Raw genomic sequence first — 57,213 nt, 5'->3', positions numbered from 1 at the left:
ATCAGCAACATGGATTTTTATGTCGCGTCCGATTCAGGTAATGTTTACATCGCAGACTCGCAAAACGTGCCAGTTATTCTGATTTATGGTCCCTGCTGCGTTGAAGAGCAGCGGCCGCTCGGTGACGTTTTATTGATTGGTCCAAACCATATTTCCCCCTCGTCTTTTGTGTTTCATGCGCTGTATGCGTTTAACCATCCCGTTGAGCAGCTTTTTGAGCTTGACCCGCAAAAGCTTGATGATATTTATCATTTTATCAGTGCCAGAAGCCCCCTCCTGGCCCAGGAAAAGAAGACGTTACCCTGAGTATGAAGCCGCATTCTGAAACCCCCGACCCACGCCTGAGCGTAATTATCCCGATGTATAACGCAGGAGAGAGTTTCCAGGCATTTATGTCGTCCCTGCTTGCTCAAACGCTGGAAGACCTGGAGGTGATCATCGTTAATGACGGCTCCACGGATCGGTCTGCGGAACTGGCCCATCGCTATGCCAAAGACTATCCACACGTTCAGGTGATTGACCGCGAAAATGGTGGCGTTTCCAGGGCCAGAAATGACGGCCTTGCCGCTGCCCGTGGGAAATACGTCACCTTTCCGGATGCCGATGACACGCTCTCACCGGAGATGTACAGCACGCTGGTCAGTATGGCCGAGCGGGATGACCTGGATGTTGCACAGTGTAATGCCGAGCGGGTGTTCTGGGGAGGGAGTGAAGCTCGCCCGCTTATTCCTCTCGATCGATTGAGGTCGACGGAGGTGCTTAGCGGCCCGGCGTGGCTCAGCAGGGCACTGGCCAGTAACCGTTACCTGCATGTTGTCTGGCTGGGCATTTACCGCCGTTCACTGATTGAGCAGCTTGATCTGCGCTTTGAACCCGGTCTGCACCATCAGGACATTCCCTGGACGACCGAGCTGATGATGAACGTTCAGCGGGTGCGCTATATCGATACCGTCCTGTACCGTTATTATGTTCATGACCAGTCGATCAGTAATCAGACGCGCACCGGCCAGCGTAATGTCGAGTATCAAAAACATTACCTGAAAATTGCGCGGATGCTGGAAGAGATTAACCAGCGCTACCGGCGCAAAGTAAAAATTTACCCCGAGTTTCATCGGCAGGTGACAAAAGAAGCGCTCAGCGTCTGCCACTCTGTGCGCCGTGAGCCGGAAGAAGCGGCTCGCCAGGCAATAATAGCGGACCTTTTTGCTACCGGTACGCCTGGCCGTATGCTGCGGAACGCGCGGGGTATTCGACAGTGGTATCAACTGCTGCTCTGGCTTAGCCGAATTTACCGCTGGCGTCAGCGATAGCGTCGTGCCGCGCTGGCTTTCCCCCTCGCGGCGTTTGCCTTACAATCGGCTCACTTCCTTTTGAGATTTCATGAGTATGCCAACGCCTCAAACGATCCCTGACGCCTTTGTGCCGCAAAATATACTGCTGATTAAGCTGCGTCACCACGGTGATATGCTGCTCACCACGCCGGTTATTCAGGCGCTTCATCAGCGTTATCCCCATGCCAACATTGATGTGCTGCTTTATAAAGAAACCCTGCCCATGCTGCAGGCGCACCCGCTGCTCCGCCATCTGCATTTTATTGACCGCAACTGGAAGAAAGAGGGCGGCGCAAAGCATATTTCTCATGAAATCGGACTGATTAAGACGCTTCGGCAGTGTCGTTACGATCTGGTCATCAACCTGGCCGACCAGTGGCGCAGTGCGATTATTACCCGGATGACAGGCGCAAAAGTCAAAATTGGCTTTGATTATAAAAAACGGCGTAACGCCGTCTGGCGGCATTCCCATACCCATCTGGTTTCCACCGACCGCCATGCGCAGCTGCACACCGTCGAGCAAAATCTGGCAGCGCTGGCGCCACTGGGGATCGCCCCAGAAGGCTGGCCGGCGGCGATGCATTACAGCGAGGCGGACTGGCAGAAAACGCGGAGTACGCTTCTCGCACATCAGCAGGTGGAAAAGCCCTATATCGTGATTCAGCCGACTTCGCGCTGGACCTATAAGTGCTGGGAAGACGATAAGGTTGCCGGACTGGTTGACGCCCTTAGCGATGACAGCAGCGACATTGTTCTCACTGCGGCCCCGGACAAAAACGAGCTGGCGATGATCGAACATATTCTTTCACTTTGCGACAGCCGCCGGGTTATTTCGCTGGCAGGCCAGCTATCGCTGCCGCAGCTGGCAGCCCTGATCGACCATGCCAGACTGTTTATCGGCGTGGACTCAGCGCCAATGCATATGGCCGCTGCGCTGAATACGCCATGCATTGCGCTGTTTGGCCCGACCAAGCTCACCCAGTGGCGACCCTGGGGAAACAATAATCGGGTCATCTGGGCGGGAGACTATGCGCCCCTGCCGTCGCCTGACAGTATTGATACCAAAACAAAACTCCGCTACCTCTCCGCGATACCACTTAATGAGGTTGTCGCTGCTGCAAGGAAATATCTGGATGAATAAGGTCAGACTGGCGATCGTTCGGCAGAAGTATCGCCCCGACGGCGGTGCCGAGCGTTTTATCGCCCGCGCGCTGGAAGCGCTGGACGACAGCAGCCTTGAACTGAATATCATCACGCGCGACTGGCAGGGAGAACCCCGACCAGACTGGCACCTGCATATCTGCAACCCTAAAAAGTGGGGCCGCATCTCCCGCGAGCGGGGCTTTGCCGAGGCGGCCCGGGCCTGCTGGCAGCGCGAGCAGTTTGATATCGTACAGAGCCACGAACGCATCAGTGGTTGCGATATCTTTCGCGCCGGCGATGGCGTTCACCGCGTATGGCTCGCGCAGCGCGCCAGAATCGTTTCACCGTTCCAGCGTCTGCTAACCCAGGCCAGTGCCTATCATCGTTACGTGATGGCCGCCGAGGAGGCGATGTTCCGTTCGCCCTCGCTGAAGAAAATCATCTGCAACTCGCAGATGGTGAAAAACGACATCATGCGTTGTTTTCAGGTGCCGGAGGAGAAGTTTGCAGTTATCTATAACGCTATCGACGCACAGCGTTTCCAACCCGCCACCCGCGAACAGCGTCAGCAAATACGTGAAAAACTGGGGTTGCCGGAGCACGCCAGGGTCTTTATTTACGTGGGATCGGGCTTTGAACGAAAGGGCTTAAAGGCCTGTATCGAAGCGCTTGCGCCGACTGACGCCCATCTGCTGGTGATCGGACAGGACAAGCATCAGCCGCGTTACGCTGCGCTTGCTCAGCGTCTGAACTGCACGGACCGCATCCATTTTGCCGGCGTGCAGCACGAGGTGATCCCCTTTTATCATGCCGCCGACTCGCTCATGCTGCCAACGCTGTATGACCCTTTTCCCAACGTCATTCTGGAGGCGATGGCCTGTGGCCTGCCCGTGATCACCAGCTTCACCTGTGGCGGAGCAGAGTTTATTGTTGAGGGCCAGCAGGGATTCGTGTGCGATGCGCTGGATGTTCCTGCACTGACCCATGCCGCAAACGCGATACCGCTGCGAACGACAGACAGCCGCATGGGAGATGCAGCGCGTGAACGGGTGCTACTCTGCTCGCCTCAGCAGCTGGCGAACCAGCTTAATGCGCTCTATCAACAAGTGCTGCGACAGCCCTGATGAAGTTGTGTGAGCAGGGGCAACTTATCTGCTAACATGCCCTATTACTTATCTTTTTTGATACTCTCTGGCGTGGGTCGCTGCGCACATTGTAAATACTGTGATGACAACACTCTATACCGTCCTGCTCTATCTTATTCAGCCCCTCATCTGGCTTCGCCTCTGGCTGCGTGGCCGTAAAGCCCCTGCTTACCGCAGGCGCTGGGCCGAACGCTATGGTTATTGTGAAGGCAAAGTTATGCCAGACGGCATCCTACTGCACTCGGTTTCCGTCGGGGAAACGCTGGCCGCCGTACCCCTGGTCAGAGCCTTACGTCATCGCTACCCTTCGATGCCGATCACCGTCACCACCATGACGCCGACCGGTTCTGAACGGGCCGCCTCTGCCTTTGGTACCGATGTTCACCATGTTTACCTGCCCTATGACCTGCCGGGATCGATGAACCGGTTTCTGGATAATACGCGCCCGCGGCTGGTTATCATCATGGAAACCGAACTGTGGCCGAATATGATCTCCCTGCTGCACGCCCGCAAAATACCGCTGGTGATCGCCAATGCCAGGCTCTCCGAACGATCGGCAAAGGGTTATAAAAAGCTGGGCAAATTTATGCAGCTGCTGCTGCAAAAAATTACGCTGATTGCCGCGCAGAATCAGGAAGATGGCGATCGCTTTGTCAGCCTCGGGCTGAAACGCGCTCAGCTGACGGTAACCGGCAGTCTGAAGTTTGATATCTCCGTTACGCCGGAGCTGGCCGCCCGGGCGATCACGCTTCGCCGCCAGTGGGCGCCTCGCCGTCCGGTCTGGATAGCGACCAGTACGCATGAGGGTGAAGAGAGTATTATTCTGGATGCGCACCGCAAGCTGCTGGCCCGCTTCCCTAATTTGCTGTTAATTCTGGTGCCCCGACACCCTGAGCGCTTCTCAACCGCTCGCGAACTGACACAAAAGGCGGGCTTAAGCTATACCCTGCGCAGCAGCGGCGAGATCCCCTCCGGCAGTACGCAGGTTGTGATTGGCGACACCATGGGCGAGCTGATGCTGCTTTACGGCATTGCCGATCTGGCCTTTGTTGGCGGCAGCCTGGTTGAGCGGGGCGGTCATAATCCTCTGGAAGCCGCCGCGCATGCGCTGCCGGTACTGATGGGTCCTCACATCTTTAACTTTAAGGATATCTGCGCCAGGCTACAAAATGCTGACGGCATGATAACCGTTACCGATGCTGACTCGCTGGATAAAGAGATTACTACGCTGCTGACCGATGAGGACTATCGTCTGTACTATGGTCGACATGCGGTGGAGGTGCTTCACCAGAATCAGGGAGCGCTGCAGCGTCTGCTACAGTTACTCGAACCCTATTTACCACAGCGGAATCACTAAATGTCCGATCGCCAGGCTCTTTCAGTGGTATTGATCGCCAGGGACGCTGCCGGGCTACTGCCGGAGTGCCTGGAATCCGTTAGCTGGGCCGATGAGATTATCGTTCTCGATTCGGGCAGCAGTGATGACACGCCGCAGATCGCTGCGCGGCACGGTGCCCGGGTATTCCATTCAGATGAGTGGCACGGCTATGGGAAGCAGCGTCAGCTGGCGCAGCGCTATGCCAGTCACGCCATGATTCTGATGATCGATACCGATGAGCGCATTACGCCGACTTTACGTAGTGCTATTGAATCCGTTTTACAGCAGCCCGCTTCGGCGACGGCCATTTACAGCCTGGGCAGAAGGAACCTTTTTCTGGGGCGCTTTATGCGCCACAGCGGCTGGTATCCTGACCGGGTGACGCGGCTTTACCCCGCCAGCTATCAGTACAATGACAACCAGGTACATGAGTCACTTGATACCCAGGGGCAAAAGATTATCCCGCTTAAGGGCGATCTGCTGCATTTAACCTGCCGCGATTTTTCTGCCTTTCAGTGGAAGCAATTCGCATACGCCGAAGCCTGGGCAAAACAGCGTCACCAGCAGGGGAAACGCTGCGGTTTTATGTCGATTTTCACCCATACCCTGGGCGCATTCCTTAAAACGTTGCTGCTTCGCGCCGGTTTTCTTGATGGCAAACAGGGCTGGCTGCTGGCAATGGTCAACGCACAGTACACCTTCAATAAATATGCGGCGCTGTGGGCGCTGAATCACTCATCTCACGCTTCCAGTAAGGGTGGCTTATGAGCAGCATAAAAGCGATCTATCCCGGCACCTTTGATCCGATGACTAACGGGCACCTCGATATTGTGACGCGTGCCGCCCGAATGTTTGACAGCGTTATCCTGGCCATTGCCGTCAGCCCGCACAAAAAGACGCTGTTTTCGCTTGAAGAGCGGGTAACGCTGGCACAGGAAGTAGTGGCACATCTGGCGAATGTTGAAGTGGTGGGATTCAGCGATCTGATGGCTAATTTTGCCCGCGACCGCCAGGCGCATGTACTGATACGTGGGCTGCGCGCCGTATCTGATTTTGAATACGAAATGCAGCTGGCGCGGATGAATCGCCATTTGCTATCAACGCTGGAAAGCGTATTTATGATGCCAGCTGAAGAGTACTCTTTTATCTCTTCCACTCTGGTTAAAGAGGTCGCGCGACACAAAGGCGACGTCAGTGCATTTCTTCCTGCACCCGTTTTAGCCGCGCTGCTGGCAAAGCTTTAGCCAGCTAAACAGCCGCGAACAGATTATTTCTGGCAGGTTGGGCAGTAAAACGTGCTGCGCTGGGCATGCTTTGTACCCTTAACTGGCGTATTACATACCCGACAGGGCTCGCCAGCCCGTCCATAAACCTGAAGCTGCTGGGCAAAATAGCCGGGCTTGCCGTCGGTCTGCAAAAAATCACGCAGCGTTGTTCCTCCCTGTTCAATTGAACGCAGCAGCACGGCCTTGATGGTGCTGACCAGTAGCACGACTTCATCCGCAGTTAGCGACATCGCCTGACGATCGGGGTGAATACCGGCGGCGAACAGCGATTCGCTGGCATAGATATTGCCCACGCCCACCACCAGCTTATTGTCCATCAGCCAGGGTTTGACCGGCGTACGCTTGCCGCGCGACTTATCGAACAGATAGCCTGAAGAAAAATCTTCACTGAGGGGCTCCGGGCCAAGATGAGCCAGCACATTGCTGGCGGTAAGATCGCTGCTCCAGAGCCACGCGCCAAAGCGCCTCGGGTCGGTATAGCGCAGTATCCTGCCATTGCTCATCACCAGGTCTACGTGGTCATGTTTGGCCGGTGGCAACGCTTCGGACAACACCCGCAGACTACCGGACATTCCCAGATGGATAATAATCCAGCCATGGGGCAGCTCCAGTAGCAGGTACTTGGCCCGCCGCTGTACGCTCAGCACAGGTTGATCGCTAAGCCGATGGATCTCTTCAGAGACGGGCCAGCGCAGCCGCCCGTTGCGTACAATGGCGTGAAGAATAGTGGCACCCACCAGATGGGGTTCGATTCCCCGTCGACTGGTTTCTACCTCAGGTAACTCCGGCATTGTTTCGCCTCCCGTGCTGCGTTGATGGTTGACCGTCTCACAAAAACAAAAAACCCCGCCGGGGCGGGGTTTTTCACTATCCACTAAAACCAATTACTTGATTTTAGCTTCTTTATAGATCACGTGCTGGCGGACAACGGGATCGAATTTCTTCAGTTCCAGTTTTTCCGGCTTAGTACGCTTGTTCTTCGTGGTGGTATAGAAGTGACCTGTACCAGCAGAAGAAACCAGCTTGATCTTCTCACGAATACCTTTAGCCATGTTTCAGTTCCTTACCTTAGTACTTCTCACCGCGGGTACGCAGATCGGCCAGAACCGTCTCAATACCCTTTTTATCAATTACGCGCATGCCTTTGGCAGAAACACGTAGTGTAACGAAGCGCTTTTCGCTCTCAACCCAAAAACGGTGAGAGTGCAGGTTCGGCAGGAAACGGCGTTTCGTCGCGTTCATTGCGTGGGAACGGTTGTTACCCGTCACCGGACGCTTGCCAGTTACTTGGCAGACTCGTGACATGTCTATTCTCCAAAAATCAAATCAGCTCGAGCTTTAAAAAAAAGGTTTTGGCCGCCTCGTCAGGCTCATAGCCCATCCAGGCGAGTTCAATGCGAACCCGCTGAGCAGGCCCAAATGCCAAACCCGAGATTCTCAAAGGTGGCGTAGTATACGCCCTGCGGCGGCGCTGCTCAAGTCCCGAACAGATAAAGATCCCTGCGGATCGTGCAAAATTACTGCATTTGAACGTTAAACGGACGCTGCACTGCCTTTTCAATGCGCGAGGGGACGCATTTTTACAGGCTAAAGCCACCCTTTTTCAGCAAAAGAAATGTATTCGCCGCGCCCGATCACCATATGGTCCAGCACCCGAATATTGAAAAGCTGGCAGGCAGTCACGACCTGCTGGGTAACATCCCGATCGGCCGGGCTGGGGCGTGATACGCCAGACGGGTGGTTGTGGGCAAGAATTAATGCAGCCGCATTAAGCCTGAGCGCATCACGCACGATTTCTCTGGGATGCACTTCAACGCTGTTGAACGTACCCGCAAACATTTCACTGGCCTCAATAACCCGGTGCTGGTTATCAAAGAAAATCACCATGAAGATCTCCCGCTCACGGTGCGCCAGCGTACTGTGAAGGTAATGAAGCAGATCGCTGGAGCTGGTGACGCTGTGATGGTCGAGCGCATCGTTGCAGGTAAAAAAGCGGCGGGCCAGCTCTGCAATAGCATTGAGCTGCGCATACTTAGCCGTGCCCACGCCCTTGATATGGCGAAACGCCTTTCTTTCAGCCGTAAGCAAATGATAGAGCGATCCGAATTCATCAAGCAGCTGCGTCGCCAGGGACATAACGTGTACGCCTTCCACTCCGGTTCTTAAAAAAATAGCCAGTAATTCAATATCGGTTAACGCGCCCGCTCCTCCCTGCAATAATTTTTCTCTGGGTGGAACACTCTGCCATTGCTTTTCCATCTGCATCCCTCCTTCCTGTATCGGTAAAATCATGGCATTATATACAGTACTTTCCAACGTCACTGACGCAATTTATCGAGCTGTCTCACAGCAATAACGCCCTGCAAAAAGGACGGCGGATGGGATTGTGATAAAATACGCAAATTCTGGCGCGATACAGTGCGCTAATCTGACTCAACGGGGCGGACGTCAGTATGATGGGATTAACCGGCAAACATATTGTTCTGGGCATAAGTGGGGGGATTGCCGCCTATAAAACGCCGGAACTGGTCAGGCGGCTTCGCGATCGTGGTGCTGAAGTGCGGGTCGTTGTTACCGAGGCGGCAAAAGCCTTTGTGACCCCACTCAGCCTACAGGCAGTGTCAGGATTTCCAGTATCTGATGACCTGCTCGATCCCGCCGCGGAGGCAGCGATGGGGCATATTGAGCTGGGGAAATGGGCCGATCTGGTCATTCTCGCACCGGCTACCGCCGATTTGATTGCGCGCCTGGCGGCCGGTATGGCAAACGACCTGCTAAGTACGGTTTGTCTCGCCACGGCTGCGCCCATTGCGGTTGTTCCGGCGATGAACCAGCAGATGTACCGCGCCCTGCCCACTCAGCATAACCTGCAGGTACTCGCCGCACGAGGCCTGCCGATCTGGGGGCCAGATAGCGGCAGCCAGGCCTGCGGCGACGTGGGTCCCGGACGCATGTTGGATCCGCTGGCGATAGTGGAAGAAGCGGTTAACTGGGCTTCTCACGTCGTCGATCTGCAACATCTCAATATTATGCTGACGGCGGGGCCAACCCGTGAGGATCTTGACCCCGTGCGGTTCATAACTAACCACAGCTCGGGTAAGATGGGCTTCGCTATTGCAGCGGCGGCGGCGAAACGAGGCGCAAACGTCACGTTAATCGCCGGTCCTGTTGCGCTGGATACCCCGCAGCGTGTGACGCGCATTGATGTGAATACCGCCCTTGAGATGCAGAGGGCCGTGATGGATCGCGCTGCCGGACAGCATATTTTTATCGCGACGGCGGCGGTTGCCGATTACCGTGCAGCTGAGGTCGCCGTGGAAAAAATCAAAAAGCAGGGTGATGAAATTACCCTCAAAATGATAAAAAACCCTGATATCGTTGCCGGCGTGGCGGGTATGCAGGACAGCCGCCCCTTTGTGGTGGGATTTGCCGCTGAAACCCACAATGTGGAAGAATACGCCCGACAAAAACGAGTAAGCAAAAACCTGGATGTCATCTGCGCCAACGATGTATCGAAAGCCGGACAGGGTTTCAACAGCGATAACAATGCTCTACACCTTTTCTGGCAGGGAGGCGATAAAGTCTTACCGCTTAGCGATAAGTCGCGCCTTAGCCAACAGTTACTGGACGAGATAGTCAGCCGTTATGATGAAAAAAATCGACGTTAAAATAATCGACCCGCGAGTCGGTAAAGAATTTCCACTGCCAACCTATGCCACATCCGGCTCAGCGGGTCTTGATCTGCGCGCCTGTCTTGATGAGGCCGTCCAGCTGGCACCGGGAGCGACCACGCTGGTGCCGACGGGCCTTGCTATTCACATTGGCGATCCTCAACTGGCGGCGGTTATTTTGCCCCGCTCTGGTCTCGGCCATAAACATGGTGTGGTGCTGGGTAACCTGGTGGGGTTAATTGACTCCGATTACCAGGGGCAGCTGATGGTCTCCGTGTGGAACCGCGGGCAGGATACTTTTACCATCGAACCGGGCGAACGCATCGCTCAGATGGTATTCGTTCCGGTCGTACAGGCTGAATTTAATCTGGTGGAAGATTTCGACGCCAGCATTCGTGGCGAAGGTGGCTTTGGCCATTCAGGACGTCAGTAGCAACGCCTCATCCGCTCCTATAGCGATTAACTTGTCTTTATTCCACCGTGAGCATGTTGCTCACGGATGTTGCGTGGCAATTTGCCGTTCAAGGTAATATTTCAGGGGTCTTACAGGACATGGCAGAAAAAAAGAGTGCGAAAAGGAATCGTCGCGAGGAAATACTGCAGGCTCTGGCGCAGATGCTGGAATCCAGTGATGGCAGCCAGCGTATAACTACCGCAAAACTCGCCGCGAACGTTGGCGTTTCTGAAGCGGCACTTTACCGGCATTTTCCCAGCAAAACCCGGATGTTTGACAGCCTGATCGAGTTTATCGAAGACAGCCTGATTACGCGCATCAATCTGATACTCAAGGACGAAAAAGAGACGCTGCCGCGGCTGCGTTTGATCATCCAGCTGATTCTGGGCTTTGGTGAGCGTAATCCGGGTTTAACCCGTATTCTGACCGGTCATGCACTGATGTTTGAACAGGATCGGCTGCAAAGCCGCATCAATCAGCTGTTTGAACGCATTGAGGTTCAGCTACGCCAGGTTCTGCGCGAGAAGGTAATGCGCGAAGGGGAAGGTTTTATCACTGACGAGAACCTGCTGGCGAGTCAGCTGCTGGCCTTCTGTGAAGGTATGCTTTCCCGCTTTGTGCGCTCCGGTTTCCGCTACCGGCCCACGGTTGACTTCGATACCCGCTGGCCACTGCTCGCCTCGCAGCTGGTATAGGCTTTTACGGGCCAGCCTCCCTGGCCCGTAAAATCAGATACCGTATTCTTTGCGGTAGGCGCGCACCGCCACCAGGTGGTCGGCCAGCTCGGGCTTCTCCTCCAGGTAAGTAATCAGCTCTTTTAGTGTGATAATCGAAATCACCTTACAGCCGTAATCGCGTTCCACTTCCTGGATTGCCGACTCGCTGCTGCGCCCGCGCTCCTGGCGGTCGAGAGAGATTAACACCCCGGCCAGCGTAGCCTGGTGAGCCGCAATAATTTCCATGGATTCACGAATTGCGGTTCCCGCAGTGATCACATCATCGACCAGCATAATTCGCCCCTGTAGCGGGCTGCCGACCAGCAGCCCTCCCTCACCGTGATCCTTTGCTTCTTTACGGTTAAAGCAGTAGGGAACATCACGGTCATGGTGATCGGCCAGGGCGACTGCCGTCGTGGTGGCTATCGGGATCCCTTTATAAGCGGGCCCAAATACCAGGTCGAAATCAATACCGGAGTCGACCAGGGCCTGCGCGTAAAAACGCCCCAGCAGGGCAAGGTCGCGGCCGGTATTAAACAGGCCCGCGTTGAAGAAATAGGGGCTTTTACGCCCTGATTTCAGCGTGAATTCACCAAACTTCAGCACCTGCTTGTTGATGGCGAATTCGATAAATTGGCGCTGCCAGGCTTTCATGTCTCGATCCTCACATAGTCATAAAAAAGGCGACCCGGTGGCCGCCTGAAAAATCAGTCTGTCAGCGCGGCTTTCTGCGCCTGAATAAGGGTATCAATACCGCCCCGTGCCAGAGCGAGCAGGGTTAACAGCTCCTCATGACTGAAGGGCTCACCCTCTGCGGTACCCTGCACCTCAATCATGCGGCCATCTTCAGTCATCACCACGTTCATATCGGTTTCAGCAGCGGAGTCCTCGACGTACTCCAAATCACAGAGCGCTTCACCTTTCACGATCCCTACGGATACCGCCGCCACCATGCCTTTCATCGGGTTGGCCTTGAGTTTGCCAATCGCCACCAGATGGTTAAGCGCATCAGCCAGCGCAACGCAGGCGCCGGTAATTGACGCGGTACGCGTGCCGCCATCCGCCTGCAACACATCACAGTCGAGGGTGACGGTAAATTCGCCCAGCGCCTTAAGATCCAGCGCGGCGCGAAGGGAGCGCGCGATCAGTCGCTGAATTTCAAGCGTACGACCACCCTGCTTACCTTTGGCGGCTTCACGCGCGTTACGACTGTGCGTCGCGCGTGGCAGCATGCCGTACTCGGCGGTGACCCAACCCTGTCCCTGACCTTTCAGGAAACGGGGTACACCCTCATCAATAGTGGCAGTACACAAAACTTTAGTATCACCGAATTCGACCAGAACAGAGCCTTCTGCATGTTTGGTATAATGACGGGTCAGTGTGACGGGACGCACCTGCTGTGCGCTTCGGCCTGCTGGACGCATGGTTTCTCTCCGGCTAGCAAAACATGATTGGCTGCGCATTATACGGATTTCACCCTCCGTTGCCTATGGCGATGGGCGCCGGGCTGCGTTTTCTCTGCCGCTCAGTAAAGGTTGCCTCGTTTTTTAGCTGAGAAACAGGCTGTTCAGCCTGTTTTCTTCATAATGCGAGCCTTCTCGTACGGTGGGTGAAAAACGCCTGAAAATTCTCTACCTGCCTACAGGAACACGTTTATAGGGCTCAGGTATGCCTCAAATGGCTGTCACTTCGCAGCGGTTACCACCGGACCCTGCGAACGATTCATACCAAAGTAAGAGGGGCGTTTGTACCCTGCCACGCCCTACCGTGCAGGATGGTGCAGGCTGATGGCATAGCATATTCAGAGAATCAAGGGGGTTCAATCCAGCGTTTTACGGTAGTTCTTAAGACTGATGCCCATGACGACGATGGCAAGGCCGATTAGCGGCAAAAAGTCCGGCAATAGTTCGGTAAAAGAATAGCCCTTAAACATGATGCCTTTGATCAGCCTGATAAAGTAAGTCAACGGCAGGCATGAGCCAATAGCCTGCGCCCATGAGGGCATACTTATAAACGGGCTGATAAATCCTGACAGCATGATTGAAGGAATAAAATAGAATGATGACATCTGGAGCGCCTGTAGCTGATTTTGCGCCACGCTGGAGATGCCCGTACCGATAGATAAGCAGAGAAACACATAAATCATCAGCACCATAAAGAGCAGGAACAGGTTGCCCAGCAACGGTATCTCAAAGACCATAACAGCACAGAGCAGAATGACCGCCGACTGAAATAAGCCAATCATTACAAAGGGGGTTATTTTTCCCACAATCACCTCAAACCCGGTTAGTGGAGAAATAAGGAGATTCTCGATTGCGCCATTTTCCCGCTCACGGGTTATGGAAAGCGCTGTCATTAGAATCAATGTTGTGCTTAGTATTGAACCAATGATCCCAGGTATTGTGTTATATTGTGTGATACCTTCCGGGTTGAACATCCGATGGATCACCAACTCAAAATCATCCCCAGACTCCGTCCCCCGTAATGCATCCGGTATGTCCTGCTTAAACATCGATTTCGACGCCTGAACAATAGCGCTTAATGCATTTCCTATGGCTATAGGATCGATGGCATCCCCCTGAATCAACAGCTGGGGCTTCTCCCCCCGCAGTAATTTCTGGGTAAATCCCTGGGGGATTGTCACGATAAACAGCACATCGCCACGAACAAACGCTTTTTTTGCCTCATCTTCTGATGCCATCGGCACCACCGAAAAATAACGGGTATTCTGCATGGCCGTCACAAATACCTGACTCATCCTTTCGCCATCATAATTTATCATGGCAGTGGGGATGTTATGCGGATCCATATTGACGGCATAACCCAGGATAATCAGCTGCAGCAGAGGCGTGAGGAAAACCATGCCTATGCTCACTTTATCACGCCGCAATTCATGCAGCTCTTTCATTACCACGCCATACCAGCGGGTGAAGGAGAAATTAAGAGAGGGATTTTTCATTATCGTTCTTCATCAAGCAGGCGAAAGCGTCTTCAAGAGTAGTTTTAACGCGTTGGATTTCATATTCAGCGGGAATGACCTGGGCAAGAACTGCTTTTAGCTTCTCTTCATCCCTGCCCGTAGCAAACAGGCTGCTACCGAATATCACCGTTTGTTCAATAGCATCGAAGCGCTGTAAGCGATTTTCCAGCACGGTCAAGCCGCTTCCTGAGATCTTCAACGTGGTAAGATTTTGCGCCTGAATAATCGACTGAATGCTGCCACGCGCCAGCAGGTTGCCACTGGAAAGATAAGCAATTTTATGACAGCGCTCGGCCTCATCCATATAGTGTGTACTGACCAGAATAGAGATCCCCTCATCAGAGAGGCGATGCAGCGTTTGCCAGAACTCACGACGTGCTTTGGGGTCCACTCCCGCAGTAGGCTCATCAAGAAAAAGTACAGAGGGCTTATGCAGCAAGCAGGCAGCCAGAGCCATTCTCTGCTTCCAGCCGCCTGAGAGAACTTTCACCAGCTGATGCTGCCGTGAGAGCAATCCCAGTTCGGAGAGAGTACGCTCGACGAGCGCCTTAGGCTGCTCCAGACTGTACAACCGTGAGATAAAAAAAAGATTCTCCCTGATTGTAAGATTCCCCCACAAAGAGAAGTGCTGGGTCATATAGCCGATACGTCTTTTAATTTGATCGCGCTGGGTAAATATATCCATCCCCAGGCAGTGACCGCTTCCGGAATCCGGGGTGAGAAGCCCGCACATCATCCGGATAGAGGTGGTTTTCCCACTGCCGTTAGGCCCGAGAAATCCATGGATCTCACCTCTATCAATTTGCAAAGAAAAATCTTTTACTACATGCTGATCTCCGAAGTGCTTATTCAGATTTTTAACGTCAATGCTGAAATTATTGACCATCGGTGATCTCCACGCTGATCGGTTGACCAATTTTAATGTTGTTCGCCTGTTCCAGCGCAACCACCGCTTCAGCCATAAATATCAATTTCTCGCGTCGCCTGGTACTGTAAATAACAGGAGGAGTATATTCTGCCTGTGGACTTATATAATTAATGGTAGCGGAAATGGGCGCGCATCCGTCGCAACGCACGCTGATTTGCTGACCCACCTGGAAAAATCCCAGCATCTTCTCCGGGATATAAAACCTGACTTTTACGTTTTCCGGGGGAAGCAGCGTAACAATCGGCTTGCCAGCCATTGGCCGCTCCCCTGGATGATAAATAATATCGTAAACACGGGCATCCTGAGGGGCCACAATTGTACTCTGCTGATAGCTCCACAGTGCTTTGTCTCTCTGTAGCATGGCTGAGTCAACGCGTGATGCCTGATTTTCAATCTGAGCAATACGCGCCGGTAATTTTTTTTCCGCTAGCAGATAGGTCAGTTCATCGACCTGGGCTTTTTTTTGCGCATAGTCGTCCTGCATGCTCTCCCACTCAGCGGCTGAGATTATCCGGGAATTGTAGAGGTGTTGATACCTGACAAGCTGACTCTTAGCCATATCCGCAGCAGAAGTGGCCCGATCTAGCTGAGATTGCACCACATTCAGCGCTTCAGTACGCTCCCCTGACTGCATGTTCACGAGTAAGGCGCGTTCAGCCTGGAAATTTTTCTCAGCAATACGCAGTGAATTTTCAGTAATAAAACTATCCATTTTTATCAGGCTTTGATCCTTTTTAACCAGATCGCCTTTTTTTACCATGATAAGTTCTATTTTCTCTGACTCAGGATATGACAGATAAATAAATTCCCCATGCGTATATCCGGACAGATAATCTAAATCAGCATCATCACAAGCCGTAAGATTCAGCACGAAAATGATAGTAAATATAATTTTAACAATTAGATCCATCACAGTATTTATGCTCTCTTTGTTCAGATGGATATACGGATACCGCGCTGTGCCTACTTCTTATTGAAATAATGTCGCCTGTAAATTTCCTTCAACTTCTCTATTTTACATAAATTCAGACCCGCAAGAGTTTTTAAAGAGTGATCTTCGATAAAGCAACACAACTTTGACCCTCCTGAACAATACCACTTCGCCGCCTGTTTATAAGGCCAGGGAAGTGTGCAATCCAGGCCAGTAAGCTTTTCATTCAGACGTTTCCAGTCACTATCAATATCATCACCCAGAAAAAAAAACTCTACGCTTTCATCATTAATAGTATATTCATTTTCGGGGTAACAGAATTTTCTGTCAAATGAGAAATACAGATTATAGAACTGTACTATAAGGTTTTTGGCCAATGCTGAGAACGACCCCGGTATGGAAAGCACGCCCAGCAGGTATTTGTATTCTGGATACCTTTGAGTATAGATAAAGATCCCTTTCCATAGTTCATCCAGCGCACTCGTTTTTTGATACCCGGATTGGATGAAACCCCTTCCTATTTCGATAGTTTTTTCAATCTGAGGGAACTCACTCCGCTGGTAATTAAACAAACTATGACTGTACAGGCCTGCAAGACCTCTTTTGGCGAGCGGGATGCCAGCGGGGATCAGACGATAAGAACCGACAATTTCCAACTGCTGCGGATCCCAGAAGATGATGTGATGATACTCCTGGTCGTAAATATCGTTATCACACAGTTTCCCCGTACCAGCACCGATTGCCCGGAAAGAGATCTCTCTGAGACGCCCCAGTTCGTGAAGAAGAGGACAATCCACCTCATCCTGGTAACGGTAAAGATACAGCCCTTTCCCATCGCTGCATGTTTTCATCAATTCGCAACGGGCCAGACCATTAATTAGTTCACATCTGCTGACCGGGGCAGAAACAGGAGGCCGCGTGGGCACAAGGCCGGGAAGGTTGTTACCAACCCGAAAAAGATGTTGCTGGATATCGAATGCGGTTTTTGAAAAATCAATATTCTTTCTATTCATTGCGGACAGATCAATTTGATGAAATATTTTCATACCAAGGGTTTTTCCCCGATGCCGCAGTACCTCACGAATAACCATCAGGTTAGATAATGGGCGCGAGATTAATACTGTAAGATAATAGCGAATACTGTTGCGACCGTTGAGATATATCGGCACGATAGCTGCATTATTTTTTATCGCCAACTGGATAAATCCGGCATGCCAGGGTGATTCACGCAACCCCCTAAGCGTCATCCCCGCCAGTCGGCCAGCAGGTAAAATCACCAAAACGCCCCCCTGCTTGAGGTGATCGTTCATCTCCCGAAATTTTTTATGGCTCATTTTCCCTTGCATATTTCTGATGCTAACAGAAATAGGTTTCGTGGGAGGAAAAATGAGAGAAAGAACATGATTAGCGACAATTTTTACGTCCTTTCTGACGTTAGCGACAATATTAATTATTGCCACTCCATCCATAACAGTAGGGTGATTAGCAATAATAACTACCGGGCCGAATCGTGGGATATTATTATAATCATCATCGTCAATCTTACAGTGAAAACTGATTTTTTCAGCGGCAGCTTTAACCCATTCGACACCCTGTTTTTCTGAGAAATCCGGAAAAGCCGTCGTGATAATTTTCTCGCCAAATGCCCACTTGATTAATTTTCTCAACCACGAAGGAATGATCTTATGAGGCAGAAACTCCCTGATAATACTATCCACCTTATCTACGTTATCCATAACTTATTGCCCCCAGGCAGCATATTCCATAAAATCTATCTCACGTTAATTGTTTTCAATGTTTTTCGCAAGATAATATTGCCAAAAAAAATACTGATAAATTTAGTAAATAAACGATTTTCATTTGAAAATTATTCACGCATGATTTCAAAGCTAATATTTACCAACATTGTATTAAAGATATAATTGAATCACTTCTGGTAACAAATATTTCGAATATACTTCTCAGTTTCGCCCGTATTTCCAGCATTTGATGCAAATTAACCCGGCTGTTAGCCTGATCACACCCAATATGAAAAAAGCCTCACCTGCCAGCTTATTTTCCAAATTGCGTTTGAATACCTGTTAAGCCTCCATCTACATCGCTATAATCCGCCCATCTTTCTCTGAAATCGGGTACAGAACATGATCCGCAGCATGACAGCTTACGCACGGCGTGAAACCAAAGGCGAATGGGGCAGTGCAGCCTGGGAACTTCGTTCCGTTAACCAGCGCTATCTGGAAACCTATATCCGACTCCCGGAGCAGTTCCGCGGGCTGGAACCAGTAATCCGCGAGCGCATCCGTAACCGCCTGACGCGCGGTAAAATCGAGTGCAATCTTCGCTTTGATGCCGACCCGAGCGCCCAAAGCTCGCTGGTGTTGAATGAAAAGCTGGCTATTCAGCTGGTGCAGGCCGCCAACTGGGTGAAAATGCAGAGTGACGAGGGTGAAATCAACCCGGTCGATATTCTGCGCTGGCCCGGCGTGATGTCAGCTGAGGAACAGGATCTTGATACCATTTCCGCAGAGCTGCTAAAGGCGCTGGAGATCGCGCTGGACGACTTTATCACCTCGCGCGAAACCGAAGGTGCAGCCCTGAAATCCCTGATTGAGCAGCGCCTGGAAGGCGTCAGCGCTGAAGTCACCAAAGTGCGCGCACAGATGCCAGACGTACTGAAGTGGCAGCGTGAACGCCTGGTCACCAAACTGGAAGAAGCCCAGGTCCAGCTGGACAGTAACCGCGTAGAGCAGGAGCTGATTATGCTGGCTCAGCGCGTTGACGTGGCGGAAGAGCTGGATCGGCTGGAAGCCCACGTAAAAGAAACCTACAACATTCTGAAGAAGAAAGAGGCCGTAGGCCGTCGCCTCGACTTTATGATGCAGGAGTTCAATCGTGAGTCCAATACGCTCGCTTCTAAATCGATTAACGCCGAGGTCACCACCTCTGCTATTGAACTTAAGGTTCTGATCGAGCAGATGCGTGAGCAGATTCAGAATATCGAATAACGTTGCATACTGTTGCACTCAGTAGCAAGAAACCATTGCAGCCCGCTAAATGCGGGCTTTTTTATTTTTATGCTATTGCATACGGTTGCATAACAACGCGGATAAAGGATGTACCCAGACGTATTTATGCGATCCAATTTGGGTCCACCCCTATTCAGCATACAGGCGGCACTACCGCGAAGCTGTAGATATTCAGATGAGGGCATGGTATTGAGGCCTGAGAGAAGCAGGAACGCAAAGCTGACGCACTGGCCGTACCCATTTAGCGGCACTTTGCGTTGATCCGATTGTTACCGAACGCTGCCTGAATCACCGTATCAAGGGCGTGGAAGGTATCTATAACCGCCGCCAGTATTTTGATGAACGCCGGGCAGGCTGGCGCTGTGGGATGCGTTTGTGATGTTGTTCACCGATCCGCTGCAAGTGCTTGATTACCTGAAAGGCGAAATTAAAGGGTTGCTGGATCCCCTGCTGTGGGACGGCGCAGGCGATACCATATTTAATTCCCTCACCAGCACGGGATATGACATATGGCGGTCAGGTGCAGTTACAGGCAGCGGCCAGCAATCCGGTTGCCTCCATGACCAGCAACGCTATCAGCAATTCCTCCTGGCAGGTTTCGCAGCGTACAGACGTGTGGATCGGAACTATTGAGTTCCAGACGCAGGCCACCTATGCAAAAGGACAACATTTACACTCTGACCTTTCACCGCGTATTATTCCCTGTGAAGACCACCACGGATGATCACACAAGGAATGTAAACTAATGGCCGCATTACAGTTTCCCAGCACCCTGTTCAAAACCCAAAAGTGGATGGACGACTACAGCGCCAGTGATATGCGCTGCGGCGATCTGACCGAAGCACAGTTAAAATCCCATTACCGACTGGATTACATCTCTGACCGGGTTGATCCTTACACCCTGACCCGGCGTTCTTCAATGGATCGTCCTCAGTCCATGTTTTGCTGTAATCTGCGTAGCCAGGGTGAAAAGATTACCCGCCAGCAGTGTGCCATAATCCTGTTTGATGAGTTCCGCTCGTTATCCCGCAAATTTTCCCTTTACGGGCCGTACAGCCACCTGATCGAAAAGATGATCACTCACATGCAGAACGGTAACGGTACGCCCTTTCGTGATGTGTCTCTGGACAGAGCTTTAAAGGATCATATTCTTAATGATTCAACAAAAAATAGTACGGTTTTACGAATAAGAGATACGCTTAAAAAATACATAATATGGGAAGACAAGAAATACCCGAAAAATTATAAGGATGAATTACGAAAAAACATTCTCGAAGGCAAACTCCCAAAATTTGATCGCTTCCAGGATAATTTTAACGGTATGGGTATCACCGTTCATGATACCTGGGCAACACATATCACCATGAAATCACTGCATGTTGATAATGACCGTTTTCAGGCAGTGGTCCATTTCAAGGTCCAGGATCACTTTGGTCTGGATAATGATGATATTCTGAAAACAAAATTTAGCCAGTTCCATTTCTTCCGTATCTGGTTTGTGCTCCAGCGATACAATCAGTTTGGTTTTAAGCCTTTTTTGACCAATATGGAAACCACCGTAGAAATCACTGGAGGTCGCAATGACAGTAAAAAATAAAAAAATCTTGATTCTGCTTTTCCTGACTGGCTGTGTTCTGCTGGGTTACTGGCTTTGGCTATCACTGCGCCCGGTAGAAGTTGTTGCGGTTCATGACAACGGTAATCATAGTTATGTTTTAGTCAGAAGTCTCCCGCTGACAGATAAGGGGAAAATAAACTGGTGGCTAAAAAATAAAGAAATACTGAAAGAAAAATATGACATCCCTAAACCATCATCCTCTGGATATTTTACTGTTATTTTTTGGGATTTTGGCGATGGTTATAAAGAAGAAGGGAAATATGACAGGCTTTGTTTTGATGATATGAAGACAAAAGTAAATTGCATCGAAAAGGATGCTGTATTTTCTGTAGATAAAAGCAGAAATATGGGCTTAATGTTCACCGTGTACGATGGTGATAATTATCGCTTAGACCATAATGGTGATATTATAAAAGTCTCCTCCGATTAGGTTTGCCGCCCTCGCGTAAAGACAGCATCATCCCTTCCTCCACGGCTTTCACCAGCTATGCGGAAGTAGCAAAATACTCAGGAGGCTGTCACGACGTGGCTGCAACATCCGCTACCCGCCTGGACAGATGTGTCTTTGCATCATAAATATTCAGCTTCTGCATAGATCCCCCTGTGGATTATGACAATAATCTTAAAGCACCCGAGCCAGCTTCATAAGCCCCCCGGATTTTTATTGTAGGCTTACCGCCGCCTTCCGGCTAAAATGCCCCCTGTTTTTTTATGGATTACTTTGAGGCTCACCATGCAAACTCTTCCTCCCTGCCCTAAGTGCCAGTCAGAATACACCTGGCAGGATGGCGCCATGCTCAACTGCCCGGAGTGCGGGCACGTCTGGTCTGAAACCGCAGATGCGGCGGTTGAAGACACACTGATCGTTAAAGACGCTAACGGCAATCTGCTTGCCGATGGCGATAGCGTCACCGTGATCAAAGACCTGAAGGTTAAAGGCAGCTCGACGCCGCTAAAAATCGGCACCCGGGTCAAAAGCATCCGTCTGGTAGAAGGCGATCATAATATCGACTGCAAGATCGATGGTTTTGGTCCGATGAAGCTTAAATCAGAGTTCGTGAAGAAAAACTGATTCGGCGGGTCGGCACGGTTTTATCTCGTAGAGATTGATGCACTATGCCGTTAACATGCGCTGGCGGGGCTTCCACCAGCGCATGTTTTATATGTTGCGACTTTGCGAGTGACCCCAGCCAGCAAATTTACGCGGATATCAAAATCTTCCGCTCCCCTGTAATCAGAAAGCCGCAAGATCCACGTAATATTTTTAAAATTCCAGTCGTCAAACTACTGCCGATCCTTCATGCTTGCTGCCGGTTATTCAGGAGCTGGCTATGTTACTTACTGTTCTCTATATCATCGGCATTACGGCAGAAGCGATGACCGGCGCGCTGGCGGCAGGCCGTCGTCAGATGGATATGTTCGGCGTGATTATTATCGCCTCGGTTACCGCCATTGGCGGCGGCTCCGTCAGGGATATGCTGCTGGGGCACTATCCGCTTGGCTGGGTAAAACATCCTGAATATATCATTATTGTCGCTGCCGCAGCGGTAGTGACTACCCAGCTTGCCCACCTGATGCCCCACCTGCGCAAGGTTTTCCTGGTGCTGGATGCGCTCGGCCTGGTGGTATTTTCCATTATCGGCGCCAAAGTGGCCCTGGACATGGGCCATGCGCCAATTATTGCCGCGATATGTGCCGTGGTTACCGGAGTGTTTGGCGGCGTACTGCGCGATATGTTTTGCAACCGCATTCCCCTGGTGTTTCAGAAAGAGCTCTATGCCGGTATCGCCTTTGCGTCAGGCTGGCTCTATATCCTGTTATTGAAGACGCCCCTGTCACACGAAACGACAATCACCGTTACCCTGCTGTTTGGCTTTATTGCCCGCCTGCTGGCGCTGCGCTTTAAGCTCGGTCTACCCGTCTTCAACTACCATGATGCGGAGCACTGATCCGTGCCGGAATATTCTGTTCTAAAAAGGCAATCAGTGGCCGCACCTGTGGCGCGGTTAAAAAGGCCATAATCTGCTGCGCAAGTGCCCGGCCCACCCCCGGTAGCTGCTGCCATGATGATTCACCCCGTGCCAGCATGGTCTGCCAGCTATCGTCTTCCATGGCGTTCAGCGCCCTCTCTGGAACAGGTACGCCCAGCGCTCTCACCCACCGCTTAAAGGGCATCTGCTTACTAAACGTGAACTGATGGTAGAGATAGTGGGCCCGTGGCTGGGTAATCCCCTTTATCTCACTTAGCTGCTCTGGCGTCAGCAACAGCCATGAGAAGAGATGCTCCGGATGACCTGCCTGCATCAATTTCTGCCAGCTACTACGGTTTATGCCCTGCATGGCAAGTCCATTGCGGCTACTCAGCCAGACCAGTCGGGCAAGAAATTGCGCGCGGCAGGCAGGGGTTAGCATGAAACAGCTAAGAGAATGGTAGCTTTCCGCCTGTGGGGTCGCAGGGGGATCGCGCTGACTTACGCGCCACACGACGTCATCCAGACGTGGAATACCCTGGCCCGCCAGGCTGATTAATACCCGATCGCCCGGCACGATATCCGCGGACTGCCACTGTTTAAGCGATCCCAGAGTGACGCGGCGAACCTGTTTATCGTCCAGCACAACAGGATCCAGATTGAGCACTACGCTGATTTTCCCGGTTCGCCCAATCGTAAAATCAACGGATTTCACACCGGTCGTGACCCGTACGGGATCGTACTTCCATGCAACCGCCCAGTCACCGTTGCCGGGGAGCCAATATTGCCCGGCAGCGGGCGGGCTGTGGACGACCACGCCATCGGTGACAAAAGGCAGTGGCTGAGAAAACCAGCGCGTGCGCCAGCCCTCAACGTCACCGGCATTACTGACCGGCTGGCTCCAGCTGGCCGCCAGCGTAAAACCGGCCTCGCTCAGTTTCGCTACTCTCTCCTGCATGGTGGCGGGGCCATCAGGCCAGCCCCAGATAAATACCCCCACCCTGCTAAGCACCTCTGACGCGCTGGTTCGACGCATTGCTCCTGCTACGAGGGCGCGCGCATTGACTCCCCCCTGCCCGGCCTGTTGATGACCGTTCATCAACAGGAACAGTTCACCCTGTAGCGTAAGCGAGCCTGAAGAATCAGGTATACGCTGTGGAATAGCCGGGATCAGCGCGGCTTTCGCCGTCCAGTCTTCGCCGCGCAGGCCATCTCCCCGGCTAATTAAGTTTACAAGCCTGCCCTGATGGTAGCTAAGGGTCACCGCAACACCATCCACTTTGGGCTGTACCCAGAGATCGGTTTTTCCCGTCATCCAGCGTGCGACTGCCTGCTTATCAGCCAGTTTACGGACGCCCGCATGCGCAACGGGATGGAGCATTTTACCGCCCTGCGCCAGCTGGGGCTGGCGGAGATCGCTCTGCGGAACAAAGCAGCGCTGCCAGGTCTGATAGGTCTGGAGCAGCGCATCGTAGCGTTCATCCCCGACAACGCTGATTCCCTTTCGGTAATAGGCATCATCCCATTCGCTTAGCTGCTTTTCTAACGCTGTCATTTCGCTTGCCGCGTGGGCGGGTGTCCACACCGGGCACTGGGCCTGAAGAGTCGAACAGCTCAGCGCCAGCAACAGTAATAAGATCCGCATCCTGCCTTCTCCTTTTTGTTCTGTGCGGATTGAAACGCAGGTTAAGCGGCCTGACGACGGCAAAGAAGAAAGCGTGGAAAGCAGTACCAGAAATATTTCATCAGGGATGAAAAATTACCGACACGCTGCGAAGGGCTATCCATTTATAGAGAAAAAGCACGGCGGTACGCCTGAAACGCTGCATCAAGTGCCCCAGCCGTGTATACTGTGCAGGAAGTAGACTCCGCTTTATTGGCATATCAAAGATAATCATGGCTCAAGGCACTCTTTTTATTGTTTCTGCTCCCAGCGGCGCGGGTAAATCCAGTCTCATTCATGCACTGCTGAAAACGCAGCCGCTGTATGACACTCAGGTTTCTGTCTCCCATACCACGCGGGGAGAGCGTCCCGGTGAGCACCACGGTGAACATTACTATTTCATCTCGCATGACGAATTCCGCAGTATGATTCAGGAAGGCGCCTTCCTTGAGCATGCTGAAGTGTTTGGGAACTATTACGGCACGTCCCGCAAGGCCATCGAGCAGGTGTTATCCACCGGCGTGGATGTTTTCCTCGATATTGACTGGCAGGGTGCCCAGCAGATTCGTGAGAAAATGCCGCAGGCCCGCACAATTTTTGTGCTGCCGCCGTCAAAGGATGAGCTGGACCGCCGGCTGCGCGGGCGCGGTCAGGATAGCGAAGAGGTTATCAGCCGCCGAATGGCGCAGGCCGTGGCTGAGATGAGCCATTTTGCGGAGTACGATTATCTTATTGTTAATGATGATTTCGATCTGGCTTTATCCGATCTGAAAACCATCATTCGCGCTGAGCGGCTGCGTATGGGACGTCAAAAATCCCGACATGACGCGTTAATCAGCAAACTATTGGCAGACTGAGGACAACTCAGTATGATGCCCAGTCATTTCTTCTCCCGTGGAGTATCACAATTATGGCACGCGTAACCGTACAGGACGCAGTAGAAAAAATTGGTAACCGTTTTGACCTCGTTCTGGTCGCTGCACGCCGTGCGCGTCAGATGCAGGTTGGTGGTAAAGATCCGCTGGTACCTGAAGAAAACGATAAGTCTACCGTTATCGCCCTGCGTGAAATCGAAGAAGGCCTGATCACCAACCAGATCCTGGACGTGCGCGATCGTCAGGAACAGCAGGATCAGGAAGCCGCTGAGCTGCAGGCTGTTACTGCTATCGCAGAAGGTCGTCGTTAATTATCAGCCTGAAGGCCGCCCTTGTATCTGTTTGAAAGTCTCAATCAGCTGATTGAAAAATACTTGCCTGAGGACCAGATTAAGCGCCTCAAGCAAGCCTACCTTGTCGCACGTGATGCCCACGAGGGACAGTCTCGCTCCAGCGGTGAGCCTTATATCACCCATCCGGTTGCCGTAGCCTGCATCCTTGCTGAAATGAAGCTCGACCATGAAACGCTTATGGCCGCGCTTCTTCACGATGTGATCGAAGACACGCCCGCCACCTACCAGGATATGGAACAGCTGTTTGGTAAAAGCGTTGCCGAACTGGTAGAGGGGGTGTCGAAACTCGACAAGCTGAAATTCCGTGATAAGAAAGAGGCCCAGGCCGAAAACTTTCGCAAGATGATTATGGCGATGGTGCAGGATATTCGCGTCATCCTGATCAAGCTGGCTGACCGTACGCATAATATGCGCACCCTCGGCTCGCTGCGCCCGGATAAACGCCGGCGCATAGCCCGCGAAACGCTGGAAATTTACAGCCCGCTGGCCCACCGTCTGGGCATCCACCACCTGAAAACCGAGCTTGAAGAGCTGGGTTTTGAAGCGCTCTACCCTAATCGCTATCGCGTGATTAAAGAAGTGGTTAAAGCCGCTCGCGGTAACCGTAAGGAGATGATTCAAAAAATCCTTTCGGAAATTGACGGGCGTTTGCAGGAAGCTGGCGTTCCCTGTCGCGTGAGCGGCAGAGAAAAGCATCTCTACTCCATCTACTGCAAAATGCACCTCAAAGAGCAGCGTTTCCACTCGATCATGGATATTTATGCCTTCCGGGTGATCGTCAGTGATGTGGATACCTGCTATCGGGTTCTTGGCCAGATGCACAGCCTGTATAAGCCTCGCCCGGGCCGGGTGAAGGATTATATCGCTATTCCCAAGGCTAACGGATACCAGTCGCTTCACACCTCAATGATCGGGCCGCACGGCGTGCCGGTAGAGGTGCAGATCCGCACGGAAGATATGGATCAGATGGCCGAGATGGGGGTCGCGGCTCACTGGGCTTATAAAGAGCAGGGTGAAAGCAGCACCACGGCACAGATCCGCGCTCAGCGCTGGCTACAGAGCCTGCTGGAGCTTCAGCAGAGTGCCGGAAGCTCCTTTGAATTTATTGAAAGCGTCAAATCCGACCTGTTCCCGGACGAAATTTACGTATTCACGCCAGAAGGGCGCATTGTTGAACTGCCCGCAGGCGCCACGCCGGTGGATTTTGCCTATGCCGTGCATACCGATATCGGCCATGCCTGCGTCGGTACCCGCGTCGATCGCCAGCCCTATCCGCTGTCGCAGCCGCTGAGCAGCGGTCAGACCGTCGAAATTATTACCGCGCCGGGTGCCCGCCCGAATGCCGCATGGCTGAATTTTGTCGTCAGCTCGAAAGCGCGGGCAAAAATCCGCCAGCTGTTGAAAAACCTCAAGCGTGACGATTCGGTCAGCCTGGGGCGTCGTCTGCTTAATCACGCACTGGGCGGTAGCCGCAAGCTGGCTGAAATCCCGCCAGGCAACCTGGAGCACGAGCTGGAACGTATGAAACTGGCCACCCTGGACGATCTGCTGGCAGAAATCGGCCTGGGTAACGCCATGAGCGTGGTGGTGGCGAAAAATCTTCAGCAAAGTGATAACCCCCTGCCCGCCAGCCCGCGCACTGCTTCCAGCTCCCGCAACAAGCTGCCCATTAAGGGTGCAGAGGGCGTGCTGATTACCTTCGCCAAGTGCTGCCGCCCTATTCCTGGCGATCCGATAGTCGCCCACGTCAGTCCTGGTAAAGGCCTGGTGGTGCACCATGAGTCCTGCCGTAATATTCGTGGCTATCAAAAAGAGCCCGAGAAATATATGGCGGTTGAGTGGGACAAAGTCACGACCGATCATGAATTTATGGCGGAAATTAAGGTTGAAATGTTTAATCATCAGGGAGCGCTTGCTAACCTGACTGCCGCTATTAATACCGCTGGCTCCAATATCCAGAGCATGAATACGGAAGAGAAAGATGGTCGGGTCTACAGTGCTTTTATCCGTCTGACGGCCCGGGATCGCGTTCATCTGGCAAATATTATGCGTAAAATCCGCGTAATGCCGGATGTGATTAAAGTTCACCGTAACCGAAACTAGCGCATGAATGCTCAACGCTTCGACCGTATTATGGAGATGTTGGCCGCACGTCAACATGACCTGACTCTCTGTATGGAGCAGGTCCATAAACCCCATAACGTCTCCGCAGTGATCCGCACGGCGGACGCGGTGGGCGTGCATGAAGTTCATGCCGTATGGCCGGGCAGCCGCATGCGAACCATGGTCTCCTCTGCGGCAGGCAGCAACAGCTGGGTGCAGGTGCAAACGCACCCGACCATCGCGGACGCAATTTGCCATCTCAAAAGCCAGGATATGCAGATCCTGGCGACCCATCTGTCTGATAAGGCCGTCGACTTTCGCGAAATCGATTACACCCGACCCACCTGCATTTTGATGGGCCAGGAAAAAACCGGTATTACCCGTCAGGCGCTGGAACTGGCAGACCAGGAGATCATTATCCCAATGGTTGGCATGGTGCAGTCCCTTAACGTTTCCGTGGCCTCTGCGCTTATCCTCTATGAAGCCCAGCGCCAGCGTCAGAATGCCGGTATGTACCAGCGCCAGACCAGCACCCTGCCGTTCAGCGAGCAGCAGCGCCTGTTGTTTGAAGGCGGTTATCCCGTGCTGGCGCGGGTCGCGAAGCACAAAGGTTTACCCTACCCGCAGATCAACGATCGGGGCGAGGTGGTAGCCGATGCTCAATGGTGGGCAACGATGCAGTCATCGGGTCGAAAAAAATGAATGGTCGCCTGCTGGATACCGTTCCGCTAAGCACCCTCGCAGGCGTTGGCGCAAGCCAGGCGGGAAAGCTGGCAAAGCTGGGGCTGGTTACCGTGCAGGATTTGCTGCTTCATCTGCCGCTGCGCTATGAAGATCGTACGCAACTTTATGCCATTAACGACCTGCTCCCCAATATTTACGCCACGGTAGAAGGTGAGGTCCTCAACTGCGATATCTCCTTTGGCCGCCGAAGGATGCTGACCTGCCAGATAAGCGACGGGACGGGCATCCTCACCCTGCGTTTTTTCAATTTCAATGCCGGAATGAAAAACAGCATGTCGCCCGGCAGGCGCGTCACCGCTTACGGTGAAATCAAGCGCGGCCAGCGGGGCGCAGAAATTATCCATCCGGAATACCGGGTCCAGGGCGAGAACACCACGGTTGCCTTGCAGGAAACGCTCACTCCGGTTTACTCCACGACCGAAGGCGTACGTCAGGCCACGCTGCGCAACCTTACTGATCAGGCGCTGGCGCTGCTGGATACCTGCGCTATCGCTGAACTGCTGCCTCCTGAGCTGAGTCAGGGGATGATCGGTCTGCCCGCCGCATTGCGTATGCTGCACCGCCCGCCGCCGGATATGGCCCTGGTTGATCTGGAACATGGCCGTCATCCTGCGCAGCGCCGTCTGATTATGGAAGAGTTGCTGGCGCACAATCTCAGCATGCTGGCCGTTCGCGCCGGCGCCCAGCGCTATCATGCATTACCGATGACTCCCCGGCACGATTTGAGCAGTAAGCTGCTGGCAGCCCTGCCCTTTAGACCGACCGCCGCACAGGTTCGCGTCGTCCAGGAAATCGAACATGACCTGGCTCATGACTATCCGATGATGCGTCTGGTACAGGGAGATGTGGGCTCAGGAAAAACGTTGGTTGCCGCCCTGACCGCGCTTAATGTGATCGCCTGGGGCAAGCAGGTCGCCCTGATGGCCCCGACCGAGCTGCTGGCCGAACAGCACGCCAATAACTTCCGCCAGTGGTTTGCGCCACTGGGGATTGAAGTGGGCTGGCTGGCCGGTAAGCAGAAGGGCAAAGCGCGGCTGGCTCAGCAGGAAGCTATTGCGGCCGGGCAGGTTTCGATGATTGTCGGTACGCACGCCATTTTCCAGGAACAGGTGCAGTTCAACGGGCTGGCACTGGTCATTATTGATGAACAGCACCGCTTCGGGGTTCATCAGCGGCTGGCGCTTTGGGAAAAGGGCGAGGAGCAGGGTTTCCATCCTCATCAGCTGATCATGACCGCTACGCCTATCCCGCGAACCCTGGCAATGACCGCCTATGCCGATCTGGACACCTCGACCATCGATGAGCTTCCGCCAGGCAGAACGCCGGTCACGACGGTAGCGATTCCGGATACGCGTCGGGCTGAGATTATCTCACGGGTGAAAAGCGCCTGTACCGCTGAAGGCCGACAGGCCTACTGGGTCTGTACCCTGATTGAGGAGTCCGATCAGCTAGAGGCTCAGGCGGCAGAAGCCACCTGGGAAGAGCTGAAGCTGGCGCTCCCGGAATTACAGATTGGGCTGGTACACGGCAGGATGAAGCCCGGGGAGAAGCAGGCCGTAATGCAGGCCTTTAAAGAAGGCGCCACGCATCTGCTTATCGCTACCACGGTTATCGAGGTTGGCGTGGATGTGCCAAATGCCAGCCTGATGATTATTGAAAACCCCGAGCGGCTGGGACTGGCGCAGCTTCATCAGCTACGCGGACGCGTAGGACGCGGATCGGTAGCCTCTCACTGCGTCCTGCTTTATAAGGCGCCGCTGAGTAAAACCGCGCAGAAGCGCCTGCAGGTTTTACGCGACAGCAATGACGGCTTCGTCATTGCCCAGTGCGATTTAGAAATTCGCGGGCCGGGCGAATTGCTGGGCACGCGTCAAACCGGTAACGCCGAGTTTAAGGTCGCCGACCTGCTGCGCGACCAGGCGATGATCCCAGAGGTACAGCGCGTCGCCAGACATATCCACCAGCACTATCCGCAACAGGCAACGGCGCTTATTGAGCGCTGGCTACCGGAAACGCAGCGTTATACCAACGCCTGAGCCGCTTTCATACCCATGGCTTAAATATTTAATATCCCTGATGTTGGCAGAATGCCTATAAAAATATTGAAATAACTGATTTTTTTGTATCTGCCGAATAATAGCGGCGATTTTTCAGGCGTGAAACAGTAATAATCCCCCTTGAAAATTTATGAATTTTCTGCACAAAATTCGCGGCTGTGCAGGGCAATCATTTTCGAATTCAGGGAGCAACAATGAAAATCGTCACAACCTCTACCCCTTCCGCTGAGGATCAGGAATACGTCATCAGCCATCTCTGGCAGCATAACAGCCAGTTCGACGCGGTCGATATTGAGCCACTGCTGGTAACGCTCCGCAGTGAGGATAATCAGATCCACGGAGGACTGGTGGCGAAGACATGGTGGGAAGGCCTGGAGATCCAGTATCTGTGGATCAGTGAAGCACAGAGAGGGAATAATCAGGGCAGGGCGCTGATGCTGAAAGCGGAAGAGATCGCTAAAGCACGGGGATGCAAGATGGCCTATGTCGATACGTTCGGTTTTCAGGCCAGAGGATTCTACGAAAAGCTGGGCTACCAGGTATATGGCAGCATGGACGGCTATTTAGGTAAACATACGCGTTATTATTTGCAGAAAATATTTTCCTGAAAGGGAACATGCTATGGCGTCTTCCAGCGATGGGAATAATGTGCTGTCGGCTTTTATTTGTATGATGGAAAATCTTGCTGAGCCCTGGGGTATTAAAGATCTTCAGTCCAGGCATCTTTATATGAATAAAGCCGCCTGTCGCTATACAAATACGCCCCCGACGTTCAATGTTGAGGGAGAGCTCGATCAGGACTTTCCCGCGCTATGGGCTGAATGCGCTGAAGATTTACAGGAACACGATCGGCGGACGGAAGAATCCCTTGAGCGCGTCAGTGTTATTGAGACGCACTACTGGAATGGTCTGGATTATCTGACGCCTTTTATCAGTGAGAAATTTCCTTTTTTTAACCGTGACGCCCAATGTATTGGCACCGTCTGGAATGCACGACCGCTGGATAATCTGACACCCGCGAAATTTATTAATAAGAAAAAGCCCTCGGTCCTGACAACACAGTGTAATCATCCAGACTTTACCGACGCGGAAATGGATATCATTTTCCTTATACTCCAGCGAATGACCGCGAAAGAGATGGCAAATATCTATTCACTGAGTGTTAAAACCGTCGAAAACAGAATTTACAGCATATATCAAAAAGCAGGCGTTCATTCGCTCCGGCAGTTTGAAGAATTCTGTGAAAATACTCATCTCGGAAACTACATCCCAGGTCGCCTGATCCAAAAAGGGATCCACTTCATTTAAAAAGGATTTTCTATTATGAAAATTGACGATTTTCCTCTTAGCCGCGTACCGGCGACGAGTCGCGTTTCTCTCCTTAGCGTTGCCATCGTACATATGGGAATGCTGACCGCACTTGACCAGTTTATGCTGGGTGCCGTATTAGGCGACAGTATGCCCCTCGGGGATGCCTTTACGGCGATTATCCTCGGAAGCCTGATCTTTGGTTTAATCACCTTTGGCTTTGGCTACATTGGCATGAAAGAGGGCCTGTCAGGGAGTTTGCTTGGACGCTGGTGTGGCTTCGGCAAAAGCGGATCGGCGCTGATCGGGGTGGTGGTGGCCATCAGCCTGTTGGGATGGTTTGGTATACAGAATTCCCTCTTCGCCCGTTCTCTGAGTGCGGCGACGGAGGGAAAGCTGAGTTTTTCACTGGCGGCCACCCTTTCCGGCCTGACGCTGACCCTCATCGTGGCCTTCGGGTTTCGGGCCCTGCGATTTACCGCGCGTTTTGCCGTGCCGGTTTTTATCGCGCTCATTGCCTGGATATCCTGGCATACGCTTATCTCCGATCACGCCAGCCCGCCGGTAGTGTCCGGGCAGAGTAAGGAGATGCTCTCGATCAATGCGGGTATCACACTGGTGGTGGGCGGCGCTATCCTCGCCAGCCTGATGACACCTGACCTGACGCGCTATTCCAAAAATGGCCGACACGTGCTGATGATCACCCTCGCGACGATTATTCTGGGTGAATTTATTATTAACGGCCTGGCCATTTTTATTGCCCGCAAGCTGAACACCGGCGACATCATGTCAATCATCACCCTCTCCACGGGCAGCCTGGGCCTGCTGGCCGTGATTTGCTCCACGTTGAGGGTCAACGATCTCAACCTCTACTCCTCAGCGCTCGGTATTGTAAATGCGGTCGAAAGCACCACCGGTAAAAAGCTCAGTTATTCGGCCGTAACCCTCGGTCTTGGCGTGCTGGGTACCGGGCTGTCGGTATGGGGCATCCTTGACCATTTCGTCGACTTCCTGAACCTGCTTGGGGTCGTCGTACCGCCCGTGCTGGGCGTGATGCTGACCGAGTATTTTGTGGTGAAGAAGTACAGCGTCGCGCTGAAAACCTCCAGGGCAGACGGCACACTTCCGGATAAGACCGTGACGACCGGCTGGGCCGCCATACTCGCCAGCCTTGCCGGGAGCTATGTCGGGTTGAGCGTACAGTGGGGAGCACCGACCCTGAACTCCTTTTTAGTGGCCTGTGTGAGCTACATCGTATTTGAATCCCTGAGGATCGGTTTGTCGCGCAGCAGGCTGCAGGGATCGTCGATGCGCTGACGCTAACTCTCACGGCAAACGTTTGCTTTTACCCTGTATAAGATTAAAATCGCCACTTTGTTCACCAGGGAACCGTGAAAATGTCCGTCAATATCCCCGATGCCGCATCCGGCCGTCAGCATGCTGCTGCGGCAAAAAGCGAACTGCTCTATCGTCTGGACGACCGACCGCCGCTGCCGCAAACGCTGTTTGCGGCCTGTCAGCATCTGCTGGCGATGTTTGTGGCGGTCATCACGCCCGCCCTGCTGATTTGCCAGGCGCTTGGCCTGCCCGCGCAGGATACGCAGCACATTATCAGCATGTCGCTGTTTGCCTCCGGGGTGGCCTCGATTCTGCAAATTAAGACCTGGGGGCCCGTCGGTTCAGGACTGCTGTCGATTCAGGGCACCAGCTTTAATTTCGTAACGCCGCTGATCATGGGAGGCACCGCGCTGAAAAGTGGCGGTGCGGATGTGCCAACCATGATGGCGGCGCTGTTCGGCACGCTGATGCTGGCCTCCTGTACCGAGATGCTGCTTTCCCGCGTGCTCCATCTGGCGCGCCGTATTATCACCCCGCTTGTCTCAGGGATTGTGGTGATGATTATTGGCCTGTCGCTGATCCAGGTGGGCCTGACTTCCATCGGCGGCGGCTTTACCGCAATCAGCAATCATACGTTCGGCGCGCCGAAAAACCTGCTGCTGGCGGGTGCCGTGCTGGCGGTGATTATTTTGTTAAACCGCCAGCGTAATCCCTGGCTGCGCGTGGCGTCGCTGGTGATTGCTATGGCGGTCGGTTACCTGCTCGCCTGGATGCTGGACATGCTGCCGTCGTTTACCCCCGCCTCCGCCTCACCCTTAATCGCTGTCCCGACGCCGTTGTATTATGGCCTGGGCATCGACTGGAACCTGCTTATCCCGCTTATGCTGGTCTTTATGGTGACCTCGCTGGAAACCATCGGCGATATCACGGCAACGTCCGATGTTTCTGAGCAGCCGGTCAGCGGACCGCTGTATATGAAACGTTTGAAGGGAGGTGTGCTGGCTAACGGCCTGAACTCCTGTGTCTCGGCGCTGTTTAATACTTTTCCCAACTCCTGCTTTGGTCAGAACAATGGCGTTATTCAGCTGACCGGCGTCGCCAGCCGCTACGTAGGTTTTGTCGTCGCCCTGCTGCTGATTATGCTCGGCCTGTTCCCGGCAGTGAGCGGATTTGTCCAGCATATCCCTGAACCGGTGCTGGGCGGCGCAACGATTGTCATGTTCGGCACCATCGCCGCCTCGGGTGTGCGTATCGTCTCGCGCGAGCCGCTCAACCGTCGGGCAATTATGATAATGGCCCTCTCCCTGTCGGTCGGTCTGGGCGTATCCCAGCAGCCTTTAATCCTGCAATTTGCTCCGGACTGGCTGAAAACGCTGCTCTCCTCCGGCATCGCGGCAGGGGGCATCACCGCCATTATTCTGAATCTGCTTTTCCCACAGGAGAAGTAAACCGCACCGTCCCCCCTCCTGCGCTTAAAGGCGGGCGATATTCACGTCGCCCGCGAGCATCCGGCGGTTGAGCTTCGGTAATAATTCAGGCATAACAACCTATCAAAAATGCTCATAGGGAAGGGTGCAATGAAACGACTCGGAAAAATTCTGCTTACGCTACTGCTGCTGCTTTTACTGGTCGCTGTCCTGCTGTATGTCCTGCTACAAACGCAGTGGGGTGCCGGATGGATCAGCCGCACCATCAGCCAGCGTACCGACTATCAGCTGGCGTTCAGCAAGCTGGAGCATAACTTTTCCGATCCCTCGCTGCTTACCCTTGATAACGTCTCGTTTGGCCGTAAAACTCAGCCAGCCACGCTGGTTGCGAAGCGGGTGGACCTCGGGCTGCGTCTCGCTCAGTTTACCCACCCAGGGCACTTCAGCAGTATCAGACTGGAAAAAGGGACGCTGAACGTCTGGCGCAACGCCGCGCCGCTTCCCCTGGAAGCAGATCGCCTCCAGCTTAGTGAGATGGCGGTAGACCTCCCTGACGGCGAACTGCCCGTTAAAGCAGCGCGGGTCGTGGGCGGGATCACCCCCTGGAAACCGCGGGCGGTGAACATGCCTGGCAGCAATGCCCGATTTCAGATAAGCGCAGCATCGCTGAATATTGACGGCATTCCCGCGAAGAATGTGCTGCTGCAGGGCAGTGTTAACCAACAGCAGTGGGTTATCAGCAATTTCGGTGCCGACCTGGCGCTCGGTTCGATCACGGGCCGGGCACAGCGGGACGCCACCGGCCGCTGGGACGTGGCGAATCTCAGGCTGAACAATATTCGTCTGCAAAGCAGTCAATCCCTTTCACGCTTTATGGAGCCACTGCTGTCGCTACCACCCATACACTTTGAGCGTATTGATGTAACCGATGCCCGTCTGGAGGGAAATGACTGGGCGATCACTGATTTGGATTTGGCGCTTAAAAATATCACCCTGCGGGATGGCGACTGGGAAAGCCGTGATGGTTCGCTTTCGATGAATGCAAATACCTTCGTCAATGGCAGTTTTGAACTGAACGATCCCATCGTCAATATGACCTTTTCGCCAGAGGGCGTCGCACTGACCCAGCTCAGTTCGCGCTGGGCGAATGGGCTGATCCGCACTGCCGGTACCTGGCAGCGGAGCGATAAAAAGCTGACGCTGGATCAGCTGGCGATTGCCGGGCTGGAGTATACGCTGCCGCAAAACTGGCGTGACCTGTGGATGGCGCCCCTGCCAGCCTGGCTGTCAGGCATTGAAGTGAAGCGGTTTGAAGCTAACAGGAATCTGATTATTGATATCAATCCGGATTTCCCCTTCCAGATGACGTCACTTGAGGGCAGCGGCAGTGACCTGCTGCTGGCGCGGGATCGCCAGTGGGGAATATGGTCAGGCAAGCTGAATGTTAATGCCGCCGGGGCGACCTTTAACCGCGTTGACATCCGTCACCCTTCCCTCGCCCTGACGGCTGACGATAACCGCATTGCGGTAACGGAGATGAGCGCCTTCGTCAAAAGCGGGATGGTTGAAAGTCTGGCTACCCTTTCCCAGCAGCCCCAGCGGGCGTTCTCACTGACCCTGAACGGACGCCAGGTCCCGGCTAACCTGCTGCATGAGTGGGGATGGCCGGATGTTGATCTGCAGGGCGACGGCGATATGCAGCTTAAGATAGAGGGCAGGCTGGCCGCGGGAACGCCACTGAAACCCACCGTGAACGGCACGCTGTCGGCGACCGTCAACGACAAAACGGTGCAGCAAAGAATGCAGTCGGGTCAGGTAACGGCTGCGCAGTAGCGCGCAGTAAGGTATAGTCCGCGCTTTAAAAAAGGAGGCTCCATGCTGACCAATTCATCCATTCGTCTAAATAAATACATCAGCGAGAGCGGTATTTGTTCCCGCCGCGATGCCGACCGTTACATAGAACAGGGAAATGTGTTTATTAACGGTAAGCGCGTCGGCGTTGGTGCGCAGGTCTTCGCCGGCGATGTGGTGAAAGTTAATGGTCAGCTGATTGAGCCGCGTAATGAAGACGATCTGGTGCTTATCGCGCTCAACAAGCCTGTCGGTATCATCAGCACCACGGAAGAGGGTGAGCGCGACAACATCGTTAACTTTGTGAACCACAGCAAGCGCGTTTTTCCGGTCGGACGGCTGGATAAAGACTCGCAGGGGCTGATTTTCCTGACGAACCACGGCGATCTGGTGAACAAGATCCTGCGCTCAGGAAATGACCACGAGAAAGAATACGTGGTAACGGTAAACAAGCCGGTGACCGACGAGTTTATCACCGGACTGGGCGCTGGCGTGCCGATGATGGGCACGGTGACTAAAAAGTGCAAAGTGAAGAAAGAAGCGCCGTTCGTGTTTCGCATTACGCTGGTGCAGGGGCTTAACCGCCAGATCCGCCGGATGTGTAAGCACTTTGGCTATGAGGTGATGAAACTCGAGCGTACCCGCATTATGAATGTCAGCCTGAAAGGGCTGCCGCCGGGAGAGTGGCGCGATCTGACCGATGATGAGCTGATTGAGTTATTTAAGCTGATTGAAGACTCTTCGTCAGAAGAGAAACCGACGAAGAAAGCCCCTGCAAAAGCGAAGCCCGCTGCGGTAAAAAAGCCGGTTAGCGGCGCACCCAGGGGGGGCGAGAAATCCCCTGCCGGCCCGGCTTCCCGCAAGCGCTTTACCCAGCCGGGCCGCAAAAAGAAGGGGCGCTGATTTCAGGCTGTCCTTGTTTCACGCTGCCCTTACTTAATACCCGAACCGCCCAGCTCCAGCGGGCCGTTTGGATCGGCGGGGAGCACGATATAAACGCCTTCAAATACCGCGCCGCACACCTCATTGCCGAACAGCTCCACCTCCAGCTGTACCCGCGCCTTGCGTCCGCGCGCAAGGCGATCCAAATCGCCGCTCATCGAGCCAAGATCCGCCACCGCGCCCGGTTTTCCGGTGATCGGGTGGCTGTAACGAATATGGGCATCGGCCAAAATGATGGTGCCCCCGAGATGCCGCTCGCGCAGCAGCAGCCAGATAAGCCCCCACCCGGTCAGGGTAGCCAGCGAGAAAAGGCTGCCGGCAAACAGGGTCTGGTGCGGGTTCTGATTACCGGTTTCCGGCATGGTGGTAATAAATTTTTGCCCGGTGTACTGCAAAATCCGCACGCCCATTTTCTCGCTAAGCGGAATATGATCGTACCACGCCTGCTGAAGCTGACCGCACCAGTCGGCCCGGTGAAGGATATCATCCAGAGTCATGACCGATTTAATCATCAGGAAGTGGCGCAGCGGCGTGGTCTGGGGTGCGGTCACCTCCCCCTGATTGACGTAGCCCAGCTTGGCAAAGAACTCCACCGCATCTTCGCGCGCGCTGCAGACGACGCGCTTCGCCCCTTCCTGCCGCGCCACGGACTCCAGCGTCATCGCCACCAGCGTACCCAGCCCTTTCCCCTGCACCGAGGGATGCACAGCAAGGAAGCGTATGCCCGCTTCGTTTTCCGCATTGATATACAGGCGTCCTACCGCCACCGGTTCGCCGTGCTCGTCAACCACCATCTGGTGATGCGCCAGCGCATCCCAGGCATCCCGTTCAGATCCCATAGGCTGATGAAGCGGTTTGCGCAGCATCTCCCAGCGAAATTGATAGTAGGTATTCAGCTCTTCTGCTGTTTCAGGCACCCGAAGATGATACATAAGATGGTTCTCTCTTTCTGAGCCCGGTACGCTGACCCGTCGTTTGGCTTTCAGCCTTACACCTGTAGCCAGAAGGTTACCGGGCCATCATTGACCAGCGCAACCTGCATATCCGCACCAAAACGACCCGTTTCGGTCGCCACACCTTTTTCACAGCAGCAGCCGATAAAGGCCTCATACAGCTTTTCTGCTTCTGCGGGTTCCGCGCCGCCAGAAAAACCGGGTCGCATCCCCTTTTGCGTATCTGCGGCAAGGGTAAACTGCGATACCACCAGCACGCTACCTCCTGCCTGCTGCACGTTCAGATTCATTTTGCCCTGGTCATCGCTGAAAATGCGATAGCCAAGTACGCGATCGCACAGGCGTGACGCTTTCTGCCGATCATCCCCTTTTTCCACGCCCAACAGAATAAGCAGCCCTGGTCCTGTTTCCCCAATGCGTGCTCCTGCCACCGTTACGCTTGCGCTCATTACGCGCTGAATTAAGGCAATCATCGTTTCAATTTTTCCCGCTCTTGTTCTTGCTGTTCCTGTAACGCCTGCTCACGGTGCACGCGGTGGTCGCCCAGCGTCGCCGCGATTTCCGCACCCAGCAGTACAATACACCATGTCCAGTAAACCCAGAGAAACAGAATGGGGATAACCGCAAGTACGCCATAGATCAGCTGATACGAGGGGAACATCGTGATATAGAGCGCAAAACCCTTCTTACCCAGCTCGAACAGCAGCCCAGCCACCAGCGCGCCGATCAGTGCATCCCGCCCCGCCACCTGGCGCGTAGGAACGATGCTGTAAAGCAGAAAGAATGAGAGCCAGGAAAGCAGCAGAGGAAAAATCCTCAGGCCATAGTCTATCAGCCAGCTAACGCCGGAAGCCGATGCCCAGCGCAGCGAAAGCAGGTAGGAGCTGATTGCCAGGCTTGCCCCGGCCAGCATCGGGCCAAGCGTCAAAATCATCCAGTAGACGGCAAAAGAGTAAACCAGTGGCCGCTTGCGCTTGCTGCGCCAGATAGCATTTAGCGCCGTATCAATGGAATACATCAACAGCAGCGACGTGACGACCAGGCCGCAGGCTCCGACCGCCGTCATTTTATTTACGTTGGCCACGAACTGCTCCAGATAGCTCTGGATAACGGTGCCGGATGCCGGAACAAAATTGTTAAAGATAAAGTGCTTAAGCTGAACGCTTACGTCGGAGAAAACCGGAAAAGCGGCAAATAACGCAAAGACCACGGCGACCAGCGGCACCATCGACAGCAGAGAGACATAGGCCAGGTTTCCGGCAAGCGTGGTCATGCCATCCTCTTCAATCCGATGCCAGAGTAGTTTAATCCATGACCAGCCCGCCCCCAGCCGGTTAAGACCGATTTTAATCAGCAGCATCGTTAAACGCGATCGGCGAAAAAGGCAGGAACAACGTTGGCATCGGTAACCTGCACGCTATGAATGCCCAGCGCGCGAGCCGCTGCGATATTGTCTGCGTTATCGTCAAAAAAGATGGCCTGATCAGCCGTAACGCCCTCTTCCTGTAATACCTGCTGATAAATCCGTGCCTCAGGCTTGCGCATCCCCATATCCTGGGAAAGATAGATCCTGTCCGCCGCGCTTTTGACTTCAGGGAACTCCTCAGGCCAGAATTCGGTATGCAGGCGGTTAGTATTGGAGAGGATAACCACCCGATCGCCGCGCGCGCGAAGCCGGTTCATCAGCTGAACCACTTCAGGGCGGACGCTAACGAACACGGCCTGCCAGCCTGCGGCGAATTGTTCAAATCCCAACGCCAGGCCCAGTTCGTCGCAGACCTGTGTAGCAAAATCTTCGTCGCTGATTTCCCCCCGCTCGTGGCGCTGGAAGCTTTCACCCAGGGTAAAACGGCTTTGCAGCGTGGCCAGCGGAACGCGGCCCAGATCGCTCCAGACGCCAAGAACCCGGTTGAAATCAATATCAACAATGACGTTACCTAAGTCAAAGATATACAGCATGGTCATCTCCTTGTGTGCCGGTGAGCTATTCACTCTAGCGGTAAAAGGGGAGACTGAACAGGAATGGGGTTTGAAAATGGGCAGGAAGAGTAAAGGCCGGAGGGGATCCGGCCTTTTGATACAGTCCCTAACGAGCGATTAAGACTCTTTAGGACCGCGGCTTGCGCGTTTACGATCGTTTTCAGTCAGGTGACGTTTACGAATACGGACGGACGCAGGCGTTACTTCGACCAGTTCGTCATCATCGATGAATTCCAGAGCCTGCTCCAGAGACATCTTGATAGCCGGAACCAGCGTAGTCGCTTCGTCAGTACCTGAAGCACGCATGTTGGTCAGCTTCTTACCGGTCAGGCAGTTTACGGTCAGGTCGTTAGAACGGCTGTGAATACCGATGATCTGGCCTTCATACACTTCTGCACCGTGACCCAGGAACAGCTTACCGCGATCCTGCAGGCTGAACAGGGCGAAGGCTACTGCTTTACCCTGCCCGTTAGAGATCAGCACGCCGTTCTGGCGCTGGCCGATTTCACCCGGACGAACGTCGTCGTAGTGGCTGAAGGTTGAATACAGCAGACCGGTACCGGAGGTCATGGTCATGAACTCGGTACGGAAGCCGATCAGGCCACGCGCCGGGATCAGGTAATCGAGACGAATACGGCCTTTGCCGTCTGGGATCATGTCTTTAACATCACCCTTACGCTCGCCCATTGCCTGCATCACAGAACCCTGGTGCTGTTCTTCAATGTCCAGCGTCACGTTCTCGAACGGCTCCTGCATGCGGCCATCGATTTTACGATTGATAACTTTAGGACGTGAAACGGCGATTTCGAAGCCTTCACGACGCATGTTTTCAATCAGAACAGACAGGTGAAGTTCACCACGACCCGAAACGCGGAAGGCGTCGGAGTCTTCGGTTTCTTCAACACGCAGCGCCACGTTGTGCACCAGCTCTTTGTTCAGACGGTCAAGGATCTGACGTGAAGTCACGTACTTACCTTCTTTACCACAGAACGGTGAGGTGTTGACGTTGAAGTACATGGTCACGGTAGGTTCGTCAACGCTCAGGGCTGGCAGCGCTTCAACGCTCTGCGGATCGCAGATGGTATCAGAGATGTTCAGCTCGCCCAGGCCGGTGATGGCGATGATATCGCCCGCTTCGGCTTCGGTCGCTTCGATACGCTCAAGACCCATATGCGTCAGAACTTTACCGACTTTACCGTTGCGGGTTTTACCTTCGCTATCAACGAGGGTTACCTGCTGGTTGGGCTTCACTTTGCCGCGCTTGATACGGCCAATGCCGATAACGCCAACGTAGTTGTTGTAGTCCAGCTGGGAAATCTGCATCTGGAATGGCGCATCCATCTCAACCTGTGGAGGTGAAACGTGATCCACGATAGCCTGATACAGCGGGGTCATGTCTTCTGCCATATCGTTATGGTCAAGACCCGCAATACCGTTCAGTGCAGACGCATAGATAACCGGGAAGTCGAGCTGCTCGTCAGTCGCATCCAGGTTTACGAACAGGTCAAATACCTGATCCACAACCCAGTCTGGACGTGCGCCAGGACGGTCAACTTTGTTGATGACCACGATCGGCTTCAGACCATTAGCAAAGGCTTTTTTGGTCACGAAGCGGGTTTGCGGCATAGGGCCATCCATTGCATCCACAACCAGCAGCACCGAGTCGACCATTGACATCACACGCTCAACCTCACCGCCGAAGTCGGCGTGTCCTGGGGTATCCACGATATTGATGCGGTAGTCATTCCAATTAATGGCGGTGTTTTTTGCGAGGATGGTAATCCCACGCTCTTTCTCCAAATCGTTGGAGTCCATTACGCGTTCGGTTGCTTCAGTACGGGCATCAAAGGTACCGGACTGCTGTAGCAATTTATCAACCAGGGTAGTTTTACCATGGTCAACGTGGGCAATAATGGCGATGTTACGCAAATTTTCGATCACAGCTTTGCCTCAGGCATTAGAAATAGCGCGCTATTGTACACGGATTAATCGAAGGACTGAACAGGATCACAAATTTCAATTAAAGATAACTGTCAGGATTGCTTTTGTAGCCATTTACAGTGCAAGAAATGCACTCCATCGAAAAAATGCACCAAATTAGTGCGCATAGCGCACCGATTGGCACCATAATGGTGCGCGACTTCCATCATGGTGCAGCTCTCATGAAGCGAGAGCGCGCATCATAGCGCTTTTTGGGGCAAATAATAAAGTTGGCATAGATTTCGCTTTAATTAAGTAAGCGATAAATGCCCATTTCCATAACGGTTGATAGCTTGTCAGAGATCTTAGTATCGGACGACTGTGCCATATAAGCAAAGTTCGCCGCAGAGTTCTCTACCATAACGACAATGACCAAATCCAGGAGAGTTATGTATGTCCGCTGAACACGTCCTTTCGATGATGAACGAGCATGAAGTCAAATTTGTCGATCTGCGCTTTACCGATACCAAGGGTAAAGAGCAGCACGTCACCATTCCTGCTCATCAGGTTAATGCTGACTTCTTCGAGGAAGGCAAGATGTTTGACGGCTCCTCGATTGGTGGCTGGAAGGGCATTAACGAATCAGATATGGTGCTGATGCCTGATGCGACCACCGCGGTCCTTGATCCCTTCTTTGAAGATTCCACGCTGATCATCCGCTGCGACATCCTTGAGCCTGGCACCATGCAGGGTTATGACCGCGATCCACGATCCATTGCCAAGCGTGCAGAAGACTTCCTGCGTTCATCCGGCATTGCCGATACCGTGCTGTTTGGCCCCGAGCCTGAGTTCTTCCTGTTTGACGACGTCCGCTTCGGCGCAACCACCTCCGGCTCTCACGTGGCTATCGACGATATCGAAGCGGCATGGAACACCGGCAAAGAATACGAGGGCGGTAATAAAGGCCACCGTCCAGGTCTGAAAGGCGGTTATTTCCCGGTTCCACCGGTCGACTCCTCACAGGATATTCGTTCTGCTATGTGTCTGACCATGGAGCAGATGGGCCTGGTTGTGGAAGCGCATCACCACGAAGTGGCGACAGCGGGTCAGAACGAAGTGGCTACCCGCTTCAACACCATGACCAAGAAAGCCGATGAAATTCAGATCTACAAATATGTCGTGCACAACGTTGCCCACGCCTACGGCAAAACCGCGACCTTTATGCCTAAGCCTATCTTTGGTGATAACGGCTCAGGCATGCACTGCCATATGTCTCTCTCCAAGGGCGGTAACAACCTGTTCGCCGGCGACAAATACGGCGGCCTGTCTGAAACTGCCCTGTTCTACATCGGCGGCGTAATTAAGCACGCGAAGGCCATTAACGCCCTCTCTAACCCGACCACCAACTCCTACAAGCGTCTGGTCCCGGGTTACGAAGCCCCGGTTATGCTGGCGTACTCTGCCCGTAACCGTTCAGCTTCAATCCGTATCCCGGTGGTTGCCAGCCCGAAAGCGCGTCGAATTGAAGCACGCTTCCCTGACCCGGCGGCCAACCCGTACCTGTGCTTCTCTGCCCTGCTGATGGCTGGCCTGGACGGTATTATTAATAAAATCCATCCTGGCGACGCGATGGACAAAAACCTGTATGACCTGCCGCCGGAAGAAGAAGCTGAGATCCCGAAAGTAGCAGGTTCACTGGAAGAAGCGCTTAATGCGCTGAATGAAGACCGTGAGTTCCTGACGCGCGGTGGCGTATTTACTGATGAAACGATCGACGCCTACATTGATCTGCGTAAGGCCGAAATGGACCGCGTTCGTATGACGCCACACCCGGTTGAGTTTGAACTCTACTACAGCGTCTGATGTCGCTATAGGCCCGGCGTAATCTCTGGCGCAACAGGGCAGCAATCGGAAGAATGCCGTGGAAATTATAGCCCATCTCCGGATGGGCTTTTTTCACCGCGCATTCTCCGTTCAGGCAGACGTTTACCGGCTTCACTGACTATAATGCACTAAAACAGTGCAGGGGTTTATGCATGGCAACAGGCACGCAGCCCGATGCTGGGCAAATTCTCAATTCGCTGATCAACAGTATTTTACTGGTCGATAGCGAACTGGTCGTTCATTACGCCAATCCCGCGGCACAGCAGCTGCTGGCGCAAAGTTCCCGCAAGCTTTTTGGTACACCGCTGCCGGATCTGATGGGGTATTTTTCGCTCAATATCGACGTCATGCATGAGAGTCTGAATGCAGGTCAGGGTTTTACCGACAGCGAGGTCACGCTGGTGGTCGATAGCCGGGCGCACGTTATGTCACTCACCGCGCAGCGCCTTCCTGAAGGGTTAATCCTGCTGGAAATGGCGCCGATGGATAACCAGCGCCGCCTCAGCCAGGAACAGATCCAACATGCCCAACAGGTCGCCGCCCGGGATTTAGTCCGCGGTCTCGCCCATGAGATCAAGAATCCGCTGGGTGGACTGCGTGGCGCGGCACAGCTGCTGGCGAAAGCGCTGCCCGATCCGTCGCTCACGGAGTATACCCGGGTGATTATTGAACAGGCAGATCGCCTGCGCAATCTGGTCGATCGCCTGCTCGGACCGCAGCAGCCGGGCATGCACATCACGCAAAGTATTCATCAGGTGGTCGAGCGCATATTTACGCTGGTGTCGATGGAGCTGCCGGATAACATTACGCTGGTGCGGGATTACGATCCCAGCCTGCCTGAACTGCCACACGACCCCGATCAGATAGAACAGGTTCTTCTGAATATCGTGCGTAATGCATTCCAGGCGCTGGGCGAAGAGGGCGGCACCATTACGCTGCGCACCCGCACCGCCTTTCAGCTCACGCTGCACGGTGTACGTTATCGGCTGGTGGCGCGTATTGATATTGAAGATGATGGCCCGGGCATTCCGGCACAGCTACAGGACACGCTGTTTTATCCGATGGTCAGCGGACGTGAAGGGGGCACCGGTTTGGGCCTGTCGATCGCGCGAAGTCTGATCGACCAACATTCAGGAAAAATAGAATTCAGTAGCTGGCCTGGCCACACCGAATTTTCTGTTTTTCTGCCTATTCGGAAGTAGAGGTTTCTATGCAACGAGGGATAGTCTGGATCGTCGATGATGATAGCTCCATTCGCTGGGTGCTTGAACGCGCGCTCACGGGAGCAGGGTTAAGCTGCGTCTCTTTCGACAGCGGGAATAAGGTGCTTGATGCCCTTGCCTCCAAAACGCCGGACGTTTTACTTTCAGACATCCGTATGCCGGGTATGGACGGGCTGGCGCTGCTTAAACAGATAAAACAGCGGCACCCCATGCTCCCGGTCATCATCATGACCGCGCATTCCGATCTGGATGCGGCCGTCAGCGCCTACCAGCAGGGAGCCTTTGATTACCTGCCAAAGCCCTTTGATATCGACGAGGCGGTTGCGCTGGTCGAACGCGCAATTAGCCACTATCAGGAACAGCAGCAGCCGCGAAATCAGCCGGTAAGTGGCCCCACCACCGATATTATCGGTGAAGCGCCAGCCATGCAGGATGTCTTTCGCATTATTGGCCGGCTTTCGCGCTCCTCAATCAGCGTGTTGATTAACGGTGAATCCGGGACGGGTAAAGAGCTGGTCGCCCATGCGCTACACCGACACAGCCCGCGCGCTAAAGCCCCCTTTATCGCCCTGAATATGGCCGCCATCCCGAAGGATCTGATTGAGTCGGAGCTGTTTGGCCATGAAAAAGGGGCTTTTACCGGTGCCAATCAGATTCGACAGGGGCGTTTTGAGCAGGCCGATGGCGGCACACTCTTTCTCGACGAAATTGGTGATATGCCGCTGGATGTACAAACCCGGCTGCTGCGCGTGCTGGCTGACGGCCAGTTTTACCGCGTAGGCGGCTATGCGCCGGTGAAGGTGGACGTGCGAATAATTGCCGCAACCCACCAGAACCTTGAACTCCGGGTACAGGAAGGTAAATTCCGCGAGGATTTATTTCATCGTCTTAACGTTATCCGCGTCCATCTGCCTCCACTGCGGGAAAGACGCGAGGATATTCCCCGGCTGGCAGGGTATTTCCTACAGGAAGCGGCGCGCGAGCTGGGCGTAGAGGCCAAAATCCTCCATCCGGAAACCGAAACGGCGCTGACCCGCCTGCACTGGTCGGGCAATGTGCGCCAGCTGGAAAACACCTGTCGCTGGTTAACGGTAATGGCGGCGGGCCAGGAAGTGCTGATTCAGGATCTGCCTTCCGAGCTGTTTGAAACCGCCTCCCCCGACAGTCCGGTGCAGTCGCTGCCGGACAGCTGGGCGACGCTACTGGCGCAGTGGGCTGACCGTGCGCTGCGTTCCGGTCATCAAAACCTGCTGTCAGAGGCACAGCCTGAACTTGAGCGTACGCTGCTAACGACCGCACTGCGCCACACGCAGGGACATAAACAGGAAGCAGCCCGCCTGCTGGGCTGGGGCCGAAATACCCTGACCCGCAAGCTGAAAGAGCTTGGAATGGAATAAGCGCATATCTTCCTCCGCGCCTGACTCTTCCCCAGATGAACGGTCATAAAAACGGCCCCCATCACAATCACTGTGATGGGGGCTGTTTCATCCATCCCAAATCAAATTACCCGTGAAAATTGCTGCCTGTGCGCCTTCTGATGAAGATGACTGTCAAAACACATACAGATAATCCTTATTAACAAACGTCCTTTAGCGGTCACCTGAAGGCCCTTCTCGTCCATATCCACCAGCCCATCGTGCATCAGAGGCGTCAGGCGTTGCAGATCCGCGGCGAAATAGTCGCTAAAGGTGCGATCCCGCGTGTTGAAATCGGCAAAATTCAGGGAAAAACTGCAGATCAGCGCCTTAATCACGTCACGTCGCAGGCAATCATCCTCTGTAAGCTTCAGTCCCCGCCAAAGCGCCGTGTGCTGCTCGTCAATGGCCGCGTACCAGACCTTAAGTTCTTTATGATTCTGCGCATAGCTGTCGCCAAGCATACTGATAGCCGAAACCCCTATACCCAGCAGGTCGCTTTCGCCCTGCGTCGTATAGCCCTGAAAGTTGCGATGCAGCCGCCCTTCTCGCTGGGCCACGGCGAGTTCATCATCCGGGCGCGCAAAATGGTCCATACCAATAAACTGGTATCCCGCGTTGGTCAGAGTGGTAATGGACTGCTGCAGGATATCGAGTTTTTGCTGCGCATCCGGCAGATCGGCTTCTTTAATCTTACGCTGGGCGGCAAACAGCGCCGGCATATGCGCATAGTTAAATACGCTGAGCCGGTCAGGCGCGAGTGCGGCCACCTTCTTAAGCGTAAAGGCAAAGCTCTCGGCCGTTTGCAACGGTAAACCGTAGATTAAGTCGAGGTTTGTCGAGGTGAATCCGAGCTGGCGGGCACGTTCGACAAGGGAAAAAATGACCTCTTCACTCTGTATCCGATTGACCTTTTCCTGCACGGCTTTATTGAAATCCTGCACCCCCATGCTGAGACGGTTAAATCCCGCAGCCCGCAGGTGGTTCAGTACATCCAGCTCAATTTCACGGGGATCAACCTCAATCGACAGTTCTGCCTGTTCGCTAAAGCGGAACTGCTTTTTTAGCAAATCGATCAGTCGGGTAATTTGCGTTTTACTAAGATATGTCGGTGTACCGCCGCCCCAGTGCATCTGCGTGACGGTGCGCTTATGAAACAGCGGCGCGCGGGCGTTGATCTCCACCTCAAGCGCGTCCAGATAGCGGTCGGCCTTATGCTGCTGTCGCGTCACGACTTTGTTGCAGCCGCAGAAATAGCACAGCCGATGGCAGAAAGGGATATGAACATACAATGAAAGCGGACGATCAGGATAACGCTGCGCCGCCTGCAAAAAGGCTGCTTCGGTATAATCCTGATGAAATTCCAGCGCGGTGGGATAAGAGGTATAGCGGGGTCCGGAGATGTTGTACTTCTGGATCAGATTCAGATCCCATTCAATCGTCTGGATCACGGTATTCACTCCTGCGGCGGCGTCGGGTTGCCGATCGTCGGATAACAGGAGGATGACCCGGAAGCGAACGAACGGCCTTTCTGCGCAGCCGGTTTTTCAGCCGCGACAGACGGCGTAGTTTAACCAATGCCCAGGCCAGCCAGCAGAACAGAATTAACGCAAAAATTGATCCAGGCCAATTCATAAGCAGAGAAACCTTTTAAAACGACAGCACCTGCTGGTGGCGCTGCCGTTCAGCCTGACGTCGTCCGGAGTAACTACTGACCGCCCTTCAGCAAACGGTACATGTCTTCTTCGGCTTCTTTATCATCATCCGCATCATCATCCAGTGCGATACCCAGCTGCTCCATCAGCACGTCGATACGATCCAGGGACTGATCCAGCCATGCCTGATCTTCCGCTGACAGTGTTTCTCCGTTTTCCAGCCTGTCCAGAAGCGCGTCAAGGCGTTCGTTATTTTCCAGGGTGGCCAGCTCTTCTTCCGGCGTCATGCGGGGTTTCTTCTCTTCCTGCACCGGTTTAGCCACCTTAGCCGGCTTCACGGGCTTAGCCGCAGCGGAGGCCGCGCCCAGGGCTACGGGCTTTTTGCTGCCGATACGCGGATCTTTGCTTTTGTTGTCCGTGCTGCCTTTCTGGGCCTGGGCAAGAGGATTAGCGCGACTGCCGGTAGGATTGCCACGTTGCTTCTTGTCGCGCTTGCGGTCGCGCGCTTCAGCATTAAGGTCAACGCGTGCTTTGCGCGGGCTTTTTGCTGCTGGTTTTTTATCCTGGGGTTTACGTGCAGGTTGCTTCATGATTTCTGCTCTCAGACTTTTTATATTCAGTATAGAATTGCGGCGAAATCTAGCAGAAAGCAGACAAAGAAAAAAGGCGGCAGGTCTCCCTGTCGCCTTTTTTCGCACCTTCCGCAGAAGGACTGACTGAGTCAGCATCCTTTTGGGCATACAACATCCCGGTTTTCCTTTGCCGTTTCATCCTTCCCGGACGTGTTCCTTTCCATTTCGGGGCATTATCCACAACGCCTCTCCATCCCTGCTCAGCAGCATCCTGCCTACCCTGAGCGCTTCATCCTGAAGAGAACCCTCCAGGTTCTGACCAATACTTTAGACCATTAAGACAAACTCTCAAGTCAGACAGCGTAACTATTTTTACGCCAAAACTCGAAACTATACTAATACGTTGTTTATTAGAATTTTTTACATTTTTCCAAATTAACAGCAAACGATAAACGCTGACATGACCTGTAGCAAATCTCTTACAAAGAGTGGACCTGGCTGCGGTGAGCTGGGCGCTTTGATTCTATACAGGGTATACTCAGCGCAATTGCACATTTTTTCCTGGAGTTTTATTTTGTCTGGCTGGAATTATCATCTCACTCATTTCGTCACCAGCGCCCCTGATATCCGTCACCTTCCCTCCGATAGCGGAATCGAAGTGGCGTTTGCAGGCCGATCGAATGCGGGCAAGTCCAGCGCGCTTAACACGCTGACCAACCAGAAATCGCTGGCCCGTACCAGTAAAACGCCTGGCCGTACCCAGCTGATTAACCTTTTCCAGGTTGCAGAAGGCTACCGCCTGGTCGATTTACCGGGCTATGGCTATGCGGAAGTTCCTGAAGAGGTAAAGCTGAAGTGGCAGCATGCCCTGTCAGAATATCTGCACAGACGTGAATGTCTGAAAGGCCTGGTGGTACTGATGGATATCCGTCATCCGCTTAAGGACCTGGATCAGCAAATGATTAAGTGGGCCGTTCAGAGCGATATTCAGGTACTGGTTCTGTTGACCAAGGCGGATAAGCTGGCTTCAGGCGCGCGCAAAGCTCAGCTCAATCTTGTGCGTGAAGCGGCTAAAGGCTTTGTGGGTGATATTCAGGTAGAAGTTTTCTCTTCACTTAAAAGAATTGGCGTCGACAAGCTGAGCCAGAAGCTGGACAGCTGGTTTACCGACATCCCCCCTGCTGTTGAAGACGAAAGTCTGTACGAACCACAGTAAAGCGTTTGTTCTGGGCTACGCCCAATAAAAAACGCCCCAGTCATAACTGACCGGGGCGGCTAATATTCAGCCAAATCCGATTACGTGAAGTAAAAGGTCTGAAAGATAGAACATCTTACCTCTGTACCCTACGACTCAAACTCTACATGATTTTTTGGGGCCTAAAAAGGGTTTTTTGTAGTTAACTTCCAGAAAACCCCCAGCTTTATCCAACCCAGCTCACATAAACCCGCTCGACTTGTAGCTAAATTACTAAAAAAATGCTTACAGGAGAGATGTTTAGCTGAAATTCTGAGCAAACAGGGGAAACGTTACCCGCTGTCGCTTTTAAGTACACGAAATTCTTATGGATTAAGCAAGAGGCCAACAAAATGACTTTTGTCGGCCTGCTGGGTTAGCGTTGTAACGGTTTGCGCCTGGCTAAAAGCCGGCATCAGCACCTTATCCTTTTCTACTCTGGTAATTAATGGGCCTGATCCCAGTTATCACCTACGCCGATATCCACACGCAGCGGAACGTCAAGCGTCATGCTGTTTTCCATCAGCTCGCGGATTTTCGCCGATGCGGCTTCGACCTCGGAGGTTTTAACTTCAAATACCAGTTCATCATGTACCTGCATAATCATCTTCACCTCCGGCATCGACTGCGGCGTTAACCAGCCGTCTACGGCGATCATCGCTTTCTTGATAATATCGGCGGCAGTCCCCTGCATGGGCGCATTAATTGCAGCACGCTCTGCGGCTTTACGGCGTATCGCATTGCTGGCGTTGATATCGGGTAAATAGAGACGGCGACCGTCCAGCGTAGAGACATAGCCCTTTTCTGCTGCCTGCTGACGTGTATTTTCCATGTAGTCCAGCACGCCAGGATAACGCTCGAAATAGAGATCCATATATTTCTTTGCTTCGCCTGCGCCTATATTGAGCTGACGTGAGAGCCCGAATGCGCTCATCCCGTAGATCAAACCGAAGTTTATAGCCTTAGCGCTGCGGCGCTGCTCGCCGGTCACTTTATCCAGCGTCATGCCAAAGACCTCCGCCGCCGTAGCACGGTGGATATCCTGCCCATCGGCAAAAGCACTCAGCAGACCTTTATCCTGGGAAAGATGCGCCATGATACGCAGCTCAATCTGCGAGTAATCAGCAGCAACAATTTTGCAGCCTTCAGAGGCAATAAACGCCTGACGGATACGACGTCCTTCATCGTTGCGTACCGGAATATTTTGCAGGTTAGGATCGGTCGATGAGAGACGCCCGGTCGCCGTGACGGCCTGATGATAGGATGTATGGACACGCCCTGTTACCGGGTTAATCATCAACGGCAGTTTATCGGTGTAGGTGGACTTCAGTTTGGACAGGCCACGATGCTCCAGGATCACCTTCGGCAGAGGGTAATCAAGCGCCAGTTCGGCAAGGACTTCCTCACTGGTAGAAGGCGCACCGCCCGGCGTTTTTTTCGTGGGCTTAATCCCCTGTTTTTCGAATAAAATAGTCTGCAGCTGCTTTGGTGATGAGAGATTAAACGGCTCACCTGCCAGCTCATGTGCTTTTTGCTCCAGTCCGGCCAGGCGCTCGGTAAGCTCAATCGAATGCTTCGCCAGAATACCCTGGTCAATGAAAACCCCGTTGCGCTCGATGCGTGAGATAACCGTAACCAGCGGCATCTCAATCTCGTCAAAAACCTGTTTGGGACCCGCTTCTTTTTCCAGCTCCGGCCACATTTTAAGATGCAGCTGAAGCGTAACGTCTGCATCTTCAGCGGCATAGTGGGCGGCCTGTTCCAGGGCGATTTGATTAAAGGTCAGCTGTTTTTTGCCCTTGCCGGCGATCTCCTCAAAGGTGACCGTTTTATGGCTTAACCAGCGGGTGGCCAGCGTATCCATATCGTGCCGACCCCCTACGCTGTTGAGCGCGTAGGACTCCAGCATGGTGTCAAACCGGATGCCCTGAAGTTCAATATCGTAATTTTTCAGCACGCCGCGGTCATACTTCAGGTTCTGCCCAACCTTAAACGCCTTGTTATCTTCCAGCAGGGGTTTAAGACGTGCCAGGACGCTGTCACGGTCAAGCTGAACGGGCGCATCAAGGTAGTCATGCGCCACCGGCAGGTAGGCCGCTTCACCTGGCGCAACCGCAAAAGAGAGTCCGACAATATTGGCGCTGAGGGTATCGAGTGAATCCGTTTCCAGGTCGAAAGAGAACAGTGAACTGTCCTGCAGCTTTTTTAACCAGGCTTCAAAGGTTTCTTCATCCAGAATGGTGACGTAGCCATCGGATGACAGCACGCTGGCTACCTCACTGACGCTGCTCTCAGCGACTGCTTCTGCCGGCGCTTTCTGTCCTGCTGGCGAGCCTTTCCTGCCCTGTAGCCATTTGCCCTCTTCCAGATCGGTTATCCAGCGCTTGAACTCATAGTGACGGAACAGGCCGAGCAGCGTTTCTGCATCAGGCTCGTTAACCGTTAGCTGCTCACTGGTTACGTCCAGCGGTACATCGGTTTTGATCGTCGCCAGCTGATAAGACAGAAAAGCCAGCTCTTTGCTTTGTTCAAGCTTTGCCGACATGGTCTTAGCGCCCCTGAAGGTCAGTGTAGCGACCTTATCAAGGTTGGCATAAATGTCTTTTATCCCCCCCAGACCCTGAAGAAGCGCCTGCGCAGTCTTTTCACCTACGCCAGGAACGCCAGGAATATTGTCTGAGGAGTCACCCATCAGGGCAAGAAAATCGATGATCAGTGAAGGGGGAACACCGAACTTCTCTACCACTTCGTCTGGACCCAGGATGGCATTATTCATGGTGTTAATCAGCGTGATATCAGGTGTCACCAGCTGCGCCATGTCTTTGTCACCGGTGCTGATTAACACTGGCTTGCCTGTTTTCCCGGCTTCCCGCGCCAGCGTCCCGATGACGTCATCGGCCTCTACGCCCGACACGGCCAGCAGCGGCAGCCCCATTGCCCTTACCATGTTGTGCAAGGGTTCTATTTGCGCACGAAGATCGTCCGGCATAGGTGGTCGATGGGATTTGTAATCTTCAAAAAGCTCATCGCGAAATGTTTTGCCTTTGGCATCAAAAACTACGGCGACATGGTCAGGCTTATATTGCAGCAGCAGACTGCGCAACATATTCAGGACACCGTACATTGCGCCCGTGGGTTCACCCGCACTGTTGGTCAGTGGAGGGAAGGCATGATAAGCACGGTAAAGGTAAGAAGAGCCATCTACCAGAATAAGCGGGTTTTCTGCAATTTGTGCCATAGGTTTTCGCGTTCTTCGTTGGTTTTTTCAATGTGGTAAGGATGCCACAGCTGAGTATAAAAGATGAAATAACTCGGGGGTGAATCGTGCCTTACGGATGAGTTATGCGAACAGCTTCCCAATAACAAGCTGTGGATAAGTTTGTGCGTAAATTTGCAAAGGTATTGCAAAAACCAGAACATGATATCGCGGACTGTTAAAATTATTATTCATTACATAAGGTTAGTAGATTACCTTAGGATTTGCTTTATCCCTGCCGAAATTAATTCAGTGTGGATATTATTTATGCCCCGATCAATGTGGCGCGATCGGATCCAACGGATCGGCATAACCGGGAGAAGCAAATTAAGAACAGAATTTTCAGCCGGATGGGGAAGATAACCACACCAGCCGCAGGCTGGTGTGGTTGAAAGCAGGTTACTTCTGGGTCAGCAGGAATTTCACAACGTTAGCATATTGCTGAACGTAGTTGTCCATTGAGCTGGTATCCAGACCGCCGTTGTTTACCATGTATTTCCCATTAACGAACATCGCAGGAACACCGCGCAGATCGACGTCGGCAGCCGCTTTTTCCTGCTGCGCAACCAGCGATTTCACCACAAAGCTGTTCCACGCCGCATCGTAATCTTCTGGTTTAATACCGGCCGCTTTCACAAAGGTCGCTTTCAGACTGGCCGGGTCGGTAATGGTTTGGGTTTTCTGAATGCCATCAAAGATAGGGGCCGTCACTTTATCTTCCACACCCAGCGCCATCGCCACCGCCCATGCCTGGGTCAGGGTTTTGCCCATCTCTCCACCCAGGAATTCCACGTGGTATTTGGTCACTTTGGTGTTCGCGGGCAGGTTTTTCTTCACCGCATCGCTAACGTGCCAGACGTGTTCAAACTCATAGCAGTGAGGACAAAAGAAGGAGAAGAACTCCATAACCTGAGGTTCACCGGTAACGGGCTTTTGAATTGTCACATACTGTTGACCATCGGTGAACTGTGCAGCCGATGCACTCATTGCCAGCATCATGCCGACCAGCGCAAACCAAATCTTTTTCATTGGAAAATTCTCTCCTAACAGCAAAAGGGCCATCAACCCTGAAAAGTAGGTACAAGCTGCAGCGGGGGTTCCTGCAACAGCTTTGCCTGTTGATTAAAAATAGCTATCTGCCTGCGCCAGAAATCCTCGTCCGTCATCCACGGGAAACTTGCAGGAAATGCGGGATCCTCCCAACGGCGGACCACCCATGCCAGATAATAAACCATCCTCATGGCGCGTAAAGGCTCAATCAGTGACAATTCATGTGAGTCGAACTCACTGAATTCACTGTAAGCTTCCAGTAAAATATCCCACTGGATACGCTGCTCCTGAACATCACCGTTGATCAGCATCCAGAGATCCTGAATGGCGGGGCCATTGCGCGCATCATCCAAGTCGACAAACAGCGGGCCGTCGCGCCAGAGGATATTACCCGGATGGCAATCGCCATGCAGGCGCATCGGCTGCCACTGAGTATGCCAGTAATTATGTAAAGTTGTGCCGATAAGCCTGACGCTGGCTAATAAAGGCTCTATGAGCTTTGCCGGGATCAGGCGGCTCTGCTCGAGAACGGCCAGAGGCTCTTCGATATACTCTTTCAGACCCAGGGTCGGCCGCACGGTGAAGGTCTTCTTTCTGGCCGTCTGGTGGATTCGGCCCAAAAAACGCCCTACCCACTCCAGCTGATCATAGTTGTCCGTTTCGTACTGCCGGCCTCCCAGGCTGGGAAAAACCGCGTAGCGGTAGCCCTGATGCTGATGGAGGGTCATTCCCTGAAGAAGCAACGGTGCCGCGACGGGCACCTCATCATTAAGCAGCTCGGTAGTGAACTGGTGCTCTTCGGCGATCTGTTGATCTGACCACCTCTCCGGGCGATAGAATTTGACGACGTAGCGTTTCCTGTCCTCATCGGAGAACTGGTAGACCCGGTTTTCATAGCTGTTCAGGGCAGTAAGCCCTGACTCTACCCGAATTCCGGTCTGCCACAGCGCATCCAGAATGGTATCAGGATCCAGGTTTTGAAAGTTAAAGGCAGGTCCTTTCATCCGACATACTCACAGATTATCGCAAATGAATTAGCGATAAAGAATATCATCAAACAGGCAGCATGACGGTAAATGGTGATTTAATCTTTAATCACGCCGCGGGCACGCAGCAAAGCGGTCTTAAAGTCTTCCTCATAATCTTTTTTCAGACCGGGGATAGCTTCATCTTTATCCGTGCCGCGCATTTTAAGATGATAGATTAGAACGTCGTCGGTAATATCGCTAATGGGCTGGGTAAAACCCGCTTCATCCGCGATTTTCTGCAAAAATTCTACTAAATTAAGATCGGGTTCCTGCTGCCAGGCTGGCTGAAGCAGGGAAATGAGTTCGTTCAGGCGATGGCATTTCATGCTGTTGTTCCTGTTAAAAGGTCAATTCTGCTACGTTAGCAGGGTTAAACCCACATTAAAAGAGGGTGTAAGCTTTATGTCCAGGATCTCCTTCCCACCCATCACGGGGGTAATTCTCGCTGGTGGCCAGGGAAGTCGTATGGGCGGTGAGGATAAAGGTCTCATCCCGTGGCGGGGTAAACCGCTTTATCAGCATGTGTTAGGGCGACTTTCTCCCCAGGTAAGCCAGCTCTGCATCAGTGCAAACCGTAATATTTCTATTTATCAGCAGAGTGGTATACCGGTGTTCGCAGATACTCTGCCGGACTTTCCCGGACCACTGGCAGGCATGTTAACGGCATTACAAAATATCGCTAACGACTGGGCCGTTTTTGCACCCTGTGATACGCCAGAGCTTCCTGACGACTTAGTTGCGCGCCTGTGGCAGGAGAAAAAGGATGCATCAGCAGTCTGGGCGCGGAGTGGCGATCGCGACCATCCGACGCTGGCGCTGATAAACGTCTGTTTAGCGGGAGATCTTGCTTCATTTCTCGCAGCCGGGGAACGACGAGTCATGCTATTTCTTAAGCAGGCGGGTGGTCATGCTGTCTCTTTCGATAGCTGCCCTGCCGCTTTCGCAAATCTTAACTCTCCCAGCGATCTCCTGGGTAAGAGTGAGGCATTGTGATCCCTCTGTTAGCTATTGTCGCGGCAAGCGGCACAGGAAAAACGACGCTGTTGAAGCAGCTGATCCCACTGCTTTCAGAGCGGGGTGTCCGCTGCGGATTGATTAAGCATACCCATCACGACATGGAAATTGATAAGCCGGGAAAAGACAGCTACGAGCTACGTAAAGCCGGTGCCGATCAGGTGATAGTCGCCAGTCAACAGCGCTGGGCGCTAATGACCGAAACGTCTGCGGCTGACACGCTGGATCTGCATTATCTGGCCAGCAGAATGGATGAGAGCAAGCTTGATTTGATTCTGATTGAGGGCTTTAAAGGCGAAGCAGTGCCGAAGATAGTGCTTTACCGGCATGAGCCGGGAAAACCCTTCCCCGACGGGCTGGACGAGCACGTTATTGCGCTGGCCAGTGACATCCTGCTCGAGTGCCGGGTGCCTCTGCTGGACCTGAATGCGGTGGATACCGTGGTGGATTTTATTGCTCAGTGGCGGGAAAAACAGCGCCGTTCTGCCGGTACTGAGTGAAGGTTACGGGCTGATTTACAGGCCAGCACGTAACAGTCATGACCGCGAGCGGGGCCTGAATGCAGTAACCCTGATCCTGAGCGCAATTCCCCGGTCCCTGTACGCATAATCCTGACTCTGAGCGCAATCCCCCCGGCCCCTGTACGCATAATACTAACTCTGGGCCGAATAATTTCCCGGTCCCAAAACGCAAAAAACCCTGACCGTGAGGTCAGGGTTATCGCTTTATCTGATGCCTGGCAGTTCCCTACTCTCGCATGGGGAGACCCCACACTACCATCGGCGCTACGG

The 57,213-nt window shown here is 53.2% G+C and carries 56 protein-coding genes and 1 pseudogene (1 of these 57 only partly in view); 34 read left to right on the top strand and 23 right to left on the bottom strand.

Annotated features, from left to right (window positions below):
• The 7 genes from ACLRGG_RS05920 to coaD form a co-directional block, all read left to right on the top strand.
• Positions 1-306 carry the 3' portion of a glycosyltransferase family 9 protein gene (locus tag ACLRGG_RS05920; protein ID WP_416248852.1) on the top strand. It extends 798 nt beyond the left edge of the window, so only the last 306 of its 1,104 coding nucleotides appear in the window; its start codon lies beyond the left edge, outside the window; its stop codon occupies positions 304-306.
• Positions 307-308: 2 nt separating this feature from the next.
• Positions 309-1,310, top strand: coding sequence for a glycosyltransferase (locus tag ACLRGG_RS05915; protein WP_416248851.1), 1,002 nt, complete (start codon positions 309-311; stop codon positions 1,308-1,310).
• Between the two features lie 70 nt (positions 1,311-1,380).
• Positions 1,381-2,472, top strand: a complete 1,092-nt coding sequence (rfaQ, locus tag ACLRGG_RS05910) for a putative lipopolysaccharide heptosyltransferase III (RefSeq protein ID WP_416248850.1) — start codon at positions 1,381-1,383, stop codon at positions 2,470-2,472.
• A complete protein-coding gene (locus ACLRGG_RS05905; RefSeq protein WP_416248849.1) occupies positions 2,465-3,598 on the top strand; it encodes a glycosyltransferase family 4 protein in 1,134 nt (377 codons plus the stop codon). The genes rfaQ and ACLRGG_RS05905 overlap by 8 nt, the downstream gene beginning before the upstream one ends.
• A gap of 103 nt (positions 3,599-3,701) precedes the next feature.
• Complete coding sequence (gene waaA / locus ACLRGG_RS05900; RefSeq protein WP_416248913.1) at positions 3,702-4,976, top strand: lipid IV(A) 3-deoxy-D-manno-octulosonic acid transferase; 1,275 nt, start codon at positions 3,702-3,704, stop codon at positions 4,974-4,976.
• On the top strand, positions 4,977-5,765 hold the full coding sequence (locus ACLRGG_RS05895; protein ID WP_416248848.1) for a glycosyltransferase family 2 protein: 789 nt from the start codon (positions 4,977-4,979) through the stop codon (positions 5,763-5,765).
• A complete protein-coding gene (gene coaD / locus ACLRGG_RS05890) occupies positions 5,762-6,241 on the top strand; it encodes a pantetheine-phosphate adenylyltransferase (RefSeq protein ID WP_416248847.1) in 480 nt (159 codons plus the stop codon). Before ACLRGG_RS05895 ends, coaD begins: the two co-directional genes overlap by 4 nt.
• A gap of 23 nt (positions 6,242-6,264) precedes the next feature.
• Here the strand turns inward: coaD and mutM are convergent, their stop codons facing one another.
• The 4 genes from mutM to radC form a co-directional block, all read right to left on the bottom strand.
• A complete protein-coding gene (gene mutM, locus ACLRGG_RS05885; RefSeq protein ID WP_416248846.1) occupies positions 6,265-7,074 on the bottom strand; it encodes a bifunctional DNA-formamidopyrimidine glycosylase/DNA-(apurinic or apyrimidinic site) lyase in 810 nt (269 codons plus the stop codon).
• Between the two features lie 93 nt (positions 7,075-7,167).
• On the bottom strand, positions 7,168-7,335 hold the full coding sequence (rpmG, locus tag ACLRGG_RS05880) for a 50S ribosomal protein L33 (protein ID WP_001051798.1): 168 nt from the start codon (positions 7,333-7,335) through the stop codon (positions 7,168-7,170).
• A gap of 16 nt (positions 7,336-7,351) precedes the next feature.
• A complete protein-coding gene (gene rpmB, locus ACLRGG_RS05875; protein WP_004154798.1) occupies positions 7,352-7,588 on the bottom strand; it encodes a 50S ribosomal protein L28 in 237 nt (78 codons plus the stop codon).
• Between the two features lie 282 nt (positions 7,589-7,870).
• A complete protein-coding gene (gene radC, locus ACLRGG_RS05870; RefSeq protein ID WP_416248845.1) occupies positions 7,871-8,542 on the bottom strand; it encodes a RadC family protein in 672 nt (223 codons plus the stop codon).
• A 194-nt stretch (positions 8,543-8,736) separates the two neighbouring features.
• Here radC and coaBC point away from each other — a divergent pair, with 194 nt between their 5' ends.
• The 3 genes from coaBC (at position 8,737) to slmA (ending at position 11,103) form a co-directional block, all read left to right on the top strand.
• The gene (coaBC, locus tag ACLRGG_RS05865; protein WP_416248844.1) at positions 8,737-9,951 is read left to right on the top strand and encodes a bifunctional phosphopantothenoylcysteine decarboxylase/phosphopantothenate--cysteine ligase CoaBC; all 1,215 of its coding nucleotides are present in this window, start codon (positions 8,737-8,739) and stop codon (positions 9,949-9,951) included.
• On the top strand, positions 9,929-10,387 hold the full coding sequence (gene dut / locus ACLRGG_RS05860; protein WP_416248843.1) for a dUTP diphosphatase: 459 nt from the start codon (positions 9,929-9,931) through the stop codon (positions 10,385-10,387). The genes coaBC and dut overlap by 23 nt, the downstream gene beginning before the upstream one ends.
• Positions 10,388-10,506: 119 nt before the next feature.
• Positions 10,507-11,103, top strand: coding sequence for a nucleoid occlusion factor SlmA (gene slmA / locus ACLRGG_RS05855; RefSeq protein WP_067709280.1), 597 nt, complete (start codon positions 10,507-10,509; stop codon positions 11,101-11,103).
• A 33-nt stretch (positions 11,104-11,136) separates the two neighbouring features.
• On the opposite strand, the gene pyrE is transcribed toward slmA, so the two are convergent.
• The 6 genes from pyrE to ACLRGG_RS05825 form a co-directional block, all read right to left on the bottom strand.
• Positions 11,137-11,778, bottom strand: coding sequence for an orotate phosphoribosyltransferase (gene pyrE / locus ACLRGG_RS05850; RefSeq protein ID WP_416248842.1), 642 nt, complete (start codon positions 11,776-11,778; stop codon positions 11,137-11,139).
• Between the two features lie 53 nt (positions 11,779-11,831).
• Positions 11,832-12,548, bottom strand: coding sequence for a ribonuclease PH (rph, locus tag ACLRGG_RS05845; RefSeq protein ID WP_416248841.1), 717 nt, complete (start codon positions 12,546-12,548; stop codon positions 11,832-11,834).
• 395 nt (positions 12,549-12,943) lie between these two features.
• Complete coding sequence (locus tag ACLRGG_RS05840; RefSeq protein ID WP_416248840.1) at positions 12,944-14,083, bottom strand: ABC transporter permease; 1,140 nt, start codon at positions 14,081-14,083, stop codon at positions 12,944-12,946.
• Positions 14,064-14,990, bottom strand: a complete 927-nt coding sequence (locus ACLRGG_RS05835; RefSeq protein WP_416248912.1) for an ABC transporter ATP-binding protein — start codon at positions 14,988-14,990, stop codon at positions 14,064-14,066. Before ACLRGG_RS05835 ends, ACLRGG_RS05840 begins: the two co-directional genes overlap by 20 nt.
• On the bottom strand, positions 14,980-15,942 hold the full coding sequence (locus ACLRGG_RS05830; protein ID WP_416248911.1) for an HlyD family secretion protein: 963 nt from the start codon (positions 15,940-15,942) through the stop codon (positions 14,980-14,982). Before ACLRGG_RS05830 ends, ACLRGG_RS05835 begins: the two co-directional genes overlap by 11 nt.
• Positions 15,943-15,995: 53 nt before the next feature.
• Positions 15,996-17,699, bottom strand: a complete 1,704-nt coding sequence (locus ACLRGG_RS05825; RefSeq protein ID WP_416248839.1) for a bifunctional lysophospholipid acyltransferase family protein/GNAT family N-acetyltransferase — start codon at positions 17,697-17,699, stop codon at positions 15,996-15,998.
• Between the two features lie 405 nt (positions 17,700-18,104).
• Between ACLRGG_RS05825 and ACLRGG_RS05820 the strand changes: the two genes are divergently transcribed.
• From ACLRGG_RS05820 to ACLRGG_RS05790, 7 genes and pseudogenes are all read left to right on the top strand, one after another.
• The gene (locus ACLRGG_RS05820) at positions 18,105-18,968 is read left to right on the top strand and encodes a YicC/YloC family endoribonuclease (protein WP_416248838.1); all 864 of its coding nucleotides are present in this window, start codon (positions 18,105-18,107) and stop codon (positions 18,966-18,968) included.
• A gap of 244 nt (positions 18,969-19,212) precedes the next feature.
• Positions 19,213-19,341, top strand: a pseudogene (locus ACLRGG_RS05815) (tyrosine-type recombinase/integrase); the annotation flags it as partial.
• Positions 19,342-19,491: 150 nt separating this feature from the next.
• Positions 19,492-19,713, top strand: a complete 222-nt coding sequence (locus ACLRGG_RS05810) for a hypothetical protein (protein ID WP_416248837.1) — start codon at positions 19,492-19,494, stop codon at positions 19,711-19,713.
• Positions 19,714-19,734: 21 nt separating this feature from the next.
• Complete coding sequence (locus tag ACLRGG_RS05805) at positions 19,735-20,586, top strand: YPO3983 family protein (RefSeq protein ID WP_416248836.1); 852 nt, start codon at positions 19,735-19,737, stop codon at positions 20,584-20,586.
• The gene (locus ACLRGG_RS05800) at positions 20,570-21,037 is read left to right on the top strand and encodes a DUF943 family protein (RefSeq protein WP_416248835.1); all 468 of its coding nucleotides are present in this window, start codon (positions 20,570-20,572) and stop codon (positions 21,035-21,037) included. Before ACLRGG_RS05805 ends, ACLRGG_RS05800 begins: the two co-directional genes overlap by 17 nt.
• A 303-nt stretch (positions 21,038-21,340) precedes the next feature.
• Entirely contained in the window at positions 21,341-21,679 is a 339-nt protein-coding gene (locus ACLRGG_RS05795; protein WP_416248834.1) for a zinc ribbon domain-containing protein YjdM, read from the top strand.
• 259 nt (positions 21,680-21,938) lie between these two features.
• Positions 21,939-22,556, top strand: coding sequence for a trimeric intracellular cation channel family protein (locus tag ACLRGG_RS05790; protein WP_067709245.1), 618 nt, complete (start codon positions 21,939-21,941; stop codon positions 22,554-22,556).
• On the opposite strand, the gene ligB is transcribed toward ACLRGG_RS05790, so the two are convergent.
• Positions 22,531-24,222 carry an NAD-dependent DNA ligase LigB gene (ligB, locus tag ACLRGG_RS05785; RefSeq protein ID WP_416248833.1) on the bottom strand — a complete coding sequence of 564 codons (1,692 nt, stop codon included), beginning with the start codon at positions 24,220-24,222 and terminating at the stop codon, positions 22,531-22,533. The genes ACLRGG_RS05790 and ligB overlap by 26 nt on opposite strands.
• A 251-nt stretch (positions 24,223-24,473) precedes the next feature.
• On the opposite strand from ligB, the gene gmk reads away from it, so the two are divergent.
• From gmk to rluF, 11 genes are all read left to right on the top strand, one after another.
• Entirely contained in the window at positions 24,474-25,097 is a 624-nt protein-coding gene (gene gmk, locus ACLRGG_RS05780; RefSeq protein ID WP_067709241.1) for a guanylate kinase, read from the top strand.
• Between the two features lie 53 nt (positions 25,098-25,150).
• Positions 25,151-25,426, top strand: a complete 276-nt coding sequence (rpoZ, locus tag ACLRGG_RS05775; protein WP_067709239.1) for a DNA-directed RNA polymerase subunit omega — start codon at positions 25,151-25,153, stop codon at positions 25,424-25,426.
• A 21-nt stretch (positions 25,427-25,447) separates the two neighbouring features.
• A complete protein-coding gene (gene spoT, locus ACLRGG_RS05770; protein WP_416248832.1) occupies positions 25,448-27,571 on the top strand; it encodes a bifunctional GTP diphosphokinase/guanosine-3',5'-bis pyrophosphate 3'-pyrophosphohydrolase in 2,124 nt (707 codons plus the stop codon).
• Between the two features lie 3 nt (positions 27,572-27,574).
• The gene (trmH, locus tag ACLRGG_RS05765) at positions 27,575-28,273 is read left to right on the top strand and encodes a tRNA (guanosine(18)-2'-O)-methyltransferase TrmH (protein ID WP_416248831.1); all 699 of its coding nucleotides are present in this window, start codon (positions 27,575-27,577) and stop codon (positions 28,271-28,273) included.
• Positions 28,270-30,351, top strand: coding sequence for an ATP-dependent DNA helicase RecG (recG, locus tag ACLRGG_RS05760; protein WP_416248910.1), 2,082 nt, complete (start codon positions 28,270-28,272; stop codon positions 30,349-30,351). The genes trmH and recG overlap by 4 nt, the downstream gene beginning before the upstream one ends.
• 215 nt (positions 30,352-30,566) lie before the next feature.
• Positions 30,567-30,980, top strand: coding sequence for a GNAT family N-acetyltransferase (locus tag ACLRGG_RS05755; protein ID WP_067709229.1), 414 nt, complete (start codon positions 30,567-30,569; stop codon positions 30,978-30,980).
• 13 nt (positions 30,981-30,993) lie between these two features.
• Positions 30,994-31,680, top strand: coding sequence for a helix-turn-helix transcriptional regulator (locus ACLRGG_RS05750; protein WP_416248830.1), 687 nt, complete (start codon positions 30,994-30,996; stop codon positions 31,678-31,680).
• 12 nt (positions 31,681-31,692) lie between these two features.
• Positions 31,693-32,997, top strand: coding sequence for a cytosine permease (locus ACLRGG_RS05745; protein ID WP_416248909.1), 1,305 nt, complete (start codon positions 31,693-31,695; stop codon positions 32,995-32,997).
• Positions 32,998-33,077: 80 nt separating this feature from the next.
• Complete coding sequence (locus ACLRGG_RS05740) at positions 33,078-34,466, top strand: nucleobase:cation symporter-2 family protein (RefSeq protein WP_416248829.1); 1,389 nt, start codon at positions 33,078-33,080, stop codon at positions 34,464-34,466.
• A 129-nt stretch (positions 34,467-34,595) separates the two neighbouring features.
• Complete coding sequence (locus ACLRGG_RS05735) at positions 34,596-36,278, top strand: AsmA family protein (protein ID WP_416248828.1); 1,683 nt, start codon at positions 34,596-34,598, stop codon at positions 36,276-36,278.
• 42 nt (positions 36,279-36,320) lie between these two features.
• The gene (gene rluF / locus ACLRGG_RS05730; protein ID WP_416248827.1) at positions 36,321-37,199 is read left to right on the top strand and encodes a 23S rRNA pseudouridine(2604) synthase RluF; all 879 of its coding nucleotides are present in this window, start codon (positions 36,321-36,323) and stop codon (positions 37,197-37,199) included.
• Positions 37,200-37,228: 29 nt separating this feature from the next.
• On the opposite strand, the gene fabY is transcribed toward rluF, so the two are convergent.
• The 5 genes from fabY to typA all read right to left on the bottom strand — a co-directional run bounded on the left by fabY (position 37,229) and on the right by typA (position 42,112).
• Entirely contained in the window at positions 37,229-38,170 is a 942-nt protein-coding gene (gene fabY, locus ACLRGG_RS05725; protein ID WP_345829619.1) for a fatty acid biosynthesis protein FabY, read from the bottom strand.
• Between the two features lie 56 nt (positions 38,171-38,226).
• Positions 38,227-38,664 carry a D-aminoacyl-tRNA deacylase gene (dtd, locus tag ACLRGG_RS05720; RefSeq protein WP_416248826.1) on the bottom strand — a complete coding sequence of 146 codons (438 nt, stop codon included), beginning with the start codon at positions 38,662-38,664 and terminating at the stop codon, positions 38,227-38,229.
• Positions 38,661-39,551, bottom strand: a complete 891-nt coding sequence (locus tag ACLRGG_RS05715; RefSeq protein WP_416248825.1) for a virulence factor BrkB family protein — start codon at positions 39,549-39,551, stop codon at positions 38,661-38,663. Before ACLRGG_RS05715 ends, dtd begins: the two co-directional genes overlap by 4 nt.
• A 2-nt stretch (positions 39,552-39,553) precedes the next feature.
• Positions 39,554-40,150 (bottom strand): glucose-1-phosphatase, encoded by a 597-nt coding sequence (gene yihX, locus ACLRGG_RS05710; protein WP_416248824.1) that lies wholly within the window; start codon positions 40,148-40,150, stop codon positions 39,554-39,556.
• Positions 40,151-40,288: 138 nt separating this feature from the next.
• Positions 40,289-42,112 carry a ribosome-dependent GTPase TypA gene (gene typA / locus ACLRGG_RS05705; protein ID WP_067709213.1) on the bottom strand — a complete coding sequence of 608 codons (1,824 nt, stop codon included), beginning with the start codon at positions 42,110-42,112 and terminating at the stop codon, positions 40,289-40,291.
• 432 nt (positions 42,113-42,544) lie between these two features.
• Between typA and glnA the strand changes: the two genes are divergently transcribed.
• The 3 genes from glnA to glnG all read left to right on the top strand — a co-directional run bounded on the left by glnA (position 42,545) and on the right by glnG (position 46,595).
• Positions 42,545-43,954, top strand: a complete 1,410-nt coding sequence (glnA, locus tag ACLRGG_RS05700) for a glutamate--ammonia ligase (RefSeq protein WP_067709211.1) — start codon at positions 42,545-42,547, stop codon at positions 43,952-43,954.
• A gap of 173 nt (positions 43,955-44,127) precedes the next feature.
• Entirely contained in the window at positions 44,128-45,177 is a 1,050-nt protein-coding gene (gene glnL / locus ACLRGG_RS05695) for a nitrogen regulation protein NR(II) (RefSeq protein ID WP_416248823.1), read from the top strand.
• 8 nt (positions 45,178-45,185) lie between these two features.
• Positions 45,186-46,595: a nitrogen regulation protein NR(I) gene (gene glnG, locus ACLRGG_RS05690; protein ID WP_416248822.1), complete on the top strand. Its 1,410-nt coding sequence runs from the start codon at positions 45,186-45,188 to the stop codon at positions 46,593-46,595.
• Between the two features lie 101 nt (positions 46,596-46,696).
• Here glnG and hemN read toward each other — a convergent pair whose 3' ends face one another.
• Both hemN and yihI read right to left on the bottom strand, forming a co-directional pair.
• Entirely contained in the window at positions 46,697-48,064 is a 1,368-nt protein-coding gene (hemN, locus tag ACLRGG_RS05685; RefSeq protein WP_416248821.1) for an oxygen-independent coproporphyrinogen III oxidase, read from the bottom strand.
• A gap of 257 nt (positions 48,065-48,321) precedes the next feature.
• Positions 48,322-48,858, bottom strand: a complete 537-nt coding sequence (yihI, locus tag ACLRGG_RS05680; RefSeq protein ID WP_416248820.1) for a Der GTPase-activating protein YihI — start codon at positions 48,856-48,858, stop codon at positions 48,322-48,324.
• Positions 48,859-49,414: 556 nt separating this feature from the next.
• Between yihI and yihA the strand changes: the two genes are divergently transcribed.
• Positions 49,415-50,056, top strand: a complete 642-nt coding sequence (yihA, locus tag ACLRGG_RS05675; protein ID WP_416248819.1) for a ribosome biogenesis GTP-binding protein YihA/YsxC — start codon at positions 49,415-49,417, stop codon at positions 50,054-50,056.
• Positions 50,057-50,122: 66 nt separating this feature from the next.
• On the opposite strand, the gene spfP is transcribed toward yihA, so the two are convergent.
• The 5 genes from spfP to ACLRGG_RS05655 all read right to left on the bottom strand — a co-directional run bounded on the left by spfP (position 50,123) and on the right by ACLRGG_RS05655 (position 55,734).
• Entirely contained in the window at positions 50,123-50,170 is a 48-nt protein-coding gene (gene spfP / locus ACLRGG_RS21430; protein WP_071892919.1) for a small protein SpfP, read from the bottom strand.
• Positions 50,171-50,519: 349 nt separating this feature from the next.
• Entirely contained in the window at positions 50,520-53,312 is a 2,793-nt protein-coding gene (gene polA, locus ACLRGG_RS05670) for a DNA polymerase I (protein ID WP_416248818.1), read from the bottom strand.
• 417 nt (positions 53,313-53,729) lie between these two features.
• On the bottom strand, positions 53,730-54,359 hold the full coding sequence (gene dsbA / locus ACLRGG_RS05665; RefSeq protein WP_416248817.1) for a thiol:disulfide interchange protein DsbA: 630 nt from the start codon (positions 54,357-54,359) through the stop codon (positions 53,730-53,732).
• Positions 54,360-54,391: 32 nt separating this feature from the next.
• Positions 54,392-55,384, bottom strand: a complete 993-nt coding sequence (locus ACLRGG_RS05660) for a serine/threonine protein kinase (protein ID WP_416248816.1) — start codon at positions 55,382-55,384, stop codon at positions 54,392-54,394.
• Positions 55,385-55,464: 80 nt separating this feature from the next.
• Complete coding sequence (locus tag ACLRGG_RS05655) at positions 55,465-55,734, bottom strand: YihD family protein (RefSeq protein ID WP_416248815.1); 270 nt, start codon at positions 55,732-55,734, stop codon at positions 55,465-55,467.
• Positions 55,735-55,810: 76 nt separating this feature from the next.
• Here ACLRGG_RS05655 and mobA point away from each other — a divergent pair, with 76 nt between their 5' ends.
• Positions 55,811-56,401, top strand: a complete 591-nt coding sequence (mobA, locus tag ACLRGG_RS05650) for a molybdenum cofactor guanylyltransferase MobA (RefSeq protein WP_416248814.1) — start codon at positions 55,811-55,813, stop codon at positions 56,399-56,401.
• Positions 56,398-56,922 carry a molybdopterin-guanine dinucleotide biosynthesis protein MobB gene (gene mobB, locus ACLRGG_RS05645; RefSeq protein WP_416248813.1) on the top strand — a complete coding sequence of 175 codons (525 nt, stop codon included), beginning with the start codon at positions 56,398-56,400 and terminating at the stop codon, positions 56,920-56,922. The genes mobA and mobB overlap by 4 nt, the downstream gene beginning before the upstream one ends.
• Positions 56,923-57,213 lie beyond the last annotated feature (291 nt).

The sequence above is a fragment of the Erwinia sp. PPS120 genome (assembly GCF_047918655.1).
GTDB classification, from domain to species: domain Bacteria; phylum Pseudomonadota; class Gammaproteobacteria; order Enterobacterales; family Enterobacteriaceae; genus Erwinia; species Erwinia tasmaniensis_A.
This window is presented reverse-complemented; position numbering and strand designations above follow the sequence as displayed.

Excerpts from the sequence above, each read along its gene's own strand:
- ACLRGG_RS05835 (WP_416248912.1), bottom strand. The coding sequence starts at position 14,990 with ATGGTCAATAATTTCAGCATTGACGTTAAAAATCTGAATAAGCACTTC.
- glnA (WP_067709211.1), top strand. The coding sequence starts at position 42,545 with ATGTCCGCTGAACACGTCCTTTCGATGATGAACGAGCATGAAGTCAAA.
- coaBC (WP_416248844.1), top strand. The coding sequence starts at position 8,737 with ATGATGGGATTAACCGGCAAACATATTGTTCTGGGCATAAGTGGGGGG.
- fabY (WP_345829619.1), bottom strand. The coding sequence starts at position 38,170 with ATGTATCATCTTCGGGTGCCTGAAACAGCAGAAGAGCTGAATACCTAC.
- ACLRGG_RS05790 (WP_067709245.1), top strand. The coding sequence starts at position 21,939 with ATGTTACTTACTGTTCTCTATATCATCGGCATTACGGCAGAAGCGATG.
- ACLRGG_RS05830 (WP_416248911.1), bottom strand. The coding sequence starts at position 15,942 with ATGGATCTAATTGTTAAAATTATATTTACTATCATTTTCGTGCTGAAT.
- dut (WP_416248843.1), top strand. The coding sequence starts at position 9,929 with ATGATGAAAAAAATCGACGTTAAAATAATCGACCCGCGAGTCGGTAAA.
- dsbA (WP_416248817.1), bottom strand. The coding sequence starts at position 54,359 with ATGAAAAAGATTTGGTTTGCGCTGGTCGGCATGATGCTGGCAATGAGT.
- mutM (WP_416248846.1), bottom strand. The coding sequence starts at position 7,074 with ATGCCGGAGTTACCTGAGGTAGAAACCAGTCGACGGGGAATCGAACCC.
- ACLRGG_RS05750 (WP_416248830.1), top strand. The coding sequence starts at position 30,994 with ATGGCGTCTTCCAGCGATGGGAATAATGTGCTGTCGGCTTTTATTTGT.
- gmk (WP_067709241.1), top strand. The coding sequence starts at position 24,474 with ATGGCTCAAGGCACTCTTTTTATTGTTTCTGCTCCCAGCGGCGCGGGT.
- ACLRGG_RS05825 (WP_416248839.1), bottom strand. The coding sequence starts at position 17,699 with ATGGATAACGTAGATAAGGTGGATAGTATTATCAGGGAGTTTCTGCCT.
- pyrE (WP_416248842.1), bottom strand. The coding sequence starts at position 11,778 with ATGAAAGCCTGGCAGCGCCAATTTATCGAATTCGCCATCAACAAGCAG.
- ACLRGG_RS05755 (WP_067709229.1), top strand. The coding sequence starts at position 30,567 with ATGAAAATCGTCACAACCTCTACCCCTTCCGCTGAGGATCAGGAATAC.
- glnL (WP_416248823.1), top strand. The coding sequence starts at position 44,128 with ATGGCAACAGGCACGCAGCCCGATGCTGGGCAAATTCTCAATTCGCTG.
- ACLRGG_RS05660 (WP_416248816.1), bottom strand. The coding sequence starts at position 55,384 with ATGAAAGGACCTGCCTTTAACTTTCAAAACCTGGATCCTGATACCATT.
- ACLRGG_RS05715 (WP_416248825.1), bottom strand. The coding sequence starts at position 39,551 with ATGCTGCTGATTAAAATCGGTCTTAACCGGCTGGGGGCGGGCTGGTCA.
- trmH (WP_416248831.1), top strand. The coding sequence starts at position 27,575 with ATGAATGCTCAACGCTTCGACCGTATTATGGAGATGTTGGCCGCACGT.
- mobA (WP_416248814.1), top strand. The coding sequence starts at position 55,811 with ATGTCCAGGATCTCCTTCCCACCCATCACGGGGGTAATTCTCGCTGGT.
- ACLRGG_RS05800 (WP_416248835.1), top strand. The coding sequence starts at position 20,570 with ATGACAGTAAAAAATAAAAAAATCTTGATTCTGCTTTTCCTGACTGGC.
- ACLRGG_RS05810 (WP_416248837.1), top strand. The coding sequence starts at position 19,492 with ATGACATATGGCGGTCAGGTGCAGTTACAGGCAGCGGCCAGCAATCCG.
- ACLRGG_RS05805 (WP_416248836.1), top strand. The coding sequence starts at position 19,735 with ATGGCCGCATTACAGTTTCCCAGCACCCTGTTCAAAACCCAAAAGTGG.
- recG (WP_416248910.1), top strand. The coding sequence starts at position 28,270 with ATGAATGGTCGCCTGCTGGATACCGTTCCGCTAAGCACCCTCGCAGGC.
- slmA (WP_067709280.1), top strand. The coding sequence starts at position 10,507 with ATGGCAGAAAAAAAGAGTGCGAAAAGGAATCGTCGCGAGGAAATACTG.
- rpoZ (WP_067709239.1), top strand. The coding sequence starts at position 25,151 with ATGGCACGCGTAACCGTACAGGACGCAGTAGAAAAAATTGGTAACCGT.
- yihX (WP_416248824.1), bottom strand. The coding sequence starts at position 40,150 with ATGCTGTATATCTTTGACTTAGGTAACGTCATTGTTGATATTGATTTC.
- coaD (WP_416248847.1), top strand. The coding sequence starts at position 5,762 with ATGAGCAGCATAAAAGCGATCTATCCCGGCACCTTTGATCCGATGACT.
- rpmG (WP_001051798.1), bottom strand. The coding sequence starts at position 7,335 with ATGGCTAAAGGTATTCGTGAGAAGATCAAGCTGGTTTCTTCTGCTGGT.
- ACLRGG_RS05840 (WP_416248840.1), bottom strand. The coding sequence starts at position 14,083 with ATGAAAAATCCCTCTCTTAATTTCTCCTTCACCCGCTGGTATGGCGTG.
- rph (WP_416248841.1), bottom strand. The coding sequence starts at position 12,548 with ATGCGTCCAGCAGGCCGAAGCGCACAGCAGGTGCGTCCCGTCACACTG.
- ACLRGG_RS05740 (WP_416248829.1), top strand. The coding sequence starts at position 33,078 with ATGTCCGTCAATATCCCCGATGCCGCATCCGGCCGTCAGCATGCTGCT.
- ACLRGG_RS05735 (WP_416248828.1), top strand. The coding sequence starts at position 34,596 with ATGAAACGACTCGGAAAAATTCTGCTTACGCTACTGCTGCTGCTTTTA.
- dtd (WP_416248826.1), bottom strand. The coding sequence starts at position 38,664 with ATGATTGCCTTAATTCAGCGCGTAATGAGCGCAAGCGTAACGGTGGCA.
- ACLRGG_RS05655 (WP_416248815.1), bottom strand. The coding sequence starts at position 55,734 with ATGAAATGCCATCGCCTGAACGAACTCATTTCCCTGCTTCAGCCAGCC.
- ACLRGG_RS05905 (WP_416248849.1), top strand. The coding sequence starts at position 2,465 with ATGAATAAGGTCAGACTGGCGATCGTTCGGCAGAAGTATCGCCCCGAC.
- yihI (WP_416248820.1), bottom strand. The coding sequence starts at position 48,858 with ATGAAGCAACCTGCACGTAAACCCCAGGATAAAAAACCAGCAGCAAAA.
- glnG (WP_416248822.1), top strand. The coding sequence starts at position 45,186 with ATGCAACGAGGGATAGTCTGGATCGTCGATGATGATAGCTCCATTCGC.
- polA (WP_416248818.1), bottom strand. The coding sequence starts at position 53,312 with ATGGCACAAATTGCAGAAAACCCGCTTATTCTGGTAGATGGCTCTTCT.
- ACLRGG_RS05895 (WP_416248848.1), top strand. The coding sequence starts at position 4,977 with ATGTCCGATCGCCAGGCTCTTTCAGTGGTATTGATCGCCAGGGACGCT.
- ACLRGG_RS05820 (WP_416248838.1), top strand. The coding sequence starts at position 18,105 with ATGATCCGCAGCATGACAGCTTACGCACGGCGTGAAACCAAAGGCGAA.
- rpmB (WP_004154798.1), bottom strand. The coding sequence starts at position 7,588 with ATGTCACGAGTCTGCCAAGTAACTGGCAAGCGTCCGGTGACGGGTAAC.
- ACLRGG_RS05915 (WP_416248851.1), top strand. The coding sequence starts at position 309 with ATGAAGCCGCATTCTGAAACCCCCGACCCACGCCTGAGCGTAATTATC.
- ACLRGG_RS05795 (WP_416248834.1), top strand. The coding sequence starts at position 21,341 with ATGCAAACTCTTCCTCCCTGCCCTAAGTGCCAGTCAGAATACACCTGG.
- ligB (WP_416248833.1), bottom strand. The coding sequence starts at position 24,222 with ATGCGGATCTTATTACTGTTGCTGGCGCTGAGCTGTTCGACTCTTCAG.
- rluF (WP_416248827.1), top strand. The coding sequence starts at position 36,321 with ATGCTGACCAATTCATCCATTCGTCTAAATAAATACATCAGCGAGAGC.
- waaA (WP_416248913.1), top strand. The coding sequence starts at position 3,702 with ATGACAACACTCTATACCGTCCTGCTCTATCTTATTCAGCCCCTCATC.
- radC (WP_416248845.1), bottom strand. The coding sequence starts at position 8,542 with ATGGAAAAGCAATGGCAGAGTGTTCCACCCAGAGAAAAATTATTGCAG.
- rfaQ (WP_416248850.1), top strand. The coding sequence starts at position 1,381 with ATGAGTATGCCAACGCCTCAAACGATCCCTGACGCCTTTGTGCCGCAA.